General features: G+C 62.4%; 57 protein-coding genes and 1 pseudogene (2 of these 58 only partly in view). 24 read left to right on the forward strand and 34 right to left on the reverse strand.

Features of this window, described 5'->3' with window-relative positions; genetic code table 11:
• A protein-coding gene (locus BJD99_RS06425; RefSeq protein ID WP_084345993.1) for an ABC transporter ATP-binding protein crosses the window boundary here: on the forward strand, window positions 1-2,873 show its 3' portion. The gene continues 934 nt to the left of window position 1, outside the view; only the last 2,873 of its 3,807 coding nucleotides appear in the window; the start codon falls outside the window, past its left edge; its stop codon occupies window positions 2,871-2,873.
• Window positions 2,874-2,984: 111 nt separating this feature from the next.
• The gene (locus tag BJD99_RS06430) at window positions 2,985-6,776 is read left to right on the forward strand and encodes a multifunctional oxoglutarate decarboxylase/oxoglutarate dehydrogenase thiamine pyrophosphate-binding subunit/dihydrolipoyllysine-residue succinyltransferase subunit (RefSeq protein ID WP_084345994.1); all 3,792 of its coding nucleotides are present in this window, start codon (window positions 2,985-2,987) and stop codon (window positions 6,774-6,776) included.
• A 162-nt stretch (window positions 6,777-6,938) separates the two neighbouring features.
• Here BJD99_RS06430 and BJD99_RS06435 read toward each other — a convergent pair whose 3' ends face one another.
• Window positions 6,939-7,595, reverse strand: coding sequence for a TetR/AcrR family transcriptional regulator (locus BJD99_RS06435; protein WP_084345995.1), 657 nt, complete (start codon window positions 7,593-7,595; stop codon window positions 6,939-6,941).
• Between the two features lie 69 nt (window positions 7,596-7,664).
• Between BJD99_RS06435 and BJD99_RS06440 the strand changes: the two genes are divergently transcribed.
• Genes BJD99_RS06440 through BJD99_RS06450 form a run of 3 tightly spaced genes read left to right on the forward strand, consistent with a single transcriptional unit; the run spans window position 7,665 to window position 11,014 of the window.
• Window positions 7,665-9,230, forward strand: a complete 1,566-nt coding sequence (locus tag BJD99_RS06440; protein WP_084345996.1) for an NAD(P)/FAD-dependent oxidoreductase — start codon at window positions 7,665-7,667, stop codon at window positions 9,228-9,230.
• Window positions 9,227-10,072 carry an SDR family oxidoreductase gene (locus BJD99_RS06445; protein ID WP_084345997.1) on the forward strand — a complete coding sequence of 282 codons (846 nt, stop codon included), beginning with the start codon at window positions 9,227-9,229 and terminating at the stop codon, window positions 10,070-10,072. The genes BJD99_RS06440 and BJD99_RS06445 overlap by 4 nt, the downstream gene beginning before the upstream one ends.
• 3 nt (window positions 10,073-10,075) lie before the next feature.
• Window positions 10,076-11,014, forward strand: a complete 939-nt coding sequence (locus BJD99_RS06450; protein WP_084345998.1) for an alpha/beta hydrolase — start codon at window positions 10,076-10,078, stop codon at window positions 11,012-11,014.
• On the opposite strand, the gene BJD99_RS06455 is transcribed toward BJD99_RS06450, so the two are convergent.
• Window positions 10,970-11,830 (reverse strand): glycine betaine ABC transporter substrate-binding protein, encoded by an 861-nt coding sequence (locus BJD99_RS06455; protein ID WP_256895527.1) that lies wholly within the window; start codon window positions 11,828-11,830, stop codon window positions 10,970-10,972. The genes BJD99_RS06450 and BJD99_RS06455 overlap by 45 nt on opposite strands.
• 186 nt (window positions 11,831-12,016) lie before the next feature.
• On the opposite strand from BJD99_RS06455, the gene BJD99_RS06460 reads away from it, so the two are divergent.
• The 4 genes from BJD99_RS06460 (at window position 12,017) to BJD99_RS06475 (ending at window position 15,610) form a co-directional block, all read left to right on the forward strand.
• Window positions 12,017-12,961: an ABC transporter substrate-binding protein gene (locus BJD99_RS06460; protein WP_084346000.1), complete on the forward strand. Its 945-nt coding sequence runs from the start codon at window positions 12,017-12,019 to the stop codon at window positions 12,959-12,961.
• Window positions 12,962-13,029: 68 nt separating this feature from the next.
• The gene (locus tag BJD99_RS06465; protein ID WP_084346001.1) at window positions 13,030-14,208 is read left to right on the forward strand and encodes an ABC transporter ATP-binding protein; all 1,179 of its coding nucleotides are present in this window, start codon (window positions 13,030-13,032) and stop codon (window positions 14,206-14,208) included.
• Window positions 14,205-14,921 (forward strand): ABC transporter permease, encoded by a 717-nt coding sequence (locus BJD99_RS06470; RefSeq protein WP_084346002.1) that lies wholly within the window; start codon window positions 14,205-14,207, stop codon window positions 14,919-14,921. The genes BJD99_RS06465 and BJD99_RS06470 overlap by 4 nt, the downstream gene beginning before the upstream one ends.
• The gene (locus BJD99_RS06475; RefSeq protein WP_084346003.1) at window positions 14,918-15,610 is read left to right on the forward strand and encodes an ABC transporter permease; all 693 of its coding nucleotides are present in this window, start codon (window positions 14,918-14,920) and stop codon (window positions 15,608-15,610) included. Before BJD99_RS06470 ends, BJD99_RS06475 begins: the two co-directional genes overlap by 4 nt.
• A gap of 73 nt (window positions 15,611-15,683) precedes the next feature.
• On the opposite strand, the gene BJD99_RS06480 is transcribed toward BJD99_RS06475, so the two are convergent.
• The 4 genes and pseudogenes from BJD99_RS06480 to BJD99_RS06495 all read right to left on the reverse strand — a co-directional run bounded on the left by BJD99_RS06480 (window position 15,684) and on the right by BJD99_RS06495 (window position 18,823).
• A complete protein-coding gene (locus BJD99_RS06480; RefSeq protein ID WP_084346004.1) occupies window positions 15,684-16,880 on the reverse strand; it encodes an NADP-dependent malic enzyme in 1,197 nt (398 codons plus the stop codon).
• 203 nt (window positions 16,881-17,083) lie between these two features.
• A complete protein-coding gene (locus BJD99_RS06485; RefSeq protein ID WP_256895528.1) occupies window positions 17,084-17,344 on the reverse strand; it encodes a hypothetical protein in 261 nt (86 codons plus the stop codon).
• A gap of 5 nt (window positions 17,345-17,349) precedes the next feature.
• Window positions 17,350-17,963 (reverse strand): annotated as a pseudogene (locus tag BJD99_RS06490) (MarC family protein).
• On the reverse strand, window positions 17,960-18,823 hold the full coding sequence (locus tag BJD99_RS06495; RefSeq protein ID WP_084346006.1) for a PHP domain-containing protein: 864 nt from the start codon (window positions 18,821-18,823) through the stop codon (window positions 17,960-17,962). Before BJD99_RS06495 ends, BJD99_RS06490 begins: the two are co-directional and overlap by 4 nt.
• A gap of 93 nt (window positions 18,824-18,916) precedes the next feature.
• Here BJD99_RS06495 and BJD99_RS06500 point away from each other — a divergent pair, with 93 nt between their 5' ends.
• Window positions 18,917-20,014, forward strand: a complete 1,098-nt coding sequence (locus tag BJD99_RS06500) for a magnesium and cobalt transport protein CorA (RefSeq protein WP_179142216.1) — start codon at window positions 18,917-18,919, stop codon at window positions 20,012-20,014.
• Between the two features lie 31 nt (window positions 20,015-20,045).
• Here BJD99_RS06500 and BJD99_RS06505 read toward each other — a convergent pair whose 3' ends face one another.
• On the reverse strand, window positions 20,046-20,633 hold the full coding sequence (locus BJD99_RS06505; RefSeq protein ID WP_179142217.1) for a suppressor of fused domain protein: 588 nt from the start codon (window positions 20,631-20,633) through the stop codon (window positions 20,046-20,048).
• 78 nt (window positions 20,634-20,711) lie between these two features.
• Here BJD99_RS06505 and BJD99_RS06510 point away from each other — a divergent pair, with 78 nt between their 5' ends.
• From BJD99_RS06510 to BJD99_RS06520, 3 genes are all read left to right on the forward strand, one after another.
• Window positions 20,712-21,425: a metallophosphoesterase gene (locus tag BJD99_RS06510; RefSeq protein ID WP_084346346.1), complete on the forward strand. Its 714-nt coding sequence runs from the start codon at window positions 20,712-20,714 to the stop codon at window positions 21,423-21,425.
• On the forward strand, window positions 21,415-22,272 hold the full coding sequence (locus BJD99_RS06515; protein ID WP_084346008.1) for a chromosome partitioning protein ParB: 858 nt from the start codon (window positions 21,415-21,417) through the stop codon (window positions 22,270-22,272). Before BJD99_RS06510 ends, BJD99_RS06515 begins: the two co-directional genes overlap by 11 nt.
• A 129-nt stretch (window positions 22,273-22,401) precedes the next feature.
• Entirely contained in the window at window positions 22,402-23,868 is a 1,467-nt protein-coding gene (locus tag BJD99_RS06520) for an MFS transporter (protein ID WP_084346009.1), read from the forward strand.
• 38 nt (window positions 23,869-23,906) lie between these two features.
• Here BJD99_RS06520 and BJD99_RS06525 read toward each other — a convergent pair whose 3' ends face one another.
• The 6 genes from BJD99_RS06525 to BJD99_RS06550 form a co-directional block, all read right to left on the reverse strand.
• Window positions 23,907-25,076, reverse strand: a complete 1,170-nt coding sequence (locus BJD99_RS06525; protein ID WP_084346010.1) for an ABC transporter ATP-binding protein — start codon at window positions 25,074-25,076, stop codon at window positions 23,907-23,909.
• A gap of 5 nt (window positions 25,077-25,081) precedes the next feature.
• Window positions 25,082-25,915, reverse strand: a complete 834-nt coding sequence (locus BJD99_RS06530) for a carbohydrate ABC transporter permease (RefSeq protein ID WP_084346011.1) — start codon at window positions 25,913-25,915, stop codon at window positions 25,082-25,084.
• The gene (locus BJD99_RS06535; RefSeq protein WP_084346012.1) at window positions 25,915-26,868 is read right to left on the reverse strand and encodes a carbohydrate ABC transporter permease; all 954 of its coding nucleotides are present in this window, start codon (window positions 26,866-26,868) and stop codon (window positions 25,915-25,917) included. The genes BJD99_RS06530 and BJD99_RS06535 overlap by 1 nt, the downstream gene beginning before the upstream one ends.
• On the reverse strand, window positions 26,865-28,187 hold the full coding sequence (locus tag BJD99_RS06540) for an extracellular solute-binding protein (protein WP_084346013.1): 1,323 nt from the start codon (window positions 28,185-28,187) through the stop codon (window positions 26,865-26,867). The genes BJD99_RS06535 and BJD99_RS06540 overlap by 4 nt, the downstream gene beginning before the upstream one ends.
• 184 nt (window positions 28,188-28,371) lie before the next feature.
• Window positions 28,372-28,863, reverse strand: a complete 492-nt coding sequence (locus BJD99_RS06545; RefSeq protein WP_084346014.1) for a general stress protein — start codon at window positions 28,861-28,863, stop codon at window positions 28,372-28,374.
• 78 nt (window positions 28,864-28,941) lie between these two features.
• Entirely contained in the window at window positions 28,942-29,907 is a 966-nt protein-coding gene (locus BJD99_RS06550) for a CoA ester lyase (RefSeq protein WP_084346347.1), read from the reverse strand.
• Window positions 29,908-29,966: 59 nt separating this feature from the next.
• On the opposite strand from BJD99_RS06550, the gene BJD99_RS06555 reads away from it, so the two are divergent.
• The 6 genes from BJD99_RS06555 (at window position 29,967) to BJD99_RS06580 (ending at window position 36,250) form a co-directional block, all read left to right on the forward strand.
• Window positions 29,967-31,241 carry a magnesium transporter MgtE N-terminal domain-containing protein gene (locus BJD99_RS06555; protein WP_084346015.1) on the forward strand — a complete coding sequence of 425 codons (1,275 nt, stop codon included), beginning with the start codon at window positions 29,967-29,969 and terminating at the stop codon, window positions 31,239-31,241.
• Entirely contained in the window at window positions 31,238-31,807 is a 570-nt protein-coding gene (locus BJD99_RS06560) for a DUF1003 domain-containing protein (protein ID WP_084346016.1), read from the forward strand. The genes BJD99_RS06555 and BJD99_RS06560 overlap by 4 nt, the downstream gene beginning before the upstream one ends.
• 137 nt (window positions 31,808-31,944) lie before the next feature.
• Entirely contained in the window at window positions 31,945-32,811 is an 867-nt protein-coding gene (locus BJD99_RS06565) for a lytic transglycosylase domain-containing protein (protein ID WP_179142218.1), read from the forward strand.
• Window positions 32,812-32,837: 26 nt separating this feature from the next.
• Complete coding sequence (locus tag BJD99_RS06570; RefSeq protein WP_084346017.1) at window positions 32,838-33,971, forward strand: Mrp/NBP35 family ATP-binding protein; 1,134 nt, start codon at window positions 32,838-32,840, stop codon at window positions 33,969-33,971.
• Between the two features lie 48 nt (window positions 33,972-34,019).
• A complete protein-coding gene (locus tag BJD99_RS06575; RefSeq protein WP_084346349.1) occupies window positions 34,020-35,480 on the forward strand; it encodes an amino acid ABC transporter substrate-binding protein/permease in 1,461 nt (486 codons plus the stop codon).
• Entirely contained in the window at window positions 35,477-36,250 is a 774-nt protein-coding gene (locus BJD99_RS06580; protein ID WP_084346018.1) for an amino acid ABC transporter ATP-binding protein, read from the forward strand. Before BJD99_RS06575 ends, BJD99_RS06580 begins: the two co-directional genes overlap by 4 nt.
• A 20-nt stretch (window positions 36,251-36,270) precedes the next feature.
• On the opposite strand, the gene tatB is transcribed toward BJD99_RS06580, so the two are convergent.
• From tatB to sigE, 4 genes are read right to left on the reverse strand one after another with little or no spacing between them, the layout of a single operon-like run.
• Window positions 36,271-36,717 (reverse strand): Sec-independent protein translocase protein TatB, encoded by a 447-nt coding sequence (gene tatB, locus BJD99_RS06585; RefSeq protein ID WP_084346019.1) that lies wholly within the window; start codon window positions 36,715-36,717, stop codon window positions 36,271-36,273.
• A gap of 17 nt (window positions 36,718-36,734) precedes the next feature.
• Window positions 36,735-38,192: a S1C family serine protease gene (locus BJD99_RS06590; protein WP_256895530.1), complete on the reverse strand. Its 1,458-nt coding sequence runs from the start codon at window positions 38,190-38,192 to the stop codon at window positions 36,735-36,737.
• A 9-nt stretch (window positions 38,193-38,201) separates the two neighbouring features.
• Window positions 38,202-38,537: a hypothetical protein gene (locus tag BJD99_RS06595; protein WP_143542093.1), complete on the reverse strand. Its 336-nt coding sequence runs from the start codon at window positions 38,535-38,537 to the stop codon at window positions 38,202-38,204.
• 16 nt (window positions 38,538-38,553) lie between these two features.
• Window positions 38,554-39,186, reverse strand: a complete 633-nt coding sequence (sigE, locus tag BJD99_RS06600; protein ID WP_084346350.1) for an RNA polymerase sigma factor SigE — start codon at window positions 39,184-39,186, stop codon at window positions 38,554-38,556.
• A gap of 239 nt (window positions 39,187-39,425) precedes the next feature.
• On the opposite strand from sigE, the gene BJD99_RS06605 reads away from it, so the two are divergent.
• Window positions 39,426-40,058, forward strand: coding sequence for an O-methyltransferase (locus tag BJD99_RS06605; protein WP_179142219.1), 633 nt, complete (start codon window positions 39,426-39,428; stop codon window positions 40,056-40,058).
• A gap of 23 nt (window positions 40,059-40,081) precedes the next feature.
• Here BJD99_RS06605 and glgC read toward each other — a convergent pair whose 3' ends face one another.
• Window positions 40,082-41,296 (reverse strand): glucose-1-phosphate adenylyltransferase, encoded by a 1,215-nt coding sequence (gene glgC / locus BJD99_RS06610; protein WP_084346022.1) that lies wholly within the window; start codon window positions 41,294-41,296, stop codon window positions 40,082-40,084.
• 76 nt (window positions 41,297-41,372) lie between these two features.
• Here glgC and glgA point away from each other — a divergent pair, with 76 nt between their 5' ends.
• The gene (gene glgA, locus BJD99_RS06615; RefSeq protein ID WP_179142250.1) at window positions 41,373-42,551 is read left to right on the forward strand and encodes a glycogen synthase; all 1,179 of its coding nucleotides are present in this window, start codon (window positions 41,373-41,375) and stop codon (window positions 42,549-42,551) included.
• Here glgA and BJD99_RS06620 read toward each other — a convergent pair.
• From BJD99_RS06620 to BJD99_RS06670, 11 genes are all read right to left on the reverse strand, one after another.
• Window positions 42,518-43,372 (reverse strand): methyltransferase domain-containing protein, encoded by an 855-nt coding sequence (locus tag BJD99_RS06620; protein ID WP_084346023.1) that lies wholly within the window; start codon window positions 43,370-43,372, stop codon window positions 42,518-42,520. The genes glgA and BJD99_RS06620 overlap by 34 nt on opposite strands.
• Before the next feature lie 87 nt (window positions 43,373-43,459).
• Window positions 43,460-43,627 (reverse strand): DUF3117 domain-containing protein, encoded by a 168-nt coding sequence (locus BJD99_RS06625; RefSeq protein ID WP_084346353.1) that lies wholly within the window; start codon window positions 43,625-43,627, stop codon window positions 43,460-43,462.
• Window positions 43,628-43,725: 98 nt separating this feature from the next.
• Window positions 43,726-44,334, reverse strand: coding sequence for a DNA-3-methyladenine glycosylase I (locus BJD99_RS06630; RefSeq protein ID WP_084346024.1), 609 nt, complete (start codon window positions 44,332-44,334; stop codon window positions 43,726-43,728).
• Window positions 44,331-44,621, reverse strand: coding sequence for a DivIVA domain-containing protein (locus BJD99_RS06635; RefSeq protein WP_084346025.1), 291 nt, complete (start codon window positions 44,619-44,621; stop codon window positions 44,331-44,333). The genes BJD99_RS06630 and BJD99_RS06635 overlap by 4 nt, the downstream gene beginning before the upstream one ends.
• Before the next feature lie 29 nt (window positions 44,622-44,650).
• Window positions 44,651-45,583 carry a glucosyl-3-phosphoglycerate synthase gene (locus BJD99_RS06640; RefSeq protein ID WP_084346026.1) on the reverse strand — a complete coding sequence of 311 codons (933 nt, stop codon included), beginning with the start codon at window positions 45,581-45,583 and terminating at the stop codon, window positions 44,651-44,653.
• Window positions 45,580-46,440: a dihydropteroate synthase gene (folP, locus tag BJD99_RS06645; RefSeq protein WP_084346027.1), complete on the reverse strand. Its 861-nt coding sequence runs from the start codon at window positions 46,438-46,440 to the stop codon at window positions 45,580-45,582. Before folP ends, BJD99_RS06640 begins: the two co-directional genes overlap by 4 nt.
• 112 nt (window positions 46,441-46,552) lie before the next feature.
• Window positions 46,553-48,328, reverse strand: a complete 1,776-nt coding sequence (locus tag BJD99_RS06650) for a long-chain-acyl-CoA synthetase (protein WP_084346354.1) — start codon at window positions 48,326-48,328, stop codon at window positions 46,553-46,555.
• 57 nt (window positions 48,329-48,385) lie between these two features.
• The gene (locus tag BJD99_RS06655) at window positions 48,386-48,940 is read right to left on the reverse strand and encodes a TIGR00730 family Rossman fold protein (protein WP_084346028.1); all 555 of its coding nucleotides are present in this window, start codon (window positions 48,938-48,940) and stop codon (window positions 48,386-48,388) included.
• Window positions 48,937-49,674: a TIGR00730 family Rossman fold protein gene (locus BJD99_RS06660; protein ID WP_084346029.1), complete on the reverse strand. Its 738-nt coding sequence runs from the start codon at window positions 49,672-49,674 to the stop codon at window positions 48,937-48,939. The genes BJD99_RS06655 and BJD99_RS06660 overlap by 4 nt, the downstream gene beginning before the upstream one ends.
• Before the next feature lie 42 nt (window positions 49,675-49,716).
• Window positions 49,717-50,814 carry a succinyl-diaminopimelate desuccinylase gene (gene dapE / locus BJD99_RS06665; protein ID WP_084346030.1) on the reverse strand — a complete coding sequence of 366 codons (1,098 nt, stop codon included), beginning with the start codon at window positions 50,812-50,814 and terminating at the stop codon, window positions 49,717-49,719.
• A gap of 46 nt (window positions 50,815-50,860) precedes the next feature.
• Window positions 50,861-51,682, reverse strand: coding sequence for an SMP-30/gluconolactonase/LRE family protein (locus BJD99_RS06670; RefSeq protein ID WP_373270521.1), 822 nt, complete (start codon window positions 51,680-51,682; stop codon window positions 50,861-50,863).
• A gap of 195 nt (window positions 51,683-51,877) precedes the next feature.
• Here BJD99_RS06670 and dapD point away from each other — a divergent pair, with 195 nt between their 5' ends.
• On the forward strand, window positions 51,878-52,831 hold the full coding sequence (gene dapD, locus BJD99_RS06675) for a 2,3,4,5-tetrahydropyridine-2,6-dicarboxylate N-succinyltransferase (RefSeq protein WP_084346032.1): 954 nt from the start codon (window positions 51,878-51,880) through the stop codon (window positions 52,829-52,831).
• Here the strand turns inward: dapD and BJD99_RS06680 are convergent.
• On the reverse strand, window positions 52,828-53,280 hold the full coding sequence (locus tag BJD99_RS06680) for a 6,7-dimethyl-8-ribityllumazine synthase (RefSeq protein ID WP_084346033.1): 453 nt from the start codon (window positions 53,278-53,280) through the stop codon (window positions 52,828-52,830). The genes dapD and BJD99_RS06680 overlap by 4 nt on opposite strands.
• Window positions 53,281-53,291: 11 nt before the next feature.
• Complete coding sequence (locus BJD99_RS06685; RefSeq protein WP_084346034.1) at window positions 53,292-53,711, reverse strand: DUF1810 domain-containing protein; 420 nt, start codon at window positions 53,709-53,711, stop codon at window positions 53,292-53,294.
• A 152-nt stretch (window positions 53,712-53,863) separates the two neighbouring features.
• On the opposite strand from BJD99_RS06685, the gene BJD99_RS06690 reads away from it, so the two are divergent.
• Window positions 53,864-54,454 (forward strand): CHAP domain-containing protein, encoded by a 591-nt coding sequence (locus BJD99_RS06690; protein WP_256895554.1) that lies wholly within the window; start codon window positions 53,864-53,866, stop codon window positions 54,452-54,454.
• 5 nt (window positions 54,455-54,459) lie between these two features.
• On the opposite strand, the gene BJD99_RS06695 is transcribed toward BJD99_RS06690, so the two are convergent.
• Window positions 54,460-55,875, reverse strand: a complete 1,416-nt coding sequence (locus BJD99_RS06695; RefSeq protein WP_084346036.1) for an acyl-CoA synthetase — start codon at window positions 55,873-55,875, stop codon at window positions 54,460-54,462.
• A 2-nt stretch (window positions 55,876-55,877) separates the two neighbouring features.
• On the opposite strand from BJD99_RS06695, the gene BJD99_RS06700 reads away from it, so the two are divergent.
• Entirely contained in the window at window positions 55,878-56,273 is a 396-nt protein-coding gene (locus BJD99_RS06700; protein ID WP_084346037.1) for a hypothetical protein, read from the forward strand.
• A gap of 33 nt (window positions 56,274-56,306) precedes the next feature.
• Here the strand turns inward: BJD99_RS06700 and BJD99_RS06705 are convergent, their stop codons facing one another.
• Window positions 56,307-56,924 (reverse strand): LysE family translocator, encoded by a 618-nt coding sequence (locus BJD99_RS06705; RefSeq protein ID WP_084346355.1) that lies wholly within the window; start codon window positions 56,922-56,924, stop codon window positions 56,307-56,309.
• Between the two features lie 53 nt (window positions 56,925-56,977).
• Window positions 56,978-57,671, reverse strand: partial view of a succinyldiaminopimelate transaminase gene (gene dapC / locus BJD99_RS06710; protein ID WP_084346038.1) — the 3' portion only. It continues 410 nt past the right edge of the window; the window shows 694 of its 1,104 coding nt (coding positions 411-1,104); its start codon lies off the right edge, out of view; its stop codon occupies window positions 56,978-56,980.

The raw sequence follows: 57,671 nt of genomic DNA on the forward strand, positions 1-57,671 counted from the left end.
AACTCTCCCGAGCAGCCGTCGAGCGTGTCTACGAGGTCATCGACACCGAGCCTTCGGTCCCCGAGCCCGAGCATCCCACCCACCTCCCCGACGGACCACTGGGAGTGGACCTCTCCGCCGTGACCTTCGGCTTCGAGGAAGAACGCGACGTGCTTCGATCCTTCGATCTCACCGTCGCGCCAGGGGAAAGCGTCGCGATAGTCGGGCACGCGGGCTCAGGAAAGACCGCACTGTCGCTACTGCTCCCCCGCTTCTACAGCCCCCGAATCGGCTCGGTTGCGCTGACGTCGCACGGGAGGACATTCGACGTCGCCGACATCAGCGCCGAGCAACTCCGCGGCGCCGTCGGTCTCGTCTTCGACGAACCGTTTCTGTTCTCGGACACCATTGCCGCGAACATCGCCCTCGGCCGACCCGACGCCACCGCCGAGGACATCGCCCGCGCGGCAACTCTGGCCGAAGCATCCTCGTTCATCGACGCCTTGCCAGACGGTTACGACTCGGTCGTCGGCGAACGCGGCCTCACCCTGTCCGGTGGGCAGCGGCAACGGATCGCACTGGCCAGAGCACTCCTGACCGATCCGCGAATCCTCGTCCTGGACGATGCGACTTCGGCTGTCGATGCAACCACCGAGGCAGCAATATTCGATGCGCTTCGCGCTGGGCGTAAGAGAACAACCCTGATACTCGCGCACCGACGCTCGACGCTGACCCTGGCAGACCGCGTGGCAGTACTCGATGACGGCCGCATCATCGATTCCGGGACAGTCGCCGAACTCGACGAGCGCTGCCCACTGTTCCGCCTGCTGCTCGCAAACGGAGAAGGACACGAAGACATCCCCGCGGGCACCAGCGAAAGAAGTGCCGAGCCGACCGAGGCGATGCTGTGGCCCGAACTCGACAAGCCGGTCGATTCCGCTTCCCACCGCACGCTCACCTCCGCCCCACCGACGGGCAGGGGCAGACCGACATCGGGCTCACTCGGCAATGTCGCATCGACGCCGCAACTGCAAGCTGCAGTCGACGCGTTACCACCGGCAACCGAGGATCCGCATGCCTCCGATGCGGAGATACGAGCCGCGGACCCACATTTTCGACTCTCACGTCTACTGAAACCCGTCCGACTCCTCCTTGCGACCGTCGTGGTGTTGCTGGCGCTCGACTCACTGTCGGCGATTGCTTTTCCCTCGATCGTGCGTTTTGCCGTCGACGACGGAGTCAGCAAAGGGAATCCGAGTGCACTGTGGGCCGCGACAACACTCGGCGTCGTACTCACAGCAGTGGGATGGTTCGTCATCGCCGCGACCACCATGATCACCGCACGGGCCGGAGAACGAGTCCTGTTCGGCTTACGGGTCAAAAGCTACGCGCACATCCAGAGACTCGGCTTGGACTACTACGAACGCGAACTCTCCGGCCGCATCATGACTCGGATGACGACCGACGTGGACGCGCTGTCGTCGTTCATCCAGACCGGTGCATCCACCGCCGTCGTCTCACTGCTCACCGTGATCGGCATCGCCGCCGCACTGCTGGTCACCGATCTCACACTCGGACTCGTCGCACTCGCGGTGGTCCCACCGCTGATACTCGCGACGATCATCTTCCGCAAGGTCTCCGCCGTCGCGTACTCCCAATCCCGCGAACGAATCTCGACCGTCAACGCCGACTTCCAGGAAAACGTCGCCGGACTCCGGTCCGCACAGGCATATCGTCGCGAAGAGTTCGCCGCTACCCAGTTCGCCGAACGTGCCGATCGATACCGTCGGAGCCGGATGCGCTCTCAGCGAGCGATCTCGGTGTTCTTCCCGTTCATCACACTGCTCTCGGACGTGGCATTGGCCTTCGTCGTCTTCGTCGGGGCCCATCAGGTGGCGACCGGTTCGACTTCGGCAGGCACATTCGTCGCGTTCGTGCTCTACCTCGGTCTACTCTTCGGACCGATCCAGCAGCTGTCCCAGATTTTCGACGGTTACCAACAGGCCAGTGTGGGTGTGAGCCGGATCGGCGATCTGTTGCGGACGCCGAGTTCCATCGAGGCCGGCTCGGACACCGACACCGTGCCGATCGAGGGCGGTCAGCTGCGCAGCGATGTTCATCTCGACAATGTGAGCTTTCGCTACGCAGGCGCCCAGACCGATGCACTCACTGAGGTCAATCTCACAATCCCCCTGGGAACCACCGTTGCACTCGTAGGCCACACCGGCGCCGGCAAGTCGACGGTCATCAAATTGCTGGCCCGTTTCTACGATCCGACGTCAGGTTCGGTTCGTGTGGGAGGCACCGATCTGCGTCGATATCGGCTCTCCGAATACCGTCGCCGACTCGGAGTCGTACCGCAGGAAGCGCACCTGTTCACCGGCGATGTAGCAAGCAACATCGCCTTCGGACGCCCCGATGCGAGCCGTGCCGACATCGAATCCGCCGCCCGCGCGGTCGGGGCTTTGGACATCATCGCCGGACTTCGTAGCGGTATGTACCAGCCGGTCGGTGAGCGCGGGCAAGGCTTGTCCGCCGGCCAAAGACAGCTGATCGCGCTGGCCAGAGCCGAATTGGTCGACCCCGACCTATTGCTCCTCGACGAGGCGACAGCCACGCTCGACCCCGCTACCGAGCGAATAGTTCTCACGGCGAGTGACGCCGTGCTCCGCAAGCGGACCTCTGTCGTCGTGGCGCACCGGCTGGCGACTGCGGCGCGCGCCGACATGATCGTCGTCGTGGACTCCGGACGTATCGTCGAGGTAGGCACACACGATCGTTTACGCGCTCGCGGAGGCTTCTACACACAGCTGTGGAATGCGGCCGAAACACGAGGAGGGAATAAACCGATAGACCGAGGAGTCATCAGCAATGAAGCCGATAGTTACTCGTGAGTACTTATCACGGCTCCGTCCCGGGCGCTTGCACATACCGGGAGCGGGTTAGCCTGGCTATGTACGCGCGTTGATCGGGAACAAAGAGAAGAGACGAGGCGAACTACTGCCGTGAGCAGCAGCTCTACTACCCAATTCGGACAAAACCAATGGCTGGTCGACGAGATGTACCAGCGATTCAAGGAAGACCCAGCGTCTGTGGATGCGAGCTGGCACGAATTCCTCACCGATTACGACCCGGACGCTCCGGCAGGTGACACTGCGTCTGTCCCGAATGGCAGTACAGCGAAGCCCGCCTCCAGCAGCGCCGCTACTTCCGAGAGCAACGCATCGGCGACGAGCGCTTCCGGATCGAACGGCACCGCTCCAGCTCCCCGAAGTGCACCGGTGAAGACCGAATCGCCCAAGGCCGCCGCAGTCAAGCCTGCGCCGACCTCCAAGCCCGCGACGTCGAAAGCCGCAGGTGGAACCTTGACCGCTGCTGCCGCAAAGCCCGCTACTGCGTCCACGAGCGACGCCGGCGAACCGACCAACAAAATTCTTCGCGGAGCTGCAGCAGCCGTCGCGCGGAACATGACTGCTTCTCTGCAGATCCCGACAGCGACCAGCGTGCGCGCGATCCCGGCGAAGCTCATGGTCGACAACCGGTTGGTGATCAACAACCATCTCGCGCGTACACGCGGCGGAAAGATTTCGTTCACGCACATCCTTGGATTTGCGATCGTTCAGGCGATCAAGTCGTTCCCGACCATGAACACCCACTTCGCCGAGATCGACGGCAAGCCGAACGCGGTCACACCCAGTGCCACCAACCTCGGTCTTGCCATCGACCTACCCGGCAAGGACGGCAACCGCACCCTCGTCGTCGCCGCGATCAAGGACACACAGGATCACACTTTCGCTCAGTTCTACAACGCATACGAGGACGTAGTCCGTCGTGCGCGTGACGGCAAGCTGACGGGCGAGGACTTCCAGGGCGTCACGATCTCGCTGACCAACCCCGGTGGTATCGGAACCGTGCATTCGGTTCCACGTCTGATGAGCGGCCAGGGGACGATCATCGGCGCCGGCGCAATGGAATATCCTGCGGAGTTCCAGGGCGCGAGCGACGAACGTCTCGCCGAGCTGGGCGTCGGCAAGCTGATGACCCTCACCTCGACGTACGACCACCGAATCATCCAGGGTGCGGAATCGGGCGACTTCCTTCGCACGATCCACAACTTGCTGATCAGCGACGAGTTCTACGACGAACTGTTCCACTCACTCAAGATCCCGTACGAGCCGATTCGCTGGCGCAAGGATCTGCCCGAGGGAACGGTCGACAAGAACACTCGCGTTCTCGAACTGATCGCCGCGTACCGCAACCGCGGTCACCTGATGGCCGACACCGATCCGCTGCAGTTCACCAAGGACAAGTTCCGGATGCACCCGGATCTCGATGTAATCAGCCACGACCTCACGCTGTGGGACCTCGATCGCGAGTTCAAGGTCGGCGGATTCCACGGCAAGGACAAGATGCGTCTTCGCGACGTACTCAGCGTCCTACGTGACTCCTACTGCCGCCACGTAGGTGTGGAATACACCCACATCCTCGAGACCGATCAGGTCGCCTGGCTGCAGGACCGCGTCGAGACGACACTCGTCAAACCGACCGTGGCACAGCAGAAGTACACATTGAGCAAGCTCAATGCAGCCGAGGCATTCGAGACGTTCCTGCAGACGAAGTACGTCGGCCAGAAGCGCTTCTCGCTCGAAGGCGCCGAATCCGTCATCCCCATGATGGATGCGGTCATCGACCAGAGTGCTGAGTACGCACTCGACGAAGTCGTCATCGGCATGCCGCACCGCGGTCGTCTCAACGTCCTCGCCAATATCGTGGGCAAGCCCTACTCGAAGATCTTCACCGAGTTCGAGGGCAACATGAACCCCGCAGCCGCACATGGCTCGGGCGATGTGAAGTACCACCTCGGCGCCGAGGGCACGTACATCCAGATGTTCGGCGAGAACGACATCAAGGTCTCGCTCACCGCGAACCCGTCTCATCTCGAAGCAGTCGACCCCGTCCTCGAAGGGCTCGTCCGCGCCAAGCAGGATCTGCTCGACAAGGGTGCAGGCGAAGGCGGATTCTCCGTGCTACCGCTGATGCTCCACGGCGACGCAGCGTTCGCAGGCCAGGGCGTCGTCGCAGAAACGCTGAACCTTGCGCTTCTGCGCGGCTACCGCACCGGCGGAACCGTGCACATCGTGGTCAACAACCAGGTCGGCTTCACCACCGCACCCGAGCACTCCCGCTCGTCCGAGTACTGCACCGACGTCGCGAAGATGATCGGCGCACCGATCTTCCACGTCAACGGAGACGACCCCGAGGCCTGCGTACGCGTTGCGCATCTCGCCGTCGACTTCCGGCAGAAGTTCCACAAGGACGTCGTCATCGACATGATCTGCTACCGCAGGCGTGGACACAACGAAGGCGACGACCCTTCGATGACGCAGCCGGCGATGTACGACCTCATCGACACCAAGCGCAGCGTTCGCAAGAGCTACACCGAATCGCTGATCGGCCGTGGCGACATCTCCCTCAAGGAGGCCGAGGACGCACTTCGCGACTACCAGGGCCAGCTCGAACGCGTCTTCAACGAGGTTCGCGAACTCGAGAAGTACACACCGGAGCCCAGCGAGTCGGTCGAACTCGACCAGCAGTTGCCCGCCAAGCTCACGACGGCGGTCGACAAGTCGGTTCTGCACCGCATCGGTGACGCGCATCTCGAGGTTCCGGACGGTTTCAGCGTGCACCCGCGCGTGAAGCCGGTACTCGAAAAGCGTCGCGAAATGTCGTACGAAGGCAAGGTCGACTGGGCATTCGGTGAGCTTCTGGCTCTCGGCAGCCTCGTGGACGAGGGACGCAACGTTCGTTTCTCCGGCCAGGACACCCGTCGCGGAACGTTCTCCCAGCGGCACTCGGTCATCATCGACCGCAAGACCGGCGCCGAGTACACCCCGCTGCACAACATCGGCAGCGAGAATCCCGGCAAGTTCATGGTCTACGACTCCGCACTGAGCGAATTCGCAGCCGTCGGCTTCGAGTACGGCTACTCCGTCGGTGACCCCGATGCACTCGTCATGTGGGAAGCGCAGTTCGGCGACTTCGTCAACGGTGCGCAGTCCATCATCGACGAGTTCATCTCCTCCGGTGAGGCGAAGTGGGGACAGCTGGCCGACGTCGTGCTGCTGTTGCCGCACGGTCACGAAGGACAGGGTCCGGACCACACCTCGGGCCGCATCGAACGATTCCTCACGCTCTGCGCCGAGGGTTCGATGACCGTCTCGGTTCCGTCGACGCCGGCGAACTACTTCCATCTCCTGCGTCGCCACGCGCGGGACGGAATCCGTCGCCCGCTGATCGTCTTCACACCGAAGTCGATGCTGAGGAACAAGGCCGCGGTGTCCAACATCGAGGACTTCACCGACGGCAAGTTCCACTCCGTGTTCGACGAGCCGACCTACGACTCCGGTACCGGTGATCGCAGCAAGGTCAAGCGCGTCCTGATGGTGAGCGGAAAGCTCTACTACGAGCTTCTCGCTCGCAAGCAGAAGGACAACCGCGAAGATGTGGCGATCGTCCGGATCGAACAGCTCTACCCGGTCCCGGTCCACCGGATCACCGAAGCGATCAACAGTTACCCCAACGCAACCGAGTTCCGCTGGGTCCAAGAGGAGCCTGCGAACCAGGGTGCATGGCCGTTCTTCGGTCTCGCGTTCCCAGAATTGATGCCGGACGTTCTCAGCAACATCAAGCGGGTTTCGCGTCGTGCGATGTCGGCACCTTCCTCGGGTTCGAGCAAGGTGCATGCCGTCGAGCAGCTCGAAATCATCGACGAGGCCTTCTCGGGCGTCGGCGAGTAGTTCACTCAACGCCTGATGGCGCATTCGGTCACTTTCGAGCGACCGGGTGCGCCATTCGGCGTTTCGGGACTGTAGGCGCCCGCCCCATCGCTTCAATGGTCCACTCATACGATCAGATAACTTCAGTGCGCCATTCAAGCAAACGGGCGAAGACCTGAAGAGCTAGCCGAGGTCCGCTCCGAACAGCGCGTTGACCATGTCGGGTGTGAGTGCAACCGCCGGCAGAGCCGCGACGTTGAGCGCGATGACTTCTTCGCGGCTTACTTCAGGGTCGCGGAGCCAGGAGATGGTCGCTTCTTCGACGAACGCGATCCAGCCGCGTACGGCAAGGCGGATGGTCGGTGTGGGCTCGATATCGAGTTTGTAGAGCTGGGTGACGGTTCGGTCGGCCATGGTGGTCCGGGTTTGCTCGAACACCTCTCGCATATCGGCGTCTCCCCCTACTGTTCCTCGGAGTAGCGAAATGTAGGTGTCTCGGTTCTCGGTGACGTAGTCGACGTAATTGGCCACTGATTCGCGGAGGAGTTCCAATGGTTCGAGACTGGTGTCCGGCGCCGTGCGTTCGAGCATTGTGTTGCTGGTCTCGCGGACGATGGCGAGGTGAAAGTCCCGTTTCGAGGCGAAGTAGTGGAACAGCAGACCGCGGGAAACGCCTGCTTGATCGGCGATGTCTTCGACCGAAATCTGCTCGAGGGGACGTTCGGAGAGCATGTCGGTTCCGAGTGCGATCAACTGCGCTCGACGATCTTCCGGACTCAGGCGGGTCCGCTTTACTGCTGCCGGTTTCGCAGTCTGCGCTCCGTGCTTCACACTGGCCATCACATCAGTCTACTGATCAACAGTCAATAACTGTTGACTCACACTCAACAAGCTTCTACGCTCACTTACATGAGTCTCTCGGTAACGGACACTTCGGAGCGCGTGACTACGCCGCGCCAGGTCGACACTGTCATCATCGGTAGCGGGTTCGCAGGCCTCGGTGCTGCGATCAAGCTGACGCAGGAGGGCAAGAGGAACTTCCTCGTCCTCGAACGTGGAAGCGACGTCGGGGGGACGTGGCGCGACAACACTTACCCGGGAGCTGCGTGCGATGTTCCCTCGCACCTGTACTCGTACTCGTTCGCCCTCAACCCGGAGTGGACTCGCTCGTTCTCCACGCAGCCCGAAATCCAGAAGTACATCGAATCCGTCGCTCGCAAGTACGGCGTCATGGACCGACACGTGTTCGGTTCGGACGTCACCTCGGTTCGCTGGAATGCAGACACTTCACGGTGGGACATCAGCGCCAGCACCGGTGAATACTCGGCAAAGATCGTCGTTCCCGCCGTCGGCGCACTGTGCGAGCCGAACCTTCCACCTATCAAGGGAATCGAAGGCTTCGAGGGTGAAATTTTCCATTCGGCGCAGTGGAATCACGACGCGAAGCTCGACGGCAAACGCGTCGCGGTCATCGGAACCGGCGCCTCCGCCATCCAGATCGTCCCTGCCATCGCGGAGACGGTCTCGCACCTCGACGTCTATCAGCGAACCGCGCCCTGGATTCTTCCTCGCGCCGACCGCGCCTACACAAAGTTCGAGCGCTTCGCGTTCAAGCACATTCCCGGATTCCAGCGCCTCTCGAGGACCGGAATCTACGCAGCGCGCGAGACTCAGGTCCTCGGCCTCGCCAAGCAGCCGAAGCTGATGAAAATTTTGGAGTTGGTAGCGCGCCGACAGATCGTCAACGGCATCAAGGACAAGTCGTTGCGTAAGAAGGTCACGCCGAACTTCCGTATCGGATGCAAGCGCATGCTCATCTCCAATACGTACTACCCCGCCTTGGACCGCACGAACGTCGACCTCGTCACCGAGGGTATCCGCGAGGTTCGCGCCCACTCGATCGTCAGCACGGACGGAACCGAACGCCCGATCGATGCGCTGATCGTGGCCACCGGTTTCCATGTCACGGATTCGCCTGCGTACCAGGGTATCTACGGCAAGAACGGTGAGTCGCTCGCGCAGACCTTCGAAAAGGAAGGTCAGCAGGGATACAAGGGCGCGGCCATCTCGAACTTCCCCAACATGTTCTTTCTCGTAGGCCCGAATACCGGTTTGGGACACACGTCGATGGTCTTCATGATCGAATCACAGCTCAACTACGTCATCGACGCCATCGACACGATCGACAAGCACGACATCGGCGTCATCGAGGTTCGAAAGGATATCCAGGACGACTACAACGCCGATCTTCAGGACCGAATGGCCGACAGCGTCTGGATGAACGGGGGTTGTGCTAGCTGGTACCTGGACAAACATGGCAACAACACCACTCTGTGGCCGGACTTCACGTTCCGTTTCCGAAAGATCACCAGAAAGTTCGACCTCGCTGCGTACCGCAGTACTGCAGCTTCCGACCTTCCCAGCCCTCTCGGCAGCACCCTGGCCGGCACCGACACCAAGGTAGTGACACAGTGAGTTCGAAGTCAGCGCACGAATTTACCGGCAAAGTAGCAGTCGTCACCGGCGCAGGTTCGGGGATCGGCCGTGCACTCGCGCTCGAGCTTGCCCGGCGAGGCGCAAAGCTCGCACTCTCGGACGTCGACGTCAACGGGCTCGAAGAGACCGTTCGGCAGGCGGAGGCACTCGGCGCCGAGGTGAAGTCCGACTTCCTCGACGTCACGCAGCGCGAGACCGTGCTCGACTATGCAGATGCCGTCGCCGCCCGATTCGGGAAGATCAATCAGATCTACAACAATGCGGGTATCGCCTATCACGGTGACGTGGAGAGCTCCTCGTTCAAGGACATCGAGCGCATCGTCGATGTCGATTTCTGGGGAGTTGTCAACGGCACCAAGGCATTTCTTCCCCATATTCAAGCTTCCGGTGACGGACACATCGTGAACATCTCGAGCCTCTTCGGGTTATTGGCGATGCCGTCGCAAGCTGCATACAACGCCGCGAAATTCGCGGTCCGCGGGTTCAGCGAGGCACTTCGGATAGAGCTACTGATTTCGAAGGCGCCGGTGAAGATGACAGTGGTGCATCCGGGTGGCATCAAGACCGCTATCGCGCGTAATGCCACCGTCGCCGAGAACTACGACCAAGCGTCCGTTGCGAAGTTCTTCGATTCGAAGCTGGCAAAGACCACACCTGACAAGGCAGCCAAGACCATCCTCGCGGGGGTGGAGAAGGGGAAGGGCCGAGTGCTCATCGGAGCCGATGCCATCGCGCTCGACCTGTTGCAGCGGGTGACCGGTTCGAAGTATCAGCGGGTCATCGCCACGGTGTCCGCCCGCGTCATGCCGCGAAAGATATAGAGCATGAGGTCCTTTTATCTGCCACTCCCCCTTGTCGCTGCATCGTTGAAGCCGTTCTATCGGTTGGCGTTGAATGCGCGCTTACCGTTCACGGTTCAACGCAAAATTCTCGAAGCGGCATCTCCACTACAGACCTTGCCGCACGGAACCGTCAGCGAAAAGCTCACGCTCGCCGGACGACAGGCGGAACGCATCACAGTCGGCGCGACGGAACGTACGACGGCAGTGCTCTACCTGCACGGCGGCGCGTACACCATCGGTTCGATTGCCACTCACCGCTCGCTGGCGGCACACCTTGCTCGCGAGTCTGCCAGCGCGGTATACGTTCTCGACTACTCACTGGCACCGGAAAATCCGTTGCCCGCTGGATTGAACGACGCCGTTGCCGCCTTCCGCGAGTTGGTGACTTCGCACGGGTTCAGTGCTGATCGGGTTGCGATTGCAGGCGACTCCGCCGGCGGTGGTCTGGCAGTTGCTACGGCTCGTCGACTCGTGGACGACGGAATTCTGCCTGCCGCACTCGGATTGATCTCTCCATGGGTCGACCCTGGTGCTCGCGACGCGCAATTCGATCGAGATCTGGTCGTCAATACGGCTTGGTCGTTCTCCTCCGCCGATGCGTATCTGCACGAAGGTGATCCACTCGATCAGAGATTCGCTCCCCTGCACGGGGATTTGTCGGGGCTACCGCCGGTCGTCATGCATGTCGGAACATCCGAGGTGCTGTATCCACAGATCGTCGCCTTTCACGACAAGCTCCTGTTGTCCGGCGTCGAAGTCGACTATGTCGAATACGAAAAGCTGTGGCACGTCGCGCACCTGCAGGCCTCGATACTGCGCGAGGCAGCTGATGCAGTGCACCACATGGGCGCATTTCTCGGCACGAGAGTGCGCACTTCAGAGGTTGTGTTCGCCGAGCCAACGAGCAGCGACCTCGTCTGATTTCGCACCCCCGCGGACCTCGCCGATCATGTCGGCGAGGTCTGCGGTCGTCAATTCACCGGCGACCACGCCGAACGCTTTGATTTCGTTCTCGTTCAACACGCCGTCTCGAAAGAGTGGTACGACGTTCTGGGCCCGGAACGTTCCTTCGTCGTCTTCGAGTGCGGTCAGATCCTTGGCCTTCGGCCCTGACGACGCGGTACGAATCACGCCGGCGGACACACCCTCCGCTACCTCGACCGCCTCGACGACTGCATCTTCGTCGGCCTCGATCCGGACCGAGGCAAAACTGCACCCGTAGCGATCCCGCACTCTGTTCAATGCCTCGGCGTTCGCCGAAGTGACCGATACCGTGGCCTGCGAACAGTTCGACGCGATGTCGGTGATCGTTTCGGCTCCCGAAAAAGGCGCGCCGTCAGCGATGACCAGTGCCACACCGTCTTCGGCGGTGGCATAGTCCGAGACGGACAACCCCTGCGGAAGCGACTTGTTGAGGTCGGCGAACACATCGTCCGCTTCGGTAGCCTCGGACGTCGAATCGAACGTGTCGAGGAGTTCGCCCATCAGCTCCGGCACGACGTCGACGTCGCCTCGGTCGAGTGCCGCCAGGGAGTCACCGCTGTCACCCGCGTCCAACTCGGTGCGCACCTCTGCTCCGGTCGAGCGAAGCGCCCCGGCGTAAATCTGCGCCAAAAGCTCACTGTGCACGGTGTCCGATGAACCCACCACGATGGTCGAGGAAGGCTGCTCAGCTGCCCCGCACGACATCGCGGCGCACGAGAGGAGGGCTAGAACTACGACCCGTAGGCCTGACACACGCACTTTTCCACAAGCTCCGTTCACAGCCGATGTCGGTGGCAAGGTTTATCGTTCCACCACAACGGGAACTGAGGCCAACGAGATGCTCTTCGGGGCAACCCTATGTCTAAACTTGCTCGGATCACCATCCCGATCTGCCTAGACACCGGTCAGTCGACGCGCCGGTACCGATGGAAGGACCACATGAACATCACCCGAACCACACGCGTCCTGGCTGCACTGTCGATTTCGGCGCTCGCGCTGACAGCATGCGGCAACAACGACGATCCCTTGTCCAGTGGCGGCGGGAGCAACGGGGACACCAACTCCATCGTGGTGGGCTCGGCCAACTTCCCGGAGTCCGAGACCGTGGCGAATATTTACGCAGAAGCACTGCGCGCCAATGGTTTCGAGGTGGGTACCAAATTCAACATCGGTAGCCGTGAAGCCTACATCCCGGCAGTGAAGGACGGGTCGATCGATCTGGTCCCTGATTACACAGGCAACCTCCTGCAGTACTTGGACGAGTCGGCAACGGCGACTTCGTCCGAGGATGTTCTGGCTGCCCTCCCCGACGCACTCGGGCCGGACTTGTCCGTGACGGCACAGGCACCCGGTGAGGACAAGGATGCCGTCGTCGTCAGCCGTTCGACGGCAACCGAACGCAAGCTGACCACAATCGGCGATCTAGCGCCCTTCTCTGCGGACGTCACCTTCGCGGGCACGCCCGAGTTCCAGGAACGCGTCGGTGGGCTACCGGGGTTGAGTTCGAAGTACGGCCTCGACATCGCGGCAGGAAACTACGTTCCGATCTCCGACGGGGGCGGCCCAGCGACCGTCGAAGCTCTGGTCTCCGGCAAGGTCACTGCCGCCGACATCTTCACCACTTCGCCCGCAATCGCGCAGAACGACCTCGTAGTACTCGAGGACCCGGAGAACAACTTCGCTGCACAGAACATCATCCCGGTCCTCAATACCGCGAAGCAGTCGGACAAGCTCACGAAGGTACTCGACGCAGTGTCCGCGCAGATCACCACCGAAGAACTGATCGCCCTCAACACTTCGGTTTCCGGTGACGCCAAAGTCGAACCGGCGGCAGCGGCGAAGGCCTGGGTAGCGCAGAAGGGACTGGACAAGCCGATCAGCTGATTGCACGTCCATCGACGCATGCTCTTCACCGGCGGTTTGCCAGTGCACCGACGAGAGGCACCCCAGTAGTGATCACTTTCGAGAGTGTGAACAAGACATATCCGGACGGCACGACGGCCGTCGACTCGCTTGATCTGGTGATCGACCCCCAGTCGTTCACGGTGTTCGTCGGGCCGTCGGGCTGCGGTAAGACCACCTCGATGCGGATGATCAACCGCATGATCACTCCCACTTCGGGAGTGATCACGGTCGATGGAAAGAACATCGCCGACGCCGACGCCGTGAAGCTGCGGCGCGGCATCGGATACGTCATTCAGAGCGCAGGACTGTTGCCGCACCGCACGGTCGTCGACAACGTCGCCACCGTGCCGGTGTTGCGTGGCGCCACGAGGCGCGCCGCGCGCAAGGCCGCATTGGATGTTCTCGAACGAGTAGGCCTCGACCCAGCTTTCGCTTCTCGCTACCCGGCGCAGTTGTCCGGTGGCCAGCAGCAAAGAGTCGGTGTCGCCCGCGCACTGGCCGCGGATCCGCCGATCCTGTTGATGGACGAGCCTTTCAGTGCTGTCGATCCGGTGGTCCGCGAGGACCTGCAAACCGAAATGCTCCGCCTACAAGCGGACTTGAAGAAGACCATAGTGTTCGTCACTCACGACATCGACGAAGCCGTCCGACTCGGCGATCACATTGCCGTCTTCGGACCCCATGGGAGACTGCAGCAGTACGACAAGCCAGAGACCATCTTGTCTGCACCGGCCACCTCCTTCGTGGCCTCGTTCGTCGGTCGCGATCGTGGCTACCGTGGGCTCTCCTTCAGGTCGGCTCAGTCGGTCACCCTGCACTCGATCGACACCGCAACCGAGAGCGAAGTGAAGTCCCTTCGGCTGAACCAAGGGCAGTGGGTTCTCGTTGTGGACTCGGCACGTCGTCCACTCGGTTGGATCGATGTCACCGGGGTCGAGAAGGTTCGCGACGGTCGGGCGCTCGAGGACAGCACCGCAGCGGGCGGGTCACTGTTCACCCAAGGTGGGGATCTGCGCCAAGCGCTCGACTCGGCCATCTCGTCGCCGTCGGGAATCGGGGTCGCGGTCGACGACACCGGAGCAGCTGTCGGCAGCGTCGACGCCGCAGAGATCCTCGAAAACCTTGCTATGCAACGTAAGTCCGAGGACGAAGAACGAAACCGGCACCACTTCAGTTCGGGGCAACACAGCAGTTCCATCCAACACAGCGAGGACGACAAGCAGTGAAGTGGCTGGTCGACAACTTCGATGTCGTCCTGGGCCTCGCCAAGACGCACCTCTACCTTTCGATTGTTCCGTTGCTCATCGGACTGGTCATTGCGATACCAGTCGGCACACTCATCCGGAACACACGATGGGTGCGACGCACCACGCTGACGCTGGCCAGCATTGCTTTCACCATTCCCTCACTGGCACTGTTCGTCACTGTTCCAGCGATCGTCGGTCTCCCCATTCTCGATCCGCTCAACGTCGTCATCGCACTGGCGGTGTACTCGACTGCTCTTCTGATTCGGGCCGTTCCCGAAGCGTTGGACTCGGTGCCGTTCGCAGTGGTCGATTCTGCCGAGGCCATGGGTTACTCGACGATTCGGCGCGCGGTATCCGTCGAGTTGCCGCTGTCACTTCCGGTGCTGATCGCGAACGTCAGGGTCGTGGCGGTCACGAATATTTCGCTCGTGTCGGTCGGCTCGGTAATCGGCATCGGTGGCCTCGGTCAACTGTTCACCCAGGGCTATCAGCGTGATTACCCGGACCAGATCGTGGCCGGCATCATTTCCATCGTCTTTCTGGCGCTCGTATTCGATGCGGTGCTGTATCTACTCGGCCGTTGGCTCACACCGTGGACTCGCCTCAGCTCGGCCTCGAAGAAGAAGACCACCGCTTCCCAGAAGACCACCGTTTCCCAGAAGGCCACAGGCTCGACGGAGGGGCCGGCATGAACTTGTTCTCGGAGGCCTTTTCCTACATCTTCGACGCCGGAAACTGGGCCGGGCCCACCGGAATCGGCGCCCGCATTGTCGAGCACATCTGGTACAGCCTGCTTGCGGTGGTGATCTCGGCGGCCATCGCGATACCCATCGGCCTGCTGATCGGACACCTCAGGAGAGGTGAAGCCCTCGTCGTCGGACTCGTCAATGCACTCCGATCGCTACCGACACTCGGCATTCTGGTGTTCCTGGTTCTGGTCATCGGGTTAGGACTGGTGCCCCCGATCATCGCGCTGGTTCTCCTCGGTATTCCACCTCTCCTTGCCGGGACCTACTCCGGAATTGCGAACGTCGACGCCGATGTGGTGGACGCTGCCAGAGCTATGGGCATGACCGAACTGCAAGTGCTCTTCCGCGTGGAAATCCCCAACGCGCTGCCGCTGATGATCGGTGGCCTCAGAAACACCACGCTTCAGATCATCGCCACCGCGACCGTTGCGGCCTACGTCAACCTCGGTGGGCTCGGTCGCTACATTTTCGACGGCCTCGCACTCTACGACTACGGGCGCGTGCTTGTCGGCGCAATCCTGGTCGCGGTGCTGACCCTGATCGTGGACGGTCTGCTGGCCCTTGCGGTCTGGGCTTCGGTTCCGGGTACAGGTCGGCTCAAACGCATGCCTTCGCGCGTGGCCGAGGTTTAGCTCGAGAGAACGAAAAAGCACCCCGCACCATGCCTGGTTGAGGCTAGGTCCGGGGTGCTTCTTCTATTCGGTCCTACGCGACACCCTCGGCTCGCGCTGCTGCCGCAACTGCGTCCGCAACGGCCGGGGCTACGCGAGGGTCGAGCGGGCTCGGCACGATTTTGTCCGCAGCCAACTCATCGCCGAGAACCGAGAGGATTGCCTCGGCAGCGGCGAGTTTCATGCCTTCGGTTATGCGGCGTGCTCCGGCGTCGAGTGCGCCTTTGAACACGCCGGGGAAGGCGAGCACATTGTTGATCTGATTCGGGAAGTCACTGCGACCTGTCGCGACGATCGCGGCGTAGAGGCTCGCTCGCTCAGGGTGAATCTCGGGATCCGGGTTCGAGAGGGCGAACACGATCGACTCCGGTGCCATCGACGCGATGCAGGACTCGTCGATCTGTCCAGCGGAGACTCCGAGAAACACGTCGGCTCCGGCGAGCGCATCGGCAGCACTCCCCGACAGCCCGCGAGGATTGGTCCGCGAGGCCAGGTCTGTTTTCACCGAGTTCAAGTCGGTGCGATCGGCCGAGACGATTCCCTTGGAATCGAGCACGACGACATCCGGAGTGCCTGCAGCCAAAAGAATGTTGGCGCACGCGACGCCTGCAGCACCGGCCCCGGAGATGACGACCTTCAACCCTGCAGTGCTACGCCCCTGGAACTTCGCTGCGCCGTTGAGGGCAGCGAGAACGACGATGGCGGTGCCGTGCTGGTCGTCGTGCATCACCGGGCAGTCGAGAGCTTCGATGACGCGCCTCTCGATTTCGAAGCAACGCGGCGCGGAGATGTCTTCGAGATTGACGGCACCGAAGCTGTGACGCAGACGAACGATGGTGTCGACGATCTCGTCGACGTCCTGGGTGTCGATGACGATCGGGATGGAGTTCAGGCCGGCAAATTTTTTGAACAGAGCCGCTTTGCCCTCCATGACCGGAAGCGATGCGCGGGGGCCGATGTCACCGAGTCCGAGAACAGCCGAACCGTCGGAGATGACAGCGACGAGGCGGTCGGTCCAGGTGTACTTCTTGGCAAGCGCGGAATCTTCCGCGATAGCGCGACTCACCTGAGCTACCCCAGGGGTGTACGCGATGGAAAGGTCACGTTGAGTCTCGAGTGGAGAGGCCAGTTCGACGGACAGCTTTCCACCGACGTGTCCGAGGAATATCTCCTCGTCGGTGATAGCGGACAGGTTTCCTGTGTTGCTGATCGGTTCGGTCACGGTGGTCACGTTAGCTCCTATGGAATCCGGTTTCGATACCGTCCAGGAATTCGAGGGAGGTGTCACCGAGCGCGCCATCGTGCGGCTGCATCTGCGGGAGAACCGATCTACACAGTCGGTATGACGCGGTGGCGCCGAAAACTGCAGGAGTCAGTGTGCCACTGCGGTCCGCGGGTTGGCAACATGTCGGGCATCGCCACCGACAGGTGAGGTCAACTCCACCACTGAGTCCAGAGCAACCCACCTGCGATGACAAGGACGGCGGTCGATGCGAGAGCCGAGGACCCTCGACGACGGTGATCGGAGAAGTGCTGCGCGAGGATGGCGGTAACTGCGGCCGCGATGTGGGCGACTACCGAGACCGTGCCCGGCCCGGGAAACGCACGTTGATTTCCAAGATATTGGGCGCCCACGACAAGGATGGCCATGACGACGAGCCCTGCTGCGACGGCCCCACTCAACGCTCTAAGCACACCCGTCAACCTCCTGTGATGAAGCCGCGGACGGAGTCCGCGATGAGCTGGACGGCAATTGCAGCCAGCAGCAGGCCCGCGATGCGAGCAAGCAAGGTGATGCCACCGACACCCAGGATTCGTATCAATACCGTCGAAAATCTGAGCACTGCGAAGAACAGTATGTGAATGGTGATGATGGCAAGCGCCACGGCTGCGAGGGACCGACCCGCCCGTCGGCTTGGCTGACATAGACGATGACGGCTGCGATCGCACCCGGCCCCGCCATCAGCGGGGTGCCGAGGGGGACGAGCGCGACGTTGACTTCCTCGGCCTCGGTGCCACCACCTGCACTTTTGCCGGTGAGCAGTGACAGTGCGATGAGGAGAAGCAACAGTCCGCCCGCGCCCTGAAGCGCCGGTATTCCGATGTGCAGGTAGCCGAGAATGGCCTGGCCACCGATGGCGAAGACGGTGATGACCGTCAGCGAGACCGCGGGAGCTTGCCAGGCGGCGCGATTTCGCTCTTCTTTGCTCTTGCGTCCGACCAGGGACAGGAAGACAGGAATGGCGCCCGGTGGGTCCATGATGACGAACAGCGTGATCAGGACCGTCAGGTAGAGGGTGGTATCGAAGTTCATACAGACAGTCCGGATGCCTGCGATACCAACCGCTCGTAGTCGTCCACGTGCGTCATGTGTTGACCGAGCTTCAGTTCCTTGTTTCGACCGTGATAGTCGGACGAGCCTGTGACGATCAGGTCGAGCTCGCCGGCGAGCTCGCGGAGTAACCGAGTGTCCTCGGCGTTGTGATCGGCATGGTCGACCTCGATACCCCCGAGTCCCCCGATTCCTCCGGGCTCGAGCGAGACGAGTTCACGGATCTGTGCGAGATCGAGCAGTCTTCCCCGGGTCCTGGCGCGTGCGTGCGCGAGCACACTGACTCCTCCCGCTGCCGCGATCATCTCCACGGCCCGATCGAGCGGGGTGTCGACTTTGGGAACGTAGTACTGGCTCCCGGTACTCAAGGGTCCGTCGAACGCTGCCTGCACGCTCGGGACGGCGCCGGCGTCGACGAGCGCACGTGCCAGGTGGGGCCGGCCGGCCGACGGGCCGGTCCCGGCAAGAATGTCTTCCGGGTCGATGCTGGGATAGTCGACGGCCAGTAGCTCGGCCATGCGTCCGATCCTCGTGCTGCGTTCTTCACGCAATCGCGCACGTTCGAGCGCGAAGGCTTCGTTCTCGGGATCGAACAAGTACGCCAGCAGGTGTACCGGAACCGGATCGCCGTCCTCGCCTCGACCGGTGCAGGACATCTCCATTCCGCGCACCACGGTCAGACCGGCAGGTGCCGCCTCCAGCGCCTCGTCCCAACCGGCCGTAGTGTCGTGATCGGTCAGCGCAACGACATCGAGACCTGCCGCGCGCGCCGCACGAACCAACTCCGCCGGCGTATCGGTGCCGTCGGACGCGGAAGAATGAGTGTGAAGATCTATGCGCACGAGGGAAAGTCTCTCAGGCGTAGGATTGCGCGTCGCTCGCCGCCCAGAACAATCCGCCCTCGAAGAACCCGCCCTCGACGAAGGAGTGCAGCCATGCCATCTCTACCACCACGGCCTTCGCTGCCGTCCCTGCACTCGCTGCGGCCCTCTACCCGATCGGCGGCTCGCGTGCCGAAAGTCCCGGTGCCGACCGCCCGCGCCATCGTCGACTGTGCCGTGTACGTCGACGGCGTCCGGTTGGCGGGCAAATTCACTCATTCCGCTGCCATCGCAGAGGTCCGCAGACGCGGCGACGGATTCGTCTGGGTCGGCCTGCACGCCCCGGACGAAGGCCAGATGAACAGTGTCGCCGAGTGCTACGGCCTGCACGAGTTGATGGCAGAGGACGCGGTTCACGCCCACCAGCGCCCCAAACTCGAACGATACGACGACGTTTCGTTTCTCGTTCTCCGAACGGTGAGCTACGTCGAGCACGAATCGGCGACGACGGCCAACGAGTTGGTCGAGAGCGGCGAGATCATGGTTTTCCTCGGTCGGGACTTCGTGGTGACCGTCCGGCACGGCGAACATTCCGGGCTCTCCGGCGTGCGTCATCGACTGGAGCAGAATCCGGAGCACCTTGCGCTGGGGCCGACCGCAGTTCTGCATGCCGTCGCCGATCACGTCGTCGACGAGTATCTGGCGGTGACGTCTTCGATCGAACGTGACGTCGACGTGATGGAGGAGGAAGTGTTCTCCCCCGATGATCACGTTCCGATCGAGAACATCTATCTACTCAAGCGCGAGGTCGTCGAGTTGCGGCGCTCGGTTACGCCACTGTCGACGCCGTTGAGCCAGTTGGTGCAGGGTGTGGACACTCCTGTTCCGAAGGCGATACGCCGGTATCTGCGCGATGTCGCGGACCACCACACGCTGGTTGCGGAGCGGGTGGCCGAGTTCGACGAGGTGCTGAGTTCGCTGGTCGATGCTGCGTTGGCGCGGGTGACGATGCAGCAGAACATGGACATGCGCAAGATCTCGGCGTGGGTGGCCATCGCCGCGGTGCCGACAATGGTGGCAGGCATCTACGGCATGAACTTCGACAACATCCCGGAACTGCATTGGAAATATGGCTACTACGGCGTCATCGGAGTCGTAGCGGTCGTATGCATCAGCTTGTTCGCGACGTTCCGGCGCAACAACTGGCTCTGACCGCCGGCAAGCCGCGTCGAACTCGGTGTGACTAGAGGGTCACAGCCGACCGAGCAGGGTCGCGAACATCGATACCTGCTTCTTTCCATGCGTCCCGAAGCGCTTCGGCGCCGCGCAGTCGTACCCATGCAGCCTCGGTACTGGTGATCGGAACCAGTTGCAGGAACTTCACCGGATCTGCGGGCTCCGGCAGCACCAGATCCTCGATCTCACTGTCTCCGAGCAACACCGCAGTGAAGGGTGCGCCCTTCCACAACGGTTCGCCGATATCGAGCAGAAGATCCGGGCGCAGAACCACCCCTTCCACCGACGGCGACGCCGCCAACTTGGCGATGTTCTGCAGGAACGAGGTGTCGATACCGTCGAAGACTCTCGTGATGAGAATGAGTTCGGCTCGGGGACCGCGGGTCGCGTCGGCGATCATCTCACTGGGATCGGACATGGGGTATCGAGAACATCCCAGAGTTGCGAATCTGGCGAACGCATCCTGCCGGGGCAGAAATGTCAGCACTTCCAACGATTCGAGGCCGAGGAAGGTGACCGAGTAGGGGCGGGGATTCTCGTCCCCGATCTGCGCGACGAGGTGTGCGCGGACCGAGGAAACGACGCTGTCGCTCACAGTGCCATCCAACACCACCGCAGTCCGAACGGCGCGTTCGGTGCATCACGAAACGTGGTTGTCGGTAGCGTCGGGCACGTGGTCTCCGTCCTAGCCGTCTCCGACGAAACTATCGAGACCCTGTGGAGCACACAGGTGCGCTCGCTCGATGTCGACCTCGTTCTCGGGGCCGGCGACCTGCCCTTCGAATACTTGGAATACCTGACCGATGCGTTGAATGCACCGTGCGTGTTCGTCCCCGGAAATCACGACGCGGACTTGACCGGATACTCGGCCGGGCGGGTCGGATGGATGCGCGCGGGTCTGCCCAGCGCCTGGCCAGGGCCGGTAGGTGCGGTGAACGCCGACCGCACGATCGTGTCGGCGGCGGGGTTGCGCATCGCGGGCCTGGGTGGATCGATTCGGTACAACGATGGCCCCAATCAGTGGACTCAACGTCAACAGCGTCGCCGAGCCCGGTCCCTCACCCGCACCGAATCGTGGAAACGAACGGTGCGCGGCGACCTGCGCGGTGTGGACGTGCTCCTGACGCACAGCCCGCCGTTCGGAGTCGGCGACGACACCGATCCCGCGCACGTCGGATTCGAATGTCTGGACGACGTCGTCCGTTCGCTGCAACCCCAGTTGCTTCTGCACGGTCACATCCATCCCCACGGGCAGACACCGGAAGACCTCGAGTTGCACGGGACCACCGTCCTCAACACGGTCGGATACACCTTGCTCGAGATCGAACCGGGTGGCCGAGCAGCTGAGAACGTACCCACGATCGTGAGGCGACGACATGGCACGTGACACCGGCTTTCCCACCGCCGATGCGGAGAACGACTTCACGCGGCAGCGCCGACGCGCCGACATCGCACGATTGGTCGGGTGGTTGCGTCGACAACCTGACGACGTCAACACCATCCTGCCGTTCGACGAGGTCGTCGCCGCTCTCGGCAAGGTGGGTGAGCGCCAACTCGGCTTGCAGGTCATCCGGGTCGACTCCATCGTCGGAAGCGTGGACCGCACACGCGACTTCGATCGGTTCTTCCGACCGACCTCGGCACGGGTTCGGGAGCGGTGGCAGCGCCTCGCCGCCGCCCAAAGACGTGGCGAGTCCATGCCGCCGATTCAGGTGTATCGCATCGGGTCGATGCATTTCGTCATCGACGGCCACCATCGGGTGTCCATCGCTTTCGCCATGCACCGAACCACGATCGACGCTTTCGTTACCGAAATCATCACGCGCATCTCCCCCGAGGGCATCACCAGGCGCGGTGATCTGCTCATCAAGGATCACCGACGCATCTTCCTCACCCGCGTGCCCTTGGTCGGCAAGGCCCGCGACGCGGTGCAGGTCACCGATCCGTTCGAGTACGCGGAATTGAGTGAATGCGTCGAAGCCTGGGGTTTCCGGCTGATCCAGGAGTTATCAGAATTCGTCGATCGCCCAACCGTTGCCCGACGCTGGTTCGGCGAAGAGTTCCTCCCCGTCGTCAGGATGGTGCGCGCCGCCGACATCCTGGAAGGCAAGACGGACGCCGAGGCGTACCTGTGGATGATCCGCGAACGGTATCGCCTGGTGCGCGAACATATCTGGAACGACGAGATCGTCTCCGAACTCCGCGAGCGGGCGCGAGACACCCAACGTTCGTGAACCTCGCGTCGTAGTCGCGAGAGACATGCGCGCCTTCCCCCTCTACAGAAACTCTGATAAGCATTTAGGTGCACACATCAAGTTTTTTGATGTCTCTTGCTCCATCGAAATGTAACGGGGTTCTTCCGCATGTCATCCGCGGTTCGCACGGAAGATCTACGACCAGGAGTTCTACTGCTGCCGGGTCTGTGCTTCGTGGTGATGACGGTTGCCGTCCTCCAGACGATGGTCATCCCGATCGTCGGAACGATAGGGATGCAGCTCGACGTCAGCCCTACCGCCGCCGGATGGGTGCTCACCGCCAATCTCCTCGCCGCCGTCGTCGCGACCCCGGTCATCGGCAGGTTGGCAGACCTGCACGGCAAACGCCCCGTACTCATCGGCGTTCTGCTGCTCGTGCTCGCAGGTTCCCTCATCGCCGCGAGCACCCACTCCCTCGCACTTCTGATCTTCGGACGGGTGCTTCAAGGTGTGTCGTACGCGCTGTTTCCGATTGCGTTGGCAATCCTTCGCGACGAGATGCCGCACAGAAAACTTGTCGGCTCGATGGCCATTCTTTCCGGCACTCTCGGCGTCGGTGGCGGGTTCGGGCTCGTCCTGACGGGTTTGCTGACCGCGGACGGCGCCGACTACCACCGCGTCTTCTGGCTGACCGCGGTGTTCGTCCTCGGGGCTCTCGTGATCGCGTGGTTCGCCGTTCCAGCGCGAGCCCGCACTGGCCGTGGCTCGGTGGACTGGTGGGGCGCAGTCCTCCTCGCCATAGCGCTGGTCCTGCTTTTCCTTGCGTTGACGCAGGGCAGGGATTGGGGGTGGGGCTCGGTCGCGACCCTTGCCTGCGCGATCATCGGAGCCATCACGCTCGCACTGTGGTGGATATTCGAGAACAAGACCGCAGCTCCCCTCGTGGCACCGCGCCTACTCACGCACGGACCGCTGCTGGCGACCAATATCGCAACACTCTTCGTCGGTATCGGAATGTTCGTCAACTTCCTCGCGTGCTCGTACTTCGTGCAGACACCTCGTGAACTCGCCGGTTACGGCTTCAGCGCAACCGTGCTCGGGGCCAGCGTCGTGTATCTGCTGCCCGGAGCTGTCGTCGGCGTCATTGCCGCAACCTGCAGCGGGATATTCATCCGACGCTTCGGTGCACGACCGATACTGATCACGAGCGGTGGAATCGGAGTCTTCGGCTTCGTGTTCTTTGTCTTCTTCCACACCGCCACCTGGCAGGTCATTCTCGCGACGTCGATCGTCAGCGTCTTCGTCAGCCTCGCCTTCGCGGCGATACCGAACCTGCTGATGGCCGAGGTCTCCGCCTCCGACACCGGCGTCGCGAACAGCGTCAACTCGATCGTCCGAACCGTCGGAACGTCCATTGCGAGTGCACTTCTCACCACTATGCTGGCCACCTACACCATTGCAGGAACCTCGATTCCACGCGAAATGGTGTACACGTTTGCATTCGTCGCCGGAGCGATCGCGTGCACCATCGTGGCCTTGGCTGCAACGGCAATACGAGTGGAACCACCTGTAACCGTCAACGTCACCGAGGTTGCGCGCGACAGCGGGGTCGCGCAGGTACACGGAAACCGATAGTGGGCCATCGATTTCCGCCTACCTGCGCGCCGGACCGCCTACAGGGTCAGGTTTGCACCCGATGCATGGTCGAACACGGACACCTTCGCGGGATCGAACCACAACTCGATCTGGCTGCCCTCGGCTGCCTTGGACTCTGCCGCCAACCGTGCAACGACCTGCGCGCCACCGAGATTGCCGATGCCCGCATCGGCAGCCAATTCCTGTAGTTCGGCGGACTCGACCTGAGCACCCGCCAGCGTGAAGTACACGTACTTGTCACTGCCCATCGACTCGAGAACGTCGACTTTCGCGGTGAAGACCGCGCCGCTGATCTTCTGGTAACCGTCGATGAGTGCAGCATCCTCGAAATGTTCGGGCCGAATGCCGACGACAACTTCACGCCCCGGATTCTTCGACTTGATCGAGTCCATTCGGTCCAGTGGAAGCTCGATGTCGCCGAGGTCGGTGGACACACCGTTCGCGGTGAGCTGTCCCGGCACGAAGTTCATCGAAGGAGATCCGATGAAACCGCCCACGAACAGGTTCTTGGGCTTGTCGTAGAGCTCCTGCGGTGAGCCGATCTGCTGCACGCGTCCACCACGCAACACCACGACCCGATCGCCGAGAGTCATGGCCTCGGTCTGATCGTGCGTCACGTACACCGTGGTGGTGCCCAGCCGCTTCTGCAGCCTGGAGATCTCCGCACGCGTCTGCACACGCAGCTTGGCGTCGAGGTTCGACAACGGCTCATCCATGAGGAACGCCTTGGGGGTGCGAACGATGGCGCGCCCCATCGCAACTCGCTGACGCTGGCCGCCGGAGAGATTTGCCGGCCGACGATCGAGGTGCTGGGTCAGATCGAGGATCTTCGCAGCCTCCTCCACCTTCTCGTTGATCTCGTTCTTGCTGAGCTTGGCGAGAGTCAACGGGAACGCGATGTTCTGTCGCACCGTCATATGCGGGTACAACGCGTAGGACTGGAACACCATCGCGATATCGCGATCCTTCGGAGCCTTCTCGTTGACACGCTCCCCTGCGATACGCAGCTCACCGGACGAGATGTCCTCGAGACCCGCGATCATATTGAGCGTCGTGGACTTTCCACACCCCGACGGCCCGACGAGAATGATGAACTCGCCGTCCGCGATGGTCATGGACACGTCGCTGACGGCAGCGGCACCGTCCGGGAAGAGCTTGGTGATGTTTTCGAGAACAATTTCGGACATGACGGTTATCCCTTCACTGCGCCGGACGTCAAGCCCGCCACGATGCGTCGTTGGAAAAAGAGCACGAAAACGATGATTGGAATGGTGATGACCACTGCTGCTGCTGCGATCGATCCTGTCGGCTCCTCGAACTGCGAGCTGCCGGTGAACTGCGCGATCGCGGCAGGCGCGGTGATGGACCTCTCGGTCGCAGTCAACGAGATGGCCAACAGCAGGTCGTTCCAGGCGAAGATGAACACCAAGATGGCGGCCGTCACGATGCCGGGAGCCGCCAGCGGAGCGATGACTTTACGGAAAGCTTGAGCTGGAGTGGCGCCATCCATCTTCGCCGCTTTCTCGAGCTCCCAAGGAATCTCCCGGAAGAACGCGGAGAGCGTGTAGATCGCCAGCGGCAAAGCGAACGTGGTGTACGGGATGATCAGACCCAGCCAGGTGTCGAAAAGGCCGAGAGCACGCTCGATGTCGAACAGCGGAGTGACGAGCGAGATCTGCGGGAACATCGCGATGAGCAACGCGACACCGACGAGCAACTTCTTGCCGGGGAAGTCCAATCGCGCGACGGCATATGCCGCCATCGTGCCGATCACGACGGCGATGACCGTGGTGATGAGACCGATTCCGATCGAGTTGATCAGAGCCGACGTGAACTGACTGGTGGAGAAGATTCCCTTGTAGTTGTCGAACGTGAAGGACCGGGGAATGAACGCGCCGTCGGTGATCGTGGCCGTCGACTTGAACGACAAACTGATGATCCAGGCCAACGGAACGAGCGCGTACAGCAGGACGAGGACATTGATGACCGTCCAGCCGACCTTCTTACGAGGCGTCACTGTCGTCATTATTTACGGCCTCCGTCGTCCGAGCCCGGCGCCGAAGCCCCGAACAGCTTGATGAACACGAACGCGATGATGGCGACGCAGAAGAAGATGAGAACGCTGATCGCCGAACCGAGTCCGAGATTGAATGCGCCGAACAGGTTGTCGTAACCGAGAATCGACACCGAGCCCGTGCCGTTGCTGCCCTTGGTCAACACGTAGATGTTGTCGAAGATGCGGAACGCATCCAAGGTGCGGAAGAGGACCGCGACGAGAATCGCCGGCTTCATCAGCGGAATCGTGATGCGCAGCAACCTCGTCCAGGCACCGGCCCCATCGACCTCGGCAGCCTTGAGCAGATCGTCCGGGACGAGTGCGAGTCCGGCCAGCAGCAGAAGAGCCATGAACGGCGTGGTCTTCCACACCTCGGCGAGGACGATGATCGCCAACGACGGGAACTGTTCGGTGAGAGGCGCACTGCCGTCGGGCAGGAGGTTGGCGAGATACCCGGTGCCCGGCGTCCACGCGTAGTACCAGCTGTATGCCGCCGCGACCGTCACGATGCCGTACGGAATCAGGACCACGGTACGAACGAGACCGCGACCGAAGATGGTGCGGTGCATGACAAGTGCCACAGCCAACCCGAGGACGAACTCGATGATCACCGACACGATCGTGATTCCCACTGTGACACCGAACGCCTGCCACCAGTAACTGTCCGAGAGCACCGTCACGTAGTTCGAGAAGCCTACGAACTCACGGTCGTCGGGGAAGGCCAAGTTGTACTTCTGCAGACTGAGCCAGAGTGCATAGACGATCGGATACCCGGTGACTGCCACCATGATGATCGCGGCGGGCGCAACCAGCATGAGCCCGAGTCGACGCTCGGCCTTTTTACCTTCTGATATCTGTTTCAGCGCATCCTGTCTGGCCGGCGCGACGGACCCGGATTCGGGCTCGGTTGTCGGTGCGCTCATGGGATCAGCCCTTCCGAGTTGACGGCCTTGGTAACGAGATCGGCGAGCTTGTCCACGTCGGCGACAGGGTCGATGTTCTGCGGTGGATTCAGCGCGTCGGTGAGCAGGATCGAAATGGACTGATATGCCGGGGAAACGGGTCGGACCGCAGAGTTCTCGATCGAGTTGAGCACGCCTTCCCACGCTGGGTAGACCGCCTGGAACTCAGGATCCTGGTAAAGCTGCCGCAGGACCGGTGGCACGCCGCCGTTGACTGCGTTGTTTCGCTGGTTCTCCTCGTTCGTCAAGCATGCGACGGCTTCCCAGGCGAGGTCCTCGTGCTGGGTCGTGTTCGCCACGCCGATGTTGAATCCACCGATCGTGACCTTGGCGGGCGTGTTTTCCTTGACAGCTGGATACGGAGCGCTTCGGAAGACCTCGGCGATTGCCGCATCCTGTTGATCGGCAGGAACATTCGACAGATCGAGAAATGGAACCGCACCGGCGATCGCGTTCTCTTTCAGGCCGGGCAGGACGAACGGGTAGTTGACCTCGAATGCGGAGCTACCTGCTTCGAGTCCGAGTCGGGCCGTCGCTTCGTCGGTCTGAGAAATCGACGGATCCGCACCGTCGGCGGTTGCAACTCGTTTCATGATCGAGAGTGCTTTTTCGGTGGCCGCGCGATGCTCCGGAGTGTCGTTGAGGGTGACAGTCGTACCGTCATCACCGACTACCTGCCCGCCTGCGCTGACGAGGAGGCTGTTGAACCACACCATCAGGCCCTCGTACTGCTTGGCCTGAACCCCGATGTACGACGGTTTGCCCTCTGCCGCATTCGCTTCGGCGACGTCGATCAACTGATCCCACGTTTGCGGGGGTACGCCGCCGGGAACCTGGTCCGGGCGATACCAGAGCAGCTGCGTGTTCGAGTTGAGCGGAACCGCGTACAGCTGGTCCTGCCATTGCGCCGTTGCCAGGGGACCTTCGAGGGTCGACCCGTCGCGCAGTGTGGCGGACAACTCCTCGGGAACCGGCAGCGCCCAACCTGCTTCGGCGAACTCCGCCGTCCAGACGACGTCGAGTGTCATCAGATCGAGTGAACTGTCGTTGCCCGCCAACCGTCGAGCCAGCTGAAGCCGCTGATCGTTGGCGCTCTTGGGGAGTGTTCGTTGCTCCACGGTGTAGCGGCCACCCGACGCCGCCGAACAGGCCTGCGCGGCGGCCGCGTACTGCTCGGCACCGTCCGCGGCTGTATAGAAACTCAGCACCGGGGTGCTGCTGTCTGAAGATCCACATGCCGCCAACAACGGAGTGACGACCAGAGCAGCTGCGGCCAACACCCCTATCCTGGTTGCGTTTCTCGGCCTCGGATCACGTTGTCTCGGCACTTTCCGCCTCCGTATTTTCGATTACTCGCGCAGCAGTTGCTCCGGTCTACCCTGCGCGTAGAGAAACGTAACCGAACTCACAGTCCTCGAGGCGAAATTGGGACTATTCCGTAATGTCCCTGACTCCGCTATCGGGTCAGATCGACAGCTTCGCGAGCATGTCCCGGGCCTTCTCGGCACTCTTGGGCTCGCACAAGACGTCGTAGCGACCGGCGACGAGCTGCATGCTCGACGCGAAGTCACGTTGCCCGCGCGTTGCTGCGTACGGAATGGCAGTGGAGATGAGGCCGAAGATGATGCCGCCGACGATTCCGATGGCCAAAGCACCGAAAAGGTTGCCGTTGGTGAAGATTCCGAGGACGAGACCGAGGAATACGCCCAGCCACGCGCCCGAAACAATTCCTCCGCCAATAACTTTGGCCCACGTGAGTCTGCCCAGGACTCGCTCGACCTGCATGAGGTCGACGCCGACGATCGTGACGTCTTGAACGGAGAACTCCTGATCGGAGAGGTAGTCGACAGCCTTCTGAGCCTCGGCATAGGTGGGGTAGGAGCCGATCGGCCATCCTGACGGAGGAGTCGGAAGTCCTTGGCCACCGCGGCCGGGCTGCGAGAGTGGATTCGTCATGTATCCATTGTGCCTGGGAACGGACACAACAGATACCCGTTGTGGTGTTTCACCATGCCCAGTGTGTCTCCGGGCGAATTACGTTGCCGGCGGCGTGAACGAGGTCGTCCGCGTCATGCCTGCGGCTCTCCCCTTCGCCGATACGACAAGCGCCATCTTTCGGCTGGCCTCGTCGATCATCTCGTCCCCCAACATGACAGCACCACGGCCGCCGCCTGCGGCGGAGGTATGGAACTCGTAGGCCTCGAGGATCATCTCGGCCTTGTCGAAGTCGGACTGACGCGGGCTGAATATCTCGTTGGCAGCATCGATCTGCGTCGGGTGCAGTACCCATTTCCCGTCGAAACCGAGGCCCGCGGTGCGTCCCGCGGCGCGCCGGAACGCGTCGAGGTCGCGAATCTGGAGGTACGGTCCGTCGATCGCCTGCAGCCCGTGGGTGCGCGCGGCCAACAGGATGGTCATCAGAATGTGGTGATAAGCGTCGCCGGTGTCGTAGCCCTCAGGTTGTTCGCCGACGACAAGTGTGCGCATGTTGACGCTGGCCATCAGGTCTGCAGGACCGAAGACCAGGGTTCGGACACGAGGACTCGCAGTAGCGATCGCGTCGATGTTGCGCAGGCTTCTCGCACTCTCGATCTGTGGCTCGATGTCGATTGCGCCCACCGGCAGACCCGCAAGCTTTTCCACCTGCGTGAGCAACAGATCGAGCGCCTGGACGTGCGAGGCGGTCTCGACCTTGGGGAGCAGGATCGCGTCCAGGTTGCCGCCTGCACCGGAGACGACCTCGATCACATCACCGTGCGTCCACGGCGTCGTCCAATCGTTGACGCGGACGACCTTGATCTGTTCACCCCAGCCGTCGGAGTTGAGCGCCTCCACTATCCGTCCACGCGCTTCTACCTTCGCGATCGCGGCGACCGCATCCTCGAGGTCGAGAAAGATCGCGTCGGCGGGAAGTGTCTTGGCTTTCTCGATCATCTTCGCGGAACTGCCGGGAACGGCAAGAACCGATCGACGCGGACGGTCTCGCTCCACCGAAGTCACGTTCACGCCACCCCTGTCTGATTCTCTGAAATATCCGTTGACGCTCTAACCTTGACATCATGGCAGCTCTGAGCAAGGTATTTGCGGCCAGGCTGGCGGGCCTGGTGGTTCTCGGTCCCGATGGTGAGTCGATCGGCCGTGTGCGCGATCTGGTCATCACCATGCGCATCGGACGCGCCCAACCGCGCGTGCTGGGCGTGGTCGTCGAACTTTCCACGCGCCGAAGAATTTTCGTGCCGATGCTTCGAGTCACGAGTATCGAGCCGAACTCGGTGCAACTCAACACCGGCAACGTGAGTCTGCGTCGATTCACCCAGCGCGCGAACGAGATTCTGGTCTTCGCACAGATCCTCGATTCCAAGGTCCGCGTCGACGACCCAGAGCTCGAAGAGATGCACGATGTCGACTCGATCGTGGTGGATCTCGGGATCGAACTGACACGTACCCGGGATTGGCTCGTCGCTCGTGTCGCAGTGCGGCGCCAGCGTCAACGGCTTGCCCGACGCGGCGCGATCCATGTGGTCGATTGGCAGCACGTGCAGGGTTTGACGCAGAACGAGCTGTCGTTGCCCGGACAGGGCGTCGCGCAGCTTCTGATGCAGTTCGAGGACCTCCGTGCCGCCGACGTGGCGCACGCGATGCGAGAACTCCCCGTCAAAAGACGTATGGAAGTAGCGATGGCGCTGGACGACGAACGCTTGGCCGACATCGTGCAGGAACTACCCGATGACGATCAGGTGGAGTTGATGCATTACCTGGGCGTCGACCGTGGGGTGGACGTGCTCGAAGCGATGGACCCCGACGATGCCGCCGACCTGCTGGGCGAGCTGCCGAAGACCGAGGCGGAATCGCTACTGCGCCTGATGGACCCGGAGGACTCGGCACCGGTTCGCCGTTTGCTCGCGCACTCTCCCGATACGGCCGGTGGCATGATGACGCCCCAGCCGGTCATCCTGACGGCGTCGACCACCGTCGCCGAAGCACTCGCGCGGGCGCGTAATCCGGATCTGACTCCGGCATTGGCCTCGTTGGTCTTCGTCGTTCGACCGCCGACCGCGACGCCTACAGGGTCCTATCTCGGATGCGTTCATCTGCAGCAGTTGCTCCGTGAACCGCCCGCAAGCTTGATCGGTGGTGTACTCGACAGTGCACTCCCCCGTCTCTCCACCGACGACAGTTTGACGACCGTCACGCGGTATTTCGCGACATACAACCTGGTCTGCGGCCCGGTTGTCGACGATGAGGACCATTTGGTGGGCGCGGTTACGGTGGACGACCTTCTCGATCACCTGTTACCGGAGGATTGGCGAGAGCAAGAGGTGGCCGGCCGATGAAGGAAACAGCCCGCCAACGGATGGACACCCCCCGCGGGACCAAGCTGTTCAACTTCCACCTCGACGTCGACGTGGGCAGATCCGGTGAAAAGGCTGCACGGTTCCTCGGCACCGGGCGCTACCTCATCATTCAGACGGCCATCGTCATCGTCTGGATCTTCCTCAACGTCGTTGCGGTCAATCTGCGCTGGGATCCATACCCGTTCATCCTGCTCAACCTCGCGTTCTCCACCCAGGCTGCATATGCGGCGCCGCTGATCCTGCTTGCGCAGAACCGTCAGGACGACCGCGACCGCGTGTCGCTGGAGGAAGATCGAGCACGAGCGCAGCAGACCAAAGCGGACACCGAGTTCCTCGCCCGCGAACTCGCGTCATTGCGAATCGCCGTCGGCGAGGTCGCCACCCGCGACTATCTGCGCCGCGAACTCGACGAGATCAGGGAACTTCTCGAACAGTTGAACGGTGTTGCGCCGACGCCGGCGAAGAAGTCCAGAAAGAAAGCCTCACGTCCCGCGTCCAAAAGTGACGGGGAGACGTGGGGGTCCGGCACGGATCACATCGAATAACGTTTCGGTGGCGGCTTGACCTCGCACGACACGCTCTATAACGGCGAGGTAACGAAACCATCTCGAATCGGGTACCCTCGAATCCGGAATTCAAACGGAAAGCCTCGAAACAACGGGGCGACGAGGAGGTACCAGGCGTGGGACGTCACAGAAGAGCATCGAACTCCACCATGCGACGGAATTCGGTGATCGCTCTGACCGGCCTTGTCCCCGCAGGTCTCATCACCGCGGCCAGCAGCGCAGGAGCAGCGGAGTACCTCCCGTTCATGGCATCGGAGTCGACGACCGAGCAGTCGGAGCCCGTGGTCGAGACTCCACGTCCCCTCGCATCGGAGACCGACGCTCAGCCCGTCGCCGCAGCCGAGGCACCGGTCGCACTTGCCGCAGCAATCCAGGCCCCGCAGCCTGCGATTGCGCCGACGCCCGAGCTACCCACGTCCCTGATGGCCAGCCCGATCGCCATCCCCACGGTCAACGTGTCGGCATACAAGAACGCCGAGCAGATCCTGACCGCCGAGCTGCCGAGCTGCGGTATCAGCTGGACCGTCATCGCCGGTATCGGCCGCGTCGAGTCCACGCATGCGAACAACGGCAAAGCAGATGACGCGGGCGAATTGTTCGAACCGATCCTCGGCCCCCGATTGGACGGCTCGCTCGCCGGAAACAATGTCATCGCCGATACCGACGGGGGCGCCCTCGACGGCGACCCACATTTCGATCGCGCCGTCGGACCTATGCAGTTCCTACCGGAGACCTGGAATCACTACCACGCCGACGGTAACGGCGACGGCATCTCCGACCCCCAGAACCTCTACGACGCAGCTCTCGCCACCGGTAAGTACCTGTGCGACGGTGGACTGGACCTGCGCGATCTCGGCCAGACGACCAAGGCAATTCTGCGGTACAACAATTCGATGGCTTACGTCGCCAATGTGCTCGCCTGGTCCACCGGTTACGCAACGGGAATCGTCCCGACCTCGGACGAGCTCCCCCGCATCCACTAGCGTCGGGGCCCCGATAGCATGGGGTCATGGCAGTCCTTACGGAATCCGACGTTCGAACAGCACTTTCGAAGGTCATCGATCCGGAAATTCACAAACCGATCACCGATCTCGGCATGGTCAAGAGCGTCAAGATCGGCGACGGCGGCGCAGTCGACGTGGGCATCTACCTCACCACCGCCGGATGCCCGATGAAGGGCGAGATCAGCGAGAGCGTCAAGAAAGCCGTCGCCGACGTCCCGGGAGTCGGCGTCATCACCGTCGAACTCGATGTGATGAACGACGAGCAGCGCACCGAACTCCGCAGATCCCTCCGAGGCGATTCCGCCGAACCCCTCATTCCGTTCGCCCAGCCCGGGTCGCTGACTCGCGTGTACGCCGTCGCGTCGGGCAAGGGTGGCGTCGGAAAGTCTTCCGTCACGGTCAACCTCGCCGCATCGTTGGCCGCCCGCGGCCTGTCGGTGGGTGTGCTCGACGCCGACATCTACGGTCATTCGGTTCCTCGGATGTTCGGCAACGATGCCAAGCCGACCCAGGTCGAGAAGATGATCATGCCACCACAGGCTTACGGCGTGAAGTTCATTTCCATTGCCCAGTTCACCCAGGGCAACACCCCCGTCGTATGGCGCGGTCCCATGTTGCACCGCGCCTTGCAACAGTTCCTCGCGGACGTGTTCTGGGGAGATCTCGACGTCCTTCTTCTCGACCTCCCACCCGGCACCGGAGACATCGCGATCTCGGTGGCGCAATTGGTTCCCGGCGCAGAGATACTCGTTGTCACCACACCGCAGCAGGCAGCAGCGGAGGTTGCCGAACGCGCAGGAGCCATCGCACTACAGACCCGCCAACGTATTGCCGGAGTCGTGGAGAACATGTCCTGGCTCGAGCTGCCCGACGGCACTCGCATGGACATCTTCGGGTCGGGCGGCGGCCAGGACGTGTCCGACCGCTTGACCAAGGCTGTCGGCGCCACTGTTCCTCTGCTGGGCCAGATTCCGCTCGACACTGCGGTTCGAGAAGGCGGTGACAACGGGATTCCCATCGTGCTGGGTCACCCCGAGACTCCGGCAGCGAAGGCACTCGAAGCCGTCGCAGCGAAGCTCGCTGTGCGTGAGCGGGGACTGGTCGGCATGTCGCTCAGCATCGATACAACCCGCCGGTAACCTCGAAACACTTGCCACTCGGACACAATCCGGTAGAGAGTGGCAAGCATGAAAACGCCACAATCGAACGGCCGTGGCGCAGTCGCGCTGGCGTTCGTGCTGTTCTCCGTTCTCCTGGGATCAGTTCTCGCACCCGCCGTCGCAGCCGCTCAGCCGGCTCCGCCGCCGGGTCAGAACTACTCCATCGCAACCGATATCACGTTCGCTCCGTTCGAATTCCAGGACGAAAGCGGCAAACTCGTCGGAATCGACATGGATCTGCTCGCGGCGATCGCAGAGGACCAGGGATTCGAGTACGACGTCAGCCCAGTCGGATTCGACGCCGCACTGCAGGGCGTCACCGGCGGTCAGTTCAACGGCATGATCGCCGGAATGTCGATCACGGATGCCCGCAAGGCTACTTTCGACTTCTCCGATCCGTACTTCGATTCCGGCGTACAGATGGGCGTCCTCGACTCGAACGATTCGGTGACGTCGTACGAGGACCTTCGCGGTAAGACCGTCGCGGTCAAGAACGGCACCGAAGGCGCCACCTTCGCCGAATCCATCAAGGAACAGTACGGATTCAGCACCCGGTACTTCGCCGATTCCTCATCGATGTTCGACGAGGTCCGAACCGGCAACTCCGCCGCGGTGTTCGAGGACTATCCGGTGCTGGCATACGGCATCAAGCAGGGCAACGGCTTCAAGACAGTCACCGAGAAGGAGCCTGGCGCCAGCTATGGCTTCGCCGTCGCGAAGGGTCAGAACGCACAGCTGCTGGAGGAATTCAACGCCGGCCTGGCGAACCTGCGTGCCAGCGGCGAATACGACCAGATCCTCGACACCTATCTCAATTCCGCTGCCAGCACCGACGACAACTCGATTCTCGGCCTGATCAAGAGCACCTGGAAGCTGCTGCTCGAAGGCCTCTGGCTGACGATCCTGCTGACTGCGATCTCGATCGCGATCGCCCTGGTGCTCGGCGCGATCTTCGGCCTCTTCCGCGTATCGACGAACATCGTCCTGCGCGGCATCGGCACAACCTATGTCGATGTCTTCCGTGGCACACCGCTTCTCGTGCAGGCATTCTTCATCTACTTCGGTATCCCTGCCGCGCTGGACTTCCAGATGTCGGCGTTCACCGCAGGCGTCATCACACTCTCACTCAACGCCGGTGCCTACATGGCCGAGATCGTGCGCGGCGGCATACTCGCTGTCGACAAGGGCCAGATGGAAGCGTCGCGAAGCCTCGGTATCAGCTACCTGAAGTCGATGCGAAAAGTGGTGATGCCGCAGGCAGTTCGAACGATGATCCCGTCGTACATCAATCAGTTCGTGATCACACTCAAGGACACGTCGATCCTGTCGGTCATCGGCCTCGCCGAATTGACCCAGACCGGCCGCATCATCATTGCGCGCAACTTCCAGTCCTTCAACATGTGGCTGATCATCGGCGTCATGTACTTCATCATCATCATGGCCCTCACCAAGCTGTCGAACCGGATCGAGAAGAGGATCAACAAATGACCGCGGACCTGAGCAAAGCTGTGCCGGTCGAAGGCAGGCCCGGCGTCAAGATAGCCATCAAGGACCTACACAAAGCATTCGGTGACAACGAAGTGCTCAAAGGCATCGACGCCGATATCGCAAACGGTGAAGTGGTGTGCATCATCGGGCCGTCCGGATCCGGCAAGAGCACGCTGCTACGGTGCCTCAACAAGCTCGAGGACATCACCGGCGGCCACGTCGTCGTCGACGGCGTCGACCTCACGGACAAGAACGTGAACCTCGACAAGGTCCGGCAGAACATCGGCATGGTGTTCCAACATTTCAATCTCTTCCCGCACATGACGGCCCTCGAGAACGTCATGCTTGCCCCCGTGGAGACCAAGAAGGAATCCAAGGCAGAGGCCAAGAACTCCGCGCTCGAACTGCTCGAGCAGGTCGGCCTCTCCGATCGTGCCCACTACAAACCTGCCAGCCTGTCCGGTGGCCAGAAGCAGCGCGTCGCGATTGCCCGAGCCCTGGCGATGAGCCCGTCGATCATGTTGTTCGACGAGGCGACCTCAGCCCTCGATCCCGAAATGGTCGGTGAGGTTCTCCAGGTGCTGCGCGATCTTGCGAAGGGCGGCATGACGATGGTCGTCGTGACCCATGAGATGGGATTTGCGCGCGAAGTGTCCGACCGGATCATCTTCATGGCAGAAGGAGTCATCGTCGAAGAAGGTACGCCCGATCAACTCTTCGGGAACCCGCAGAACCCGCGGACGCAAGACTTTCTGAACAAGGTGCTCTGACCGGACGTCCGGGCGGGAATTTAGGTGGCGTCCGAATCGATGGGCGGAGTCTTACCGGTGGGAAGCTTCTTCTCCAGTGACGGCTTACTGTCCGGCTTGGGCAGAGAGCCGTTGGTCGAAGAGCCGCTGCTCGACGAGCCGCTGACCGAGGAGCCGGTGGTCGGCTTCTTGGAATCGAAGTTGCCCGTGAAGATCGAATCGTCGCCGTCGAGCAAGTGCTTGGTGATGACCGCGCGCGGGGTCATGCCGCGAAGCTGATTGAGGTCGGCGAGGGGCTTGCGAAGATCCTCGAAGTCCGTACCCAATTCGTCTTTGAGCTGCTGACTCGCGCCGTTCGCGTAGTCCTTGACCTGACGGATCGACTTGGTGACCCAACTGATGGCACCGGGGAGCCGGTCAGGACCAAGGATGACGAGCGCTGCTACCAGGAGCACGACGAGCTCTCCCCAGCCAATGTTGCCGAACACGTCGTCAGCCTACTTCCTCAGTCCGAAATTGGGGTGACGGTGACATCGACCAGCCGACCCGACCGGATCAGCTGCACAGGCGTCGACTCACCGATCTGGCTCGACTGCACGGCGACGACCAGTTCGTCGGCGCTCGTCACAGCGCGATCGCCGACCTTGGTGATCACGTCACCCTCGACGATGCCTGCTTGCTGAGCGGGCCCACCGGCACGCACGTTGGCGACTTCGGCACCGGACGTAGCGTCGTTGATGACCGAACGCGCATTGATGCCGATGTCCGGGTGTTGCATCTTCCCGTTGGCGATGAGCGACTGGGCGACTTTGGTGACGTCATCGATCGGAATGGCGAATCCAAGACCAACCGAGCCGCCGCTTTCGCTTCGGATGGCCGAGTTGATCCCGATGACACGCCCTTCGGCGTCGATCAGGGGTCCCCCGGAGTTACCAGGGTTGATCGCGGCATCGGTCTGCACAGCATCGATGACCGCGTCGGTGTCGGTGCCTTCACCGGACAGGCGAACCGGACGATCGAGCGCGCTCACAATTCCGCGGGTGACTGTCTTGCTCAAGCCGAGAGGCGAGCCGACCGCTACGACGTCCTCGCCGACCTGGACGTCTGCAGAATTACCCAACTGTGCAACCGTCAGATTTCCGACGTCGGTCTTGAGCACGGCCAGATCCGTCTTGGTGTCGCGGCCGACGATCTTCGCGGGCACCTTGGTGCCGTCGGAGAAGGTCACTTGCAGCGTTGCACGATCCGGGTTGGTGGCCGCCATCGAGATCACGTGGTTGTTGGTCACGATGTACCCGGCTCCGTCGATGACGACGCCGGATCCGGTACCTGCGTTCTCGCCGAGAGTCACCTGAATCGAGACGACGGCAGGCAGGACTGCGTCGGCCACTTTGGCGACCTGCCCCTGCGGGAGGTCTTCCCCACTCGATTGAGTCAGGTTGACCTTCTGACTGGTCAAGGCGCCGGTCACCTCGGCAGTCTCACGGCCCACCAGCCCGCCGACGAGGCCGATCGCCAGGGCGATGGCCCCGAGCACCACGAGAGTCTTGGGCGCGACGCGTTCGCCGAACAGCACCTCCCGGACACCGAGCTTGGGGCCGTCGGGCGCAACCGGAGGTTCCGGAACCGGTTCGGCGGCGTTGCCCAGCCGCACCGAGGAATGCGGGTCACGCCACGGATCCTCGGGTTCGGGCTCGGATACCGCGTCGGTGGATGTTCGGTCAGGATCGCGTTGCAAGGACTCGTCCGCGTCCGTGGGGCGGCCGAACGCCTCTGCGAGAACTGGGTCGGGTGTGCGCACCGCGATTCGGGGAGAAGGCTCTGCCCGTCGGGCTGGAGGTGTGAACGACCCGTCGAGGCCCTTCGGACGTCCGAACGCCGCAGCCGACGCCGGATCCACCTCGGGCCGATAGAGCGGCCTTGGAGGCAGTCTGGGTGCCTCGGGATCTGTATGGGTGCTCACGCGCACAGGCTACCGACGACGCCTGCGGATACCCACAACGGAGGTGACGATCGCGCGTTTACTGCGGCTGATCGCGTCCTTGGCTTCGGTTGGTTCGCACATCGGAATCTGGCTGAGCAGACCACGAAGCGAGTGGGGCATGGACAACTCGCCCGCGCCTTGTAACGCGCTACGCGCCTGCTGCTGCGCATCCACCTCGGCGGCGCACTCGTGGCACTCGGCGATGTGGTGGGCGGCCCGTAAGTAGGCGGTCATTCGAAGTTCGCCGTCGACGAAGGCGGCAACTGCTTCACTGGCCAGATGCTCGGTCGAGCTGAACTGTCGTGGCTTGCGGGCCTGCGTCATCCAACCCTCCTGGTAGCTACTGGACACTTGCGTGATCCGTCTCGACCTTTCCGTTCACTCGAAGATACTCGCGAAGCGCTGCGCGTCCACGGTGGATTCGACTTCGGACGGTTCCGAGCTTCACACCGAGTGTTGCACCGATCTCTTCGTACGACAGCCCTTCGATGTCACAGAGCACGATCGCGGCGCGAAACTCCGGCGCCAACGAGTCCAGCGCGGACTGCAGATCGGGGTCGAGGCGTGCGTCGTGGTAGATCTGTTCCGGGTTCGGGAGCTCGGAAGGGACCCGGTCGTAGTCCTCGGGTAGTGCTTCCATTCGAATCCGATTGCGTCGACGGACCATGTCGAGAAACAGGTTGGTGGTGATGCGGTGCAGCCAGCCTTCGAACGTGCCGGGCTGGTAGTTCGACAGCGAACGGAACACACGAATGAACGTGTCCTGTGTGAGATCTTCGGCATCCTGCGCGTTGCCGGACAGCCGGTATGCCAAGCGGTAGACGCGGTCGCCATGTTCGCGAACGAGCTCGTCCCAGGACGGCATCGTGTTCTTTTCGCCGGTAGCGTCGAATACGGCGGTGCCGCTCAGATCCGCTGCAGCAGCAGAATCGGCGGTCTCGGGCAATCGAGCTGTGTCTCGATCTCCGTTGATCTTGTAGATAGTTGGATCCTCCTGCTCAGGACCACGTTGGTGTAGCTCCCGTGCCGTGTACAACCTGCGGCTCCGCCGAGATGTTCCCGCGTGTGTCTTCTCGATCAAGCGATCTCCAGTAGCTTGTCGCATCCGGGTGTGCCCACCGTATGAAAAAGCTGAGGTGCCGCTGAGAAAGTGGCACCCAGATCGGCCGAGTCGCTCCGCAGGCTTTGCTCCTGCCGCGATAGCCTCGGCATGTGCTGACAAATGCCGAGAAGTTGCTCACCTACGCCGAGGAGTCCGTGCAGGAAGACGAGATCCTCGTCAATGCTCGTGAACGCGCTGACGATCTCGGTGCCGCACCCGTGCCACCGTCCGTCGGCGCGGTACTGAGCATCTTCGCTCAGATGCTCGGCGCCAAGACCGTCGTCGAGGTCGGAACTGGTGCGGGAGTGTCCGGCCTGTGGCTGCTCGACGGCATGCGCGAGGACGGTGTACTCACCACCATCGACACCGAACCCGAGCATCAGCGCGCCGCCAAGGAGGCGTTCCGTGCCGGGGGTATCGCGCCATCGCGGACGCGCCTCATCAACGGATGGGCGCTCGATGTCCTCCCCCGCCTCGCCGACGACACCTACGACTTGGTGTTCATCGACACCAGTCCGGTGGACCATTTGCATTTCGTGCAGGAGAGCGTGCGACTACTCCGACCCGGCGGAGTTCTGGTGCTGCACAACGCCCTGCTGGGCGGACGGGTTCCCGATTCCACCCAGCGTGACGCCACTACCGTCGCCGTCCGTGCTGCCGCCCGCGCCATCGCCGAGGACGACCGCCTCACGACAGTCCTGCTCCCCCTCGGCGACGGGTTGATCTGCGCCTCACGGAGTTAGACACGGGCGGCGATCTGCGGGCGCTAGATCCAGATGCCCTTGCCGACGGTGACGATGCCACCGGCGGAGACGTTGAAGCGTTCCTTGTCGCGCTCGATGTCGACGCCGACGATTTCGCCGTCACCGACGACGACGTTCTTGTCCAGGATCGCCCGACGAACGACCGCACCCTTGCCGATTTTCACCCCGGGCATCAGGACGCTACCCTCCACGGTCGCGCCACTGTCGATCATGACGTTCGAGCTCAGAACCGAATTGCGAACCGTTGCCGCCGACAGGATGCAGCCTGCACCCACAACGGATTCCTGTGCGAGACCGCCTTGCACGAATTTTGCGGGCGGAAGGTTCTCGGCGGCACCGCGAATGGGCCAGCGACGGTTGTAGAGATTGAAGATCGGATGCACGGACACCAGATCCATGTGCGCGTCGTAGAACGCGTCGATGGTGCCGACGTCACGCCAGTAGCCTCGGTCGCGTTCGGTAGCACCGGGAACGACGTTGTCGTTGAAGTCGTATACCGACGCGACACCCGCTTCGACGAGAGCCGGAATGATGTCGCCGCCCATGTCGTGGTCGGAGTCGGAGTTCTCGGCGTCGGCTTTGATGGCGTCGATGAGCACCTTGGTGGTGAACACGTAGTTGCCCATCGAGGCATAGGTGACGTTCGGGTCGTCGGGAGTCCCCGGTGGGTGCGCCGGCTTCTCGAGAAACTGGGTGATGTTGCCGTTCTCGTCGGAGTCGATGCAGCCGAATGCATACGCTTCGCTACGCGGAACCCTGATGCCCGCCACGGTGACGCCTGCACCCGAATCGATGTGCTGCTGGACCATCTGTTCCGGGTCCATGCGATACACGTGATCGGCGCCGAAAACGACGATGTACTCGGGGTCTTCGTCGTAGACCAGGTTGAGCGACTGGAAGATCGCGTCGGCGCTGCCGGTGTACCAGCGTGGGCCCAGACGTTGCTGTGCCGGTACCGGAGTGATGTATTCCCCGGCGAAGCCCGACAGACGCCAGGTTTGCGAGATATGACGGTCCAGCGAATGGGACTTGTACTGAGTCAGCACGCACAGCCGGAGGTAACCGGCATTGACGAGATTACTGAGCACGAAGTCGATCAGTCGATATGCGCCACCGAAGGGGACGGCGGGTTTGGCTCGGTCGGCGGTCATCGGGTAGAGACGCTTACCCTCACCGCCTGCCAGCACAATGCCTAGTACGTGCGGTTGTGTCCTCACGTGCCCAACCTATCCGCACCGGATGAACCTTGCCAGCAGTACACGCGTTTCACAGAAGGAATGTAGGTTGACAGATGTGCGCGTGGCGATGATGACAAGGGAATATCCGCCGGAGGTCTACGGCGGCGCAGGTGTACATGTGACCGAGCTATCGGCACAGTTGAGATCCCTGTGCGAGGTCGACATTCACTGTATGGGGGCGCCGCGCGATACCGCGCAGGTTCACGATCCCGATCCCGCATTGGCAGGGGCCAACGCCGCCCTGACGACACTGTCCGCCGAATTACGGATGGCAGGCGCTGCGGCCGGCGCCGATGTCGTGCACTCGCACACCTGGTACACCGGGCTTGCCGGGCATCTCGCAGCCGAACTGTACGGCGTGCCGCACATTCTCACTGCCCATTCTCTCGAGCCCCGCAGGCCGTGGAAGGCCGAGCAACTGGGTGGCGGTTATCGCATCTCTTCCTGGTCCGAACGCAACGCTGTCGAGTACGCGGATGCCGTCATCGCGGTCAGCGAGGGCATGGCCAAGGATGTTCTCGACGCCTATCCGCGCCTGGATCCCAGCCGAGTCCACGTGGTACGCAACGGTATCGACACCGAGAATTGGCATCCAGGTCCAGCGGCGGACCCCGAGGATTCCGCACTGGCAGACATCGGCGTCGACCCGAACAGGCCGATGGCGGCGTTCGTCGGACGCATCACCCGTCAAAAGGGTGTCGGCCACCTCATTGCGGCAGCGCATCATTTCGACCCGGCCATTCAACTGGTCCTGTGCGCGGGCGCACCGGACACCCCTGAGATTGCCGCCGACACCGAGCGAGCAGTAGCCGAACTCGCCGAGACCCGATCGAATGTGTTCTGGGTTCGCGAGATGCTTCCCACCGAAAAGGTGCGCGAAATACTTTCGGCGGCAGACGTATTCGTATGCCCGTCGGTATACGAGCCTCTCGGGATCGTCAACCTCGAAGCCATGGCCACCGAAACTGCCGTCGTCGCATCCGACGTCGGCGGCATTCCCGAGGTGGTCGTCGACGGTGTCACCGGACGCCTCGTGCACTACAACTCCTACGAGCCACAGGTGTTCGAGCGTTCCTTGGCCGACACTGTCAACGCTGTCGCACTCGACCCGAAGACTGCGACGGCGATGGGCAAAGCTGGTCGAGCACGGGCCGTCGCCGAATTCTCGTGGGCTGCCATCGCGCAGCAGACGCTCGACGTCTACAACGCAGCGCTGGCGGCCAGGGCCCGGTAAGTTCCGACGGTCACCGAGGCCGTCACCTCGACTGTGTTCGGTAAGGCGGCGATTGCAGTGAGGCGCGAGGCATCCGTGGAATGCCGCGCCGACGGGCCCATCCCCACAAGGCTTGCGACGCCGGCGTGATCGAGCGCCATCGTGAACTCGACGCGTGTGGCGTCCATCTGCTCGAAGCGGCCTGCGAGAGATTCTCCGAGGCGCCGCGCCTTGTCCTCGTCGACGCTGAGGAGGCCGAGGGCCTCGATCAGTTCCTGCTGATGATGTTCGGTCGGAGTGACGACGACCAAGACTCCGTTCGGTGCGAGAATGCGTCGTAGCTCGGCGGCGTTCCGCGGCGAAAACACACAACTGACCGCATCCATCGATCCGGTTCGTACCGGCAGAGGTTGCCACACGTCGGCCACGACGGATCCCAGTCGCGGATGAGCACGAGCCACTTTTCTGGCCGCCGGCTTGGACACGTCGAGTCCGATGCCTCTCATGCGCTCGAACGTCTCGAGTACCGCCGCCAGATAGTGTCCGGTACCCGCGCCCACCTCCAGCACGGTGGCGGGATTGTGTGCCGACATGGCCGCTGCTACGGCAGCGATGATCCGATCGAAGTGTCCGCTGTCGAGAAACTCCGACCGCGCCTCGATCATCTCGGCGGAATCACCGACGATCTTGCCTGCGTTTCTCGCCAGCAAACTGACGTAGCCCTGACGTGCAACGTCGAAGGTATGCCCACGGTCGCACCGCACGACGCGACCGTCCTCGATGGCCTCGAGATCCGAGGTGCAGTGCGGGCAGACCAGTAGATCCATCACTTCGCTCAGCATTTTTGTTCTCTCCGTATGTACTGGGATCACCACAAAGCCCCGTTCGCCGACTTCGCGCACGGGGCTATGGGTAGAAAAGAACAGCAGCTATCCGGTGACGCCCCTCAATTCCTCACCGAGTGCTGCTGCCTCGTCTGGGGTGAGTTCGACGACCAGGCGCCCACCGCCTTCCAGCGGCACCCTCATCACGATTCCTCGTCCCTCTTTGGTTGCTTCGAGGGGACCGTCTCCGGTCCGGGGCTTCATCGCCGCCATCCTCTGCTCCCTCCAGATCTGCGCCACACTGCACTGCGCCTCGGCCAAAAAAGATTTCTCGCCGCAGGGCGAGAAAGGTTCTTGAACACTATTCTTCCCTATCGACGCCGATATCGGGAACTGGAGTCGGTATTGAGGGCCGGCATCAGACAGCCAGACAGGTGATCGTCCACCATTCCGGTGGCCTGCATCAGCGCGTAGGCCGTTGTCGGTCCGAAGAACCGCAGGCCACGACGCTTGAGGTCGGCAGCCATCGCCGTCGACTCCGCGGTCACCGCCGGCACCTCGGAGGCGTCGACGAGCCGGCTCGGTCGCGGCGGGGTCGCGAACGACCACAGCAGAGTATCGAGATCGGTTCCAACCAGGTCGAGGACGACCCGCGCGTTGGCTATCGTTGCGGCGATCTTGGCCTTGTTGCGGACGATGGAGGCATCGGCCATCAGTCGGGCGATGTCGTCCTCGCCGAAGCGAGCGACCTTCTCCGGGTCGAAACCCGCGAACGCGCGCCGAAAGCTGTCGCGTTTACGCAAGATGGTGATCCACGACAGGCCGGCTTGGAACGATTCGAGGCACAGTCGCTCGTACAGCGCATCCCGGCCGTGCACTTCCCGGCCCCATTCGGTGTCGTGATACTCCCGATAGAGGTCGTCTGCGGTAGCACCCCATGGACAGCGCAGTAGACCGTCCGGTCCGGGTACCGCCGTCATTCCTCGGACTTCGCTGCTGCCAGAGCAGACCGCAGCAGATCGATCTCGGCGCCCAACCGGTCGAGAGCCCAATCGACTTCGCTCTGCTTGTAGCCACGCACCGTTTGCTGAAATTTCAGCGTTCGTACATCGTCGCCGGTCACACCTTCTGCGGGCAGCACCGTAGCGGTGGTGCCTTCGGGCAGCGGGCCGAGTTCTTCACCGCGTCCGAACACGACGCTTGCCACGAAGAAGAGCAGGGCTGCGATCACGGCGATGATGACGACGTAGAGAAGGAGCGTCAGCATGGATCGATCGTCTCACGCAGCCCTGCCCGTCACACGTGCAAGGTGTTGATTGCCGGTCGATCCTCCAACGAGACCTCCGTCGAGAACGGGACGAACGAGTCACCGTCGACGCGGAACTGTGTCAGCCCGGCCCCCGAGTCCGGGATTCCGCATCGCCCGAGCATGGTGCCGACGATCTGACGACTCATGGCACCGAGTTCGACGAGCGGACGGTTCCGATGCTTGCGTACACCGAGATTGACCTGGCCGATTGCGTCGAGACCGAGCCGATCGTAGGTATCGAGCAGCAGTCCGATCTCGACGCCGTAGCCGGGGGCGAACGGGACGGCAGACAACAGCTCGCGGGTGCCCGCGTACTCACCACCGAGCGGTTGGATCACGCTGGTCAATTCCGGACGCATAGCCGCCAGCAGGGGGCGGGCGACGAGCTCGGTGACTCGTCCTCCACCGTTGGCGTCCTCGCCGCCGCTCACCCGTAACGGGCGCCGGTAATACCCCTTCACCAAATGAATTCCCTCGACCGTCAACAACGGCCCCAGCAGCTTCGGAACGAAGGCCGGATCGGGATTGATGAGGTCGGAGTCCACGAAGGCGATGAGGTCACCGGTAGACGCTGCAACAGCGCGCCACAGCACTTCGCCTTTGCCGGGCACTGGTTCGAGTCCTGGAATCGCTTCCTCTCGACTGATCACTCGTGCTCCGGCGGCCCTTGCACGTTCGGCAGTGGCGTCGGTGGACCCGGAGTCCAAGACGATCAGTTCGTCGACCAGGCCTCCCAGCAAGGGGTGGATCGTGTCGATGACCGCGGCCACGGTCTGTTCTTCGTTGAGGGCTGGTAAAACCACCGAGACGGTTCGGCCCTTCTTCGCGGCTTCCAGCTCCGCCAGAGACCATGAAGGTTCATCCCAACTGTGCGAGGCTGCCCACGATTCCCTCACAGCCGTTCGGTCGGCCAACGTCATGCGAGCCCCCTGATGGTTCGTTCGGGAATCCTCGTCCCCAGAATTGCGGCAACCATGTCTACGACTCTTCTGGTCGATGCGACCTCGTGCACTCGGAACATGCGAGCTCCGCCTGCTGCGGCCAATGCTGTCGCTGCCAATGTTCCCTCCAACCGGTCGGCGAGTTCTACACCTAGAGTCTCGCCTATGAAATCCTTGTTGCTGAGCGCCATCAGCACTGGCCATCCGGTGTTTACAAGAACGTCCACTCGCCGCAACAACTCGAGCCCGTGATAGGTGTTTTTTCCGAAATCGTGGGTCGGATCGATCAGAATCGAGTCGCGACGGACTCCGGCGGCAAGCGCCGCTTCTGCTGCGTTCGTCACCTCGGCGACGACATCGGCAACGACATCGGTATATCGGACGCGGTGCGGACGCGTCCGTGGCGTCGCGCCTCCGGTGTGTGAACACACGATCCCGACGCCCTCTTGCGCCGCGACTGTAACGAGACCGGGATCGGCCCCCGCCCAGGTGTCGTTGATCAAATCTGCACCGACTCCGCACGCGAGCTTTGCCACCTCGCTACGCCAGGTATCGACACTGATCAACAGATCGGGATATTCGCCTCGAATGGCTTCGACGAACGGAATGACGCGACGGATTTCCTCGGCTGCGTCGACCACATCACCGGGGCCGGCTTTCACACCGCCGATGTCGACCATGTCCGCACCCTCGGCAACAGCGCGGTGCACCGACGCCATGGCCGCGTCGTCGGTGAAATTCGCACCTTTGTCGTAGAACGAATCCGGGGTGCGGTTCACAATCGCCATGACGAGTGCGCGGTCGGTGGCGACCGATTTGCCGCAAAGGGTGTTCATGAATCAATAGTGGCATCCCTGCACGCACCGAATGCTGCGCGGCCGCTCGGGCTGGTCGAGAAGATCGATTCGGCCAGTGGCTGGAAGTCACACTGACCGCTTCGCTTCTTCCCTAACCCCTGGGGGCCTTGCCTGCAGCTACCTCGTCGACGTATCCGTCGTACGCCTTGTCGTACCCACCCGACTTGCCGCGGAGTACGTACAACTCGGCCTCGGGGTCGTCGCCGTAGCCGAGTTTGCGCAGGGCAACCTTCTGGCTCTTGAACGTCGAGGTCTGCTCGAGACTGTCCACGACACGGACGAACAGCGGAACCGCGTACGAGGGCAGTTTGTCGTAGAGATGCTCGGCGACCGATTTTCCATCGAAGCTCTCACCGTCACGCAACGTCACCGCAGCCATACCTGCCTTGCCGTCGGTTCCTTCGATGTCGACGCCGTACACGACCACACCGTCCACCGATGGGTGTCCGCCGAGCGCGCCCTCGACCTGCGTCGTGGCGACGTTCTCTCCCTTCCACCGGAAAGTGTCACCGAGTCGGTCGATGAACGCGACGTGCATCCAACCCTGATGCCGGACCAGGTCGCCGGTGTCGAACCAGCAGTCTCCATTTTTGAAACCGTCTCGAACGAGCTTCTTCTCCGTCGCCTTCTCGTCCGAGTAGCCGTCGAACGGCGCGCGGTCGGTGACCTTGGACAGCAAAAGACCTACCTCGCCGCTTCCGACCTTGCGAAGCCGGCCGTTGCTTCCGCGCTTCGCCTCGCCCGACTCCTCGTCGTATTCGACGACGGCATACGGCAGCGGGCAGATGCCTGCAGTCTTCTTCATGTTCAATGCGTTGATGAACGCGATGTTGCATTCGCTGGCGCCGTAGAACTCCGCAACTCGCGAGATTCCGAAACGCTCGGTGAACTCTTCCCAGATCTCGGGGCGTAAGCCGTTGCCTACGACGAGCTCGATCGTGTTGTCTCGGTCGTCCGGCCGCTTCTCCTGGGTCAGCAGGTAGCGGCACAATTCGCCGATGTAGGTGAACGCGGTCGCCTTGTTGACCTTGACGTCTTCCCAGAAGTTGCTGACCGAGAACTGTTTACCGATGGCCATCGCCGCACCGCCGGCGAGCACCGACGACAGCGTCACCGTCAGCGCATTGTTGTGATAGAGCGGCAGGCAGCAGTAGATGACGTCGTCTTCGCGCAGCCGCACACCCATGTTGCCCAGCCCGGACATCGACTTGAGCCAGCGGAAATGGCTCATCAAACTTGCCTTCGGCAGGCCGGTGGTGCCGGAGGTGAAAATGTAGAAGGCATTCTCTTTGGCCTGGATCTGCGCAGTCACCGAAGGGTTGTCCGCGCTGGCATCCGCCGCGAGTTCGGCAAGCTCGCGCATCGGCAGAACTACGCCCGCCTCGGGAGCGTCGTCCAAGGAATCGAGCGCTTCCTGAGCGTTCTCGTCGAGGACCAGTACGGTCGCCGACAGGATGCCGAGGCTGTGTTCGAGGACGTTGCCCCGCTGGTTGTAATTCAGCATTCCGGCGGTAGCGCCGAGCTTGACGGCAGCGAGCGCCGCGAAAAGCGCCTCCGGCCTGTTCTTGCTGAGCACACCGACCACGTCGCCGCGCTTTACGCCCAGGTCGGTGAACACGTGGGCATACCGATTGACCATCGCGTTGGCCTCGGCGTACGACACCGATTCACCTTCGAATCGCACGAACGGTCGGTCTCCGCGCTTGGCAGCGGCATCCTGGAACACCAGGCCGATCGAGGCCTTGTGATGAGGTTTGCGAGTAAAGCCCAAGACACCGCGCAGCATGCTCGGCACCTCCGTCACCATTTTCGGCAACGCGACCGCGAGGTCGGTCAGTCCAATCTTCTGACGGGCATCGACAGCCATGTACTCCCCTTCGAGCGATGTGATCCCCATTACCTTACTCCAGAGTAACCTTTGGTTTCATCGAGGAGAACAGGCGGCGAGCGCATCGGCGACGGTGGCTGTCCTGATCAGCTTGTCCAGTGCCCGCTGTTGGACGAAGCCCGTCGAGGACAGCCCGTCGAGCCACTGCAACAGGCCCGCGTAATGGTCCGTTGGATCCAGTAGCACCACGGGCTTGTCGTGCATGCCCAGATACCCGGCCGTCCAGGTCTCGAACAGTTCCTCCAGCGTTCCGATGCCGCCGGGTAGCGCGATGAACGCGTCGGCCCGGTCTTCCATGATCTTCTTGCGCTCACGCATGGTGTCGGTGACGATCAATTCATCGGCGTCGACGTCGGCGACCTCTCGATGAACGAGAGCTTTCGGGATGACACCGACTGTGAAAGCGCCTGCAGCACGGGCCGATTCGGCTACCGCCCCCATCATCGAGACGTTTCCGCCACCGGAGACCAACTGCCATCCCCGTTGGCCGATCGCGGTGCCGAGTTCGCGGGCCAGCTCGAGAAACGACGAATCCACCGGCCCCGATGCGCAGTAGACGCACACCCTGTTGATTACGACAGCTTCGCTCACTCCGACTCTCCGCAAACACTGCTCACGATCAGCACTGCTTCCTCGACGCTGTCGGTACAACGAATCAAGTCCAGGTCCGCCGGGGAAACCTTGCCTTGCGCGACCAGGGTGTCCTTGATCCAGCTGATGAGACCGGACCAGAATTCGGTGCCGATCAGGACGATCGGAAAGCGCGTCACCTTGCCCGTCTGCACCAAGGTGAGAGCCTCGAACAACTCGTCGAGAGTGCCGAAACCGCCTGGGAGACAAATGAATGCCTGGGAGTACTTCACGAACATCGTCTTCCGGACGAAAAAGTACCGAAAGTCGATACCCAGATCTACCCAATCGTTGAGGCCCTGCTCGAAGGGCAGCTCGATGCCGAGCCCGATCGAGTAGCCGTCGACGCTACTCGCACCGCGGTTCGCAGCTTCCATGATTCCAGGGCCGCCGCCGGTGATGACCGCGAATCCCGCTACCGCCAAAGCACTTCCGAGCTCGCGGGCAGACTTGTACTCATCGTGATCACGCGGGGTTCGAGCCGAACCGAACACCGAGACCGCCCTCGGCACCTCGGCGAGAGCGCCGAAACCCTCCACGAACTCACTCTGAATCCGCAGCACCCGCCACGTGTCGGTGTGATTCCAGTTTCCCGTCCCGCGCTGATCGAGCAACCGCTGATCAGAGGTCGACGACTCGGTGTTGCGTCCGCGACGCAACGTCACCGGTCCCTTGTGTCTCGCTGGCGTCTCCATGTTTTACAGGCTATCCGGCCCACAGGCGATCGGAACCACAGGTCATCCAGCGGTGAGGTATCCCCGCAGGACAGCCGTGACGTTCGTGATCTGCTCGGTGGGCACTCGCTCGTCGCGCTTGTGCGCCAAGTTCGGGTCTCCGGGACCGTAGTTGACCGCCGGGATACCGAGCGCCGAGAACCGCGACACGTCGGTCCAGCCGTACTTGGCGCGAAATCGGCCACCGGCCGCTTCGATCAGCGCCGCAGCAGCAGGCGCGGCGAGTCCAGGCAACGCACCGGGTGAAGAATCGGTGACCTCGAATCCGAGATCGAGACCGTCGACGACGTCACGGACATGCTCGATCGCTTGCTCGACACTCCGATCGGGGGCGAAGCGAAAGTTCACATCCAGCTCGGCTGCGTCGGGGACGACATTGCCGGCCACGCCACCGGAGATACGGACAGCCTGCAGACCTTCGCGGTACAAGCAGCCATCGATGTCCACCTCTCGTGCGCTGTATGCAGCCAACCTGTTGAGTACAGCACCGAACTTGTGAATTGCATTGTCCCCCAGCCATGATCGCGCACTGTGCGCTCTCGTCCCACCCGCTGAAAGCCGCACTCGCAGCGTGCCCTGGCAGCCCGCCTCGATGAATCCACCGGACGGCTCACCAAGAATCGCCACGTCGGCCGCCAGCCACTCCGGCAGCTCACGTTCGATCCGGCCCAGGCCGTTGAGCGCCGCATCGATCTCTTCACAGTCGTAGAACACCAGCGTGATGTCGTGCGCAGGGTCGTCGATGGTGGCGGCGAGATGAAGAAAGACAGCGTCGCCCGACTTCATGTCGACCGTGCCACAACCATGCAGGACATCGCCCTCGACACTGTCGCGTTCACGTCTGCTCGGCACATTGTCGGCAATAGGGACGGTATCGAGGTGACCGGCGAGCATCACTCGACTGGGAAGCCCACGATCGGTGCGCGCAAGAACCGCATTACCGCTCCGGATGATCTCGAATCCGACAGTCTGTTCACGCAGCGCGGCCTCCACCGCATCGGCGATCACCGACTCTTCCCGCGAAACACTGGGTATGTCCACCAGCGCCGCTGTCAGATCGATGGGGTCGGAATGCAGATTCAAAGCCGGGTGCGAACTCACCGTACGAGACTACTTCCAGCTCATTCCGCAGCCATAACTCGCGCCACTAATCTGCGCCACCCGGAATTTCGTACACCGCGCCATCGAATCCTGCCCGAAACAGCTTTCCAGCGGAGAAACCCTGTTCACCACGGCCATAGATCAGAACACTCGACAACGGAATGCCACTGCCGAGGACGCAGTACTGCCCGGGTGCATCGATGCGAACTACTTGCCCGCGGGCGTTGAGCGGGACGACGGGGCGGCCTGCGGAATCGAGTGTCAGACCGTCCGGTGCGCTCAGTGCATCGAGACCGGAGAAGTCTAGGATGCTCTCCGGCCTCGATGGATCGGCGACAGGGATTCGGCTCACGCCGGAGTTCACGAACGTCCGAGACACATACAGGTACTCACCCGCAGGATCGAGCACGGCGCCGTTTGCACTGGGGAACCTTGCCCACTCGGAATTCACCGATCCGTCGGGGCGAACCTGCCCGATGAGTCCACCGAAATCGTTGGTCGCATATACAGTCCCATCGCCGGCGACCGCGAGGCCGTTGGCGGCACTCAAACCAGTCGCGAACGGGCTGAGCTCGAGCGTATCGATGTTCAACCGAACGATGCCCGCAGCCTTGATGAGATCGCCGACGAAGACGCGGGGATCGGCGCCGTACCCGACGAGCAAGGTGCCGTCCGGCATCCAGCCAAGGGCGCCACCGCCGCCGCTGGGCACCGTCGCGATGGGATACGCAGCCTGACCCGGCGCATCGATCCGGTAGACCCGGCCAGTGACGATGTCGGTCGTGTAGAGCCTGCCCTGCCCGTCGACCGCCAGCCCTTCGAGAGCCGACCCGTCGATCTGGGCGACCTTCACCGGCGGTGCGCTCACCGCAGCACACTCAGGCGCCGCGGACGCCGTCGGCGCCTGCAAGACCGTTGTTCCTCCTGCGATCAATACGGCCGCTACAGCACCCGTGCCCCACCGTCGGAATTGCGCCCCCAAAGTCATGAATCATGTTTAGCACGCACGCCCGTCGCCGTCGCACTTCTGTCTTCGACGACGCACGCCGTATCCTCGGTACCTGTGAGCGCACAGGGAGCATCAGCAATAGGCATTGCCAACATCACCACCAGCGGAGTCGTCCTCGACACCTGGTACCCCAGCCCCGAGCTGGGCGGTAACGGGCCCGTCGGCACCACGCGGCTCGAGGGGTCTGACATCCCCGCCGAGTTCGCCGCCCTCGTCGGCCCGGACGAGGCCCGCGGAGTCGACGTCGTCGCCGTCCGAACGACCATCGCCTCGCTCGATGACGCACCGATCGACGCGCACGACGTCTACTTGCGCCTGCATCTGCTCTCGCATCGTCTCGTTCAGCCGCACGGGCTCAGCTTGGACGGCCAGTTCGGCTTTCTTGCCAACGTCGTATGGACCAACTTCGGACCGGCAGCGGTCGACGGTTTCGAGACAGTCCGCACTCGCCTACGCGCGCGCGGCCACGTCACGGTTCTCAGCATCGACAAGTTCCCCCGTCTCGTCGACTACGTCGCGCCGTCCGGTGTCCGGATCGCCGACGCCGATCGGGTCCGTCTGGGCGCGCATCTGGCAAGCGGAACGACGGTCATGCACGAGGGATTCGTCAACTTCAACGCCGGCACGCTCGGCAATTCGATGGTCGAGGGCCGAATCTCGGCCGGAGTCGTCGTCGGTGATGGCTCCGACGTCGGCGGTGGCGCGTCGATCATGGGCACACTGTCCGGCGGCGGCAAGAACGTCATCTCGGTCGGCGAGCGTTGCCTACTCGGTGCCAACTCCGGACTCGGCATTTCCCTCGGCGACGACTGTGTTGTCGAGGCGGGCCTCTACATCACCGCGGGAACGAAGGTGACCGGCCCTGACGGCACCGTCGTGAAGGCTGCGACGCTCAACGGAAACAGCAATCTGCTGTTCCGTCGAAACTCGGTATCCGGTGCCGTCGAGGTCGTGCCGTGGAAGGGCACCGGCGTCGAACTGAACGCCGCGCTACACGCCAACGACTAGATGGTTCCAAGGGAGTCGAGGGTCGTCACCACTGCGTGTGCCGCCTCGATTCCCTTACGCTCCAGATGCGCGGTGAAGAACGCGGCGTGATCGGCGTGCTCGTGAAAGTGGTGGGGCGTCAGCACTACGGAGAACACGGGTACGTCGGTGTCCAGCTGGACTCGCATCAGGCCGTCGATGACCGCCGATTCGACGAATTCGTGCCGATAGATTCCGCCGTCCACGACGAGTGCGGCGGCCACGATTGCCGAGTACTTCCCCGTGCGTGCCAGACGCTGGGCGTGCAATGGAATCTCGAAAGCGCCTGGAACCGCGAACTGGACGACCGAAGCTTCCGGATAGCCCTGCGCCACCAACTCGGAAACGAATCCCTGGCGCGCACGGTCGACTATCTCGCTGTGCCACGTCGCTTGGATGAAGGCGATGGATCCCAGTTGCTCGTTCGTCATGAAAGATGATGTTAGTCGTCGAGCAGATCGATAGTTCGCTCGTCCGGTTTACCGTCGTAGTACTTCTGTAATACCTCGCCGAAAATCGGACTACCAGGGTCGACTTCGGCGAACAAGGTCATCGACGACTGTAGCTTCAGATCGTCCGGATATCCGAAAATGTCGGCGGCGGTCCCGTCGGCGATCTTCGCCACCATCGCGGCGGCCTTGCGCAGTCGAGGTCCCAGCACTTCGTGCGAGAGGTACATCTGCGCTTCCACGCGGTCTGCGATACCGAAATGCTGAGCCGTCGCGCTCCGTCCGAGCCCAGCGAGTTGTGGGAAAACGAACCACATCCAATGGGTACTTTTGCGGCCGGTTTTCAGTTCGGCGCGGACGGTGTCCCACACCGGATCCTGCGCGTCTACGAATCGCTGTAGGTCGTATTCCATCAAGAGCCTTCCGAAGAATTTGGCCGAAACAGCTTCGTCGCGGGGCCGACAGTAGCAGCGCTGCCTGCGCACTCATCCAACTCGAAGGCCGATACACTCCGCAAATGGGAAATGACGGGGTCGACACTGCGCCCGTGCGAGCACAATCGGGGATTACTTCACCGTCCCCGCGCACGAGCCGTCGAAAGTGGGGGTGGGTCGCCGGCGTCCTTGCCGCCACCGTGTTGTTGGCAGCGGGCGTGTTGTGGTTGGCGCCGAGTAGATACTTGCCGTGGGACACCACTGCTTTTCCCGACGTCGATGCTTCGGCTCTCTCTTCGGAGCAGGCCGAGGTCGTCGAACTTCTCCGCACCGAACACACCCGACAGAACCCGGGAACGTTCTACTCCGATGGTGCCGAAGAAGCGTGGTGCGCAAACTTCGTCAGCTGGATCATGCGTGAGGCAGGACAGCCGCTGAGCAATCCGAATTCCGGTGGCTGGCGGATCCCCGGTGTATACACGCTGACCGAGTATTACCAAGACGAGGGCAGATTCGAACCGAAGGGATATATCCCGGCGGTCGGGGACGTCGTGCTCTACGACAACAGCAGTTGGATCGGTCAGCACACCAACATCGTCGTGGCGATCGACGGAAACACAGCCACCACGGTGGGGGGCAACGAACTCGGAAAGATCCGCGTACATACCGTCGACGTATCCGAGGATTCGGCCGTCGTCGGCTTCGGTCGTCTCGTCGAATAGCCCGCTCAGCCGAGCTGCTTTTTCTGAACCTTGCCCATCGCGTTGCGTGGCAATGAATCTACGACGCGAATCTCCCTCGGCCGCTTGTGAATCGAGAGTTCGTTTGCGACGAGATCGATGAGAGCCGACGGTTCGACGCCGGTACCGACGACGAATGCGACGATGCGCTGACCGAGGTCGTCATCCGGAAGCCCCACGACGGCGACCTCGTCGACGCTCGGGTCACCCAGCAGAACGGTCTCGATCTCACCGGCACCGACGCGATAGCCGCCGGTCTTGATCAGATCGGTGGATGCGCGTCCGACGATGCGATGGAATCCGTCCGGACCGATGACGGCTACGTCGCCGGTGTCGAACCACCCGTCCTCGGTGAAGACCTTCGCCGTCGCCTCCGGGTTGTTCAGGTAGCCGGCGAACAGCATCGGACCGTGTACCTGCAGCGCTCCGATCGACTCGCCGTCGTGTGGGAGCGCCTCCCCCGCCTCGCTCACGATTCGCGTTTCGACGCCATCGACCGGCAGTCCCACGGAGCCGGGCCTACGTTCCCCGTCGGCGCGGGTACTGATGGTGATCAGTGTTTCGCTCATGCCGTAACGCTCGATAGGCGCCTGGCCGGTCAGTTCCTTCAGTTTCTCGAACACCGGTACGGGGAGCGGAGCACTACCGGAGACGAGCAGACGGGCGTGCGCGAGGGCTCTCGCGGACGTCTCGTCGGCGGCGATGCGGGACCACACCGTCGGGACACCGAAATACAGCGTCCCTTTCGCGGCGGCATACAACTCGGGAGTCGGCTTACCGGTGTGCACGAGCGGACTTCCGACGCGCAGCGGACCCAGCATTCCGAGGAGCAGTCCGTGGACATGGAACAGCGGAAGTCCGTGCACCACAGTGTCCCGAGATGTCCAAGCCCATGCCTGCGCTACCGCGTCGATGCCGGCCGCGATCGCTTCCCTCGACAACAGGACGCCTTTCGGCGGGCCGGTCGTACCGGAGGTGTAAAGAATGAAAGCGATGGACGACGGGTGTGGATCGGGGTAGCTGTGCCAGGACCTGGCGTGCTGCCGAACCGGCAGGACCTCGAGGCCCGCCGTGTCTTCGGGCGCTTCGCCGAGCCATGCCTGTGCACCGGAGTCGCGCAGCATGTGTTCGCGTTCGGCATGCCCGGCATCGGGCGGGATCGGCACCACGGTCACACCTGCAATCAGCGCGCCGACTACGGCAAGCACAGTCTTGACGCTGGGAGTCGCCAGAACTGCCAGGCGTTCCGCCCGCGAGATCCGCTCGGCGACCGATGTCGCGGCGCCGAGAATGTCGCCGCGGGAGAGGGAGACACCGCCGATCGTCACAGCGTCGGCAATATCGTGTCCGCGAGCGACGGCGAGTGGATTCAATGATCGGAGCAGCACATGGTTACCGTACATACATGGATGCCGACGGAATCGACACCGGTGACTACGCCGAGTACATGACGGTGCCCGCCGGAGACCTGCAGCCCGGGGTCTATTTGATCGGAACCGATGCCGACCAGGAAATCGCTGACGAGGAAGATCTGGACGACGACCTGGACAACGAGGACGACATCGAGGTCGCGCACATCAGCGACGGAGCCCCTCGGCTGGTCTATTCGGTGCAGTCCGACGACTTCTGGACACGCGTGGAACTCGCAGACCTACGGGCCGCACAGATCTACGAGGAAGCAAATGCACGCAACCCGTCGGTCAATGCCGCGCCCAAGCGGTTCACCACGGTCGAGGCTTTCGGTAGCAATGAACTGGTCTACATCCTCCGCATCAGGCGCGGTGGTTGGGACATCGCCTGACCCACGCTCGAACTCGGTGAAAGCACCTGTGCCCTACACCGAGGACGCGACTGTGCCGATGCCGAGGGCCGCGAGGATTCCTGCACTGATGCGATCGAGCCAGTCGGTCACCTTCGGTCGCCGCAGCAGCACCACGGCACGCGAGGCCACAACCGAGAAGACGCCCATGACCAGCGCGGCGACCACCACTTCCACGACTCCGAGCGTCATGGCTCCGGCGAAGGTGACCACGGTCAGGAACTGGGGAACGACAGCGAGATAGAACAGCCCGACTTTGGGATTGAGTGCGCACGAGAGGACACCGGCACCGAAGGCGGACCGAGCCGAGGCCACAACCGGCACCATCGGTTCACCGTCGACCTTCGTCTTCCGGCGCGCCATGAATGCACGTACCCCGAGGTACAGCAGGTACAGGCCACCGAGGATCTTGATTATTCGGTACACGGTCGCAGACTGCTCGACGATGGCTGCAAGTCCGACGGCAACCAGCACTGCCCAGAACAAGCCACCGAGCGCGACGCCCATGGCAGCAGCAATTCCGGGTCGCTGCCCTCCGATGCTGTATCGAAGCACGAGAAACGAATCCGGTCCAGGAAGGATCGCCAGTAGGAAGCACACCCCTGCAAAGCTGAGCAACATACTGACGGTCATGAACTGAATGGAAACACCCAGGCCGGACAACGTGCAAACGGATACTCGCGAACCTAGGCCGTCAAACGCTCCGCGGCAGTCCGGATGCGCTCGTCGGTGGCGGTCAGCGCGATACGGACGTGCTGAGATCCGCGAGGTCCGTAGAACTCACCCGGTGCGGCAAGGATGCCTCGCTCGGCGAGCCAATCGATGGTGTCCCGGCAGGGTTCCCCGCGGGTGGCCCAGAGATACAGCCCGGCTTCGGAGTGATCTATTTCGAACCCGGCTGCTTCGACGGCGGAGAGCAGTGTGGTGCGACGGGCACGGTAGCGCTCACGCTGGATGTTCTCGTGCTCGTCGTCGGATAGTGCCGCGGTCATCGCAGCCTGGATCGGCAACGGCATGATCATTCCTGCGTGTTTGCGGACTTCGAGCAGTTCGGTGACCAATTTCTGGTCGCCGACGACGAAGCCGGCGCGATAGCTCGCGAGATTGGATGTCTTGGAAAGTGAGTGCACGGCAAGGAGATTGGTATGGTCGCCGTCGCTGACACGGGGGTCGAGGATCGAGAGCGCCTCGCCTTCCCAGGTCAGGCCGAGGTAGCACTCGTCGGAGACGACCACGGCGTCGCGCTCACGGGCCCACGAGACCACTTTGCGGAGGTGCTCGAGGCCGAGCACCTTGCCGCTCGGGTTCGCAGGAGAGTTCACGAATACGAGCGACGCGCGCTCGGGCCCGAGTCGATTCAAGCCGTCGGCACGAATGATG

It is taken from the genome of Rhodococcus sp. 1163, assembly GCF_002091985.1.
GTDB lineage: Bacteria > Actinomycetota > Actinomycetes > Mycobacteriales > Mycobacteriaceae > Rhodococcoides.

Excerpts from the sequence above, each read along its gene's own strand:
- BJD99_RS06640 (WP_084346026.1), bottom strand. The coding sequence starts at position 45,583 with ATGACGTTGGCCGACCGAACGGCTGTGAGGGAATCGTGGGCAGCCTCG.
- BJD99_RS06630 (WP_084346024.1), bottom strand. The coding sequence starts at position 44,334 with ATGACGGCGGTACCCGGACCGGACGGTCTACTGCGCTGTCCATGGGGT.
- BJD99_RS06530 (WP_084346011.1), bottom strand. The coding sequence starts at position 25,915 with ATGACGACAGTGACGCCTCGTAAGAAGGTCGGCTGGACGGTCATCAAT.
- BJD99_RS06695 (WP_084346036.1), bottom strand. The coding sequence starts at position 55,875 with ATGTACGGTAACCATGTGCTGCTCCGATCATTGAATCCACTCGCCGTC.
- folP (WP_084346027.1), bottom strand. The coding sequence starts at position 46,440 with ATGAACACCCTTTGCGGCAAATCGGTCGCCACCGACCGCGCACTCGTC.
- BJD99_RS06635 (WP_084346025.1), bottom strand. The coding sequence starts at position 44,621 with ATGCTGACGCTCCTTCTCTACGTCGTCATCATCGCCGTGATCGCAGCC.
- BJD99_RS06475 (WP_084346003.1), top strand. The coding sequence starts at position 14,918 with ATGAACTTGTTCTCGGAGGCCTTTTCCTACATCTTCGACGCCGGAAAC.
- BJD99_RS06705 (WP_084346355.1), bottom strand. The coding sequence starts at position 56,924 with ATGACCGTCAGTATGTTGCTCAGCTTTGCAGGGGTGTGCTTCCTACTG.
- BJD99_RS06440 (WP_084345996.1), top strand. The coding sequence starts at position 7,665 with ATGAGTCTCTCGGTAACGGACACTTCGGAGCGCGTGACTACGCCGCGC.
- BJD99_RS06685 (WP_084346034.1), bottom strand. The coding sequence starts at position 53,711 with ATGGAATACGACCTACAGCGATTCGTAGACGCGCAGGATCCGGTGTGG.
- BJD99_RS06535 (WP_084346012.1), bottom strand. The coding sequence starts at position 26,868 with ATGAGCGCACCGACAACCGAGCCCGAATCCGGGTCCGTCGCGCCGGCC.
- BJD99_RS06595 (WP_143542093.1), bottom strand. The coding sequence starts at position 38,537 with ATGACGCAGGCCCGCAAGCCACGACAGTTCAGCTCGACCGAGCATCTG.
- BJD99_RS06680 (WP_084346033.1), bottom strand. The coding sequence starts at position 53,280 with ATGACGAACGAGCAACTGGGATCCATCGCCTTCATCCAAGCGACGTGG.
- BJD99_RS06525 (WP_084346010.1), bottom strand. The coding sequence starts at position 25,076 with ATGTCCGAAATTGTTCTCGAAAACATCACCAAGCTCTTCCCGGACGGT.
- BJD99_RS06580 (WP_084346018.1), top strand. The coding sequence starts at position 35,477 with ATGACCGCGGACCTGAGCAAAGCTGTGCCGGTCGAAGGCAGGCCCGGC.
- BJD99_RS06515 (WP_084346008.1), top strand. The coding sequence starts at position 21,415 with ATGGCACGTGACACCGGCTTTCCCACCGCCGATGCGGAGAACGACTTC.
- BJD99_RS06620 (WP_084346023.1), bottom strand. The coding sequence starts at position 43,372 with ATGCTGAGCGAAGTGATGGATCTACTGGTCTGCCCGCACTGCACCTCG.
- BJD99_RS06700 (WP_084346037.1), top strand. The coding sequence starts at position 55,878 with ATGGATGCCGACGGAATCGACACCGGTGACTACGCCGAGTACATGACG.
- BJD99_RS06450 (WP_084345998.1), top strand. The coding sequence starts at position 10,076 with ATGAGGTCCTTTTATCTGCCACTCCCCCTTGTCGCTGCATCGTTGAAG.
- BJD99_RS06500 (WP_179142216.1), top strand. The coding sequence starts at position 18,917 with ATGCCATCTCTACCACCACGGCCTTCGCTGCCGTCCCTGCACTCGCTG.
- BJD99_RS06660 (WP_084346029.1), bottom strand. The coding sequence starts at position 49,674 with ATGGAGACGCCAGCGAGACACAAGGGACCGGTGACGTTGCGTCGCGGA.
- BJD99_RS06460 (WP_084346000.1), top strand. The coding sequence starts at position 12,017 with ATGAACATCACCCGAACCACACGCGTCCTGGCTGCACTGTCGATTTCG.
- BJD99_RS06520 (WP_084346009.1), top strand. The coding sequence starts at position 22,402 with ATGTCATCCGCGGTTCGCACGGAAGATCTACGACCAGGAGTTCTACTG.
- BJD99_RS06555 (WP_084346015.1), top strand. The coding sequence starts at position 29,967 with ATGGCAGCTCTGAGCAAGGTATTTGCGGCCAGGCTGGCGGGCCTGGTG.
- BJD99_RS06435 (WP_084345995.1), bottom strand. The coding sequence starts at position 7,595 with ATGGCCAGTGTGAAGCACGGAGCGCAGACTGCGAAACCGGCAGCAGTA.
- BJD99_RS06650 (WP_084346354.1), bottom strand. The coding sequence starts at position 48,328 with ATGGCTGTCGATGCCCGTCAGAAGATTGGACTGACCGACCTCGCGGTC.
- BJD99_RS06545 (WP_084346014.1), bottom strand. The coding sequence starts at position 28,863 with ATGACGAATCCACTCTCGCAGCCCGGCCGCGGTGGCCAAGGACTTCCG.
- BJD99_RS06625 (WP_084346353.1), bottom strand. The coding sequence starts at position 43,627 with ATGGCGGCGATGAAGCCCCGGACCGGAGACGGTCCCCTCGAAGCAACC.
- BJD99_RS06570 (WP_084346017.1), top strand. The coding sequence starts at position 32,838 with ATGGCAGTCCTTACGGAATCCGACGTTCGAACAGCACTTTCGAAGGTC.
- BJD99_RS06560 (WP_084346016.1), top strand. The coding sequence starts at position 31,238 with ATGAAGGAAACAGCCCGCCAACGGATGGACACCCCCCGCGGGACCAAG.
- BJD99_RS06575 (WP_084346349.1), top strand. The coding sequence starts at position 34,020 with ATGAAAACGCCACAATCGAACGGCCGTGGCGCAGTCGCGCTGGCGTTC.